At 32.4% G+C, this 57,671-nt stretch carries 50 protein-coding genes and 1 pseudogene (2 of these 51 cut by a window edge); 13 read left to right on the top strand and 38 right to left on the bottom strand.

The genetic code is table 11. The features are described 5' to 3' along the window. The 8 genes from trpA to C7J89_RS08985 form a co-directional block, all read right to left on the bottom strand. Window positions 1–308, bottom strand: the start of a protein-coding gene (trpA, locus tag C7J89_RS08950; RefSeq protein ID WP_103295952.1) for a tryptophan synthase subunit alpha. Its footprint begins 421 nt before the window's first position; the window shows 308 of its 729 coding nt (coding positions 1–308); the start codon lies at window positions 306–308; its stop codon lies off the left edge, out of view. Beyond that, window positions 308–1,516, bottom strand: coding sequence for a tryptophan synthase subunit beta (gene trpB / locus C7J89_RS08955; protein ID WP_061854732.1), 1,209 nt, complete (start codon window positions 1,514–1,516; stop codon window positions 308–310). Before trpB ends, trpA begins: the two co-directional genes overlap by 1 nt. Continuing rightward, a complete protein-coding gene (locus C7J89_RS08960; protein ID WP_103295953.1) occupies window positions 1,509–2,147 on the bottom strand; it encodes a phosphoribosylanthranilate isomerase in 639 nt (212 codons plus the stop codon). Before C7J89_RS08960 ends, trpB begins: the two co-directional genes overlap by 8 nt. Beyond that, window positions 2,144–2,926 (bottom strand): indole-3-glycerol phosphate synthase TrpC, encoded by a 783-nt coding sequence (gene trpC / locus C7J89_RS08965; RefSeq protein ID WP_103295954.1) that lies wholly within the window; start codon window positions 2,924–2,926, stop codon window positions 2,144–2,146. Before trpC ends, C7J89_RS08960 begins: the two co-directional genes overlap by 4 nt. Next, window positions 2,910–3,923: an anthranilate phosphoribosyltransferase gene (trpD, locus tag C7J89_RS08970; protein WP_103295955.1), complete on the bottom strand. Its 1,014-nt coding sequence runs from the start codon at window positions 3,921–3,923 to the stop codon at window positions 2,910–2,912. Before trpD ends, trpC begins: the two co-directional genes overlap by 17 nt. Beyond that, the gene (locus tag C7J89_RS08975; protein ID WP_103295956.1) at window positions 3,874–4,488 is read right to left on the bottom strand and encodes an anthranilate synthase component II; all 615 of its coding nucleotides are present in this window, start codon (window positions 4,486–4,488) and stop codon (window positions 3,874–3,876) included. Before C7J89_RS08975 ends, trpD begins: the two co-directional genes overlap by 50 nt. Further along, entirely contained in the window at window positions 4,485–5,891 is a 1,407-nt protein-coding gene (locus C7J89_RS08980) for an anthranilate synthase component I (protein WP_103295957.1), read from the bottom strand. The genes C7J89_RS08975 and C7J89_RS08980 overlap by 4 nt, the downstream gene beginning before the upstream one ends. A gap of 514 nt (window positions 5,892–6,405) precedes the next feature. Then, window positions 6,406–7,443: a M42 family metallopeptidase gene (locus C7J89_RS08985; RefSeq protein WP_103295958.1), complete on the bottom strand. Its 1,038-nt coding sequence runs from the start codon at window positions 7,441–7,443 to the stop codon at window positions 6,406–6,408. A gap of 131 nt (window positions 7,444–7,574) precedes the next feature. Here C7J89_RS08985 and C7J89_RS08990 point away from each other — a divergent pair, with 131 nt between their 5' ends. Beyond that, window positions 7,575–8,666, top strand: a complete 1,092-nt coding sequence (locus C7J89_RS08990; protein ID WP_061854739.1) for a prephenate dehydrogenase — start codon at window positions 7,575–7,577, stop codon at window positions 8,664–8,666. 66 nt (window positions 8,667–8,732) lie between these two features. Here C7J89_RS08990 and C7J89_RS08995 read toward each other — a convergent pair whose 3' ends face one another. Further along, complete coding sequence (locus C7J89_RS08995) at window positions 8,733–9,233, bottom strand: methylated-DNA--[protein]-cysteine S-methyltransferase (RefSeq protein ID WP_103295959.1); 501 nt, start codon at window positions 9,231–9,233, stop codon at window positions 8,733–8,735. 136 nt (window positions 9,234–9,369) lie between these two features. On the opposite strand from C7J89_RS08995, the gene C7J89_RS09000 reads away from it, so the two are divergent. Next, window positions 9,370–9,930: an Ada metal-binding domain-containing protein gene (locus tag C7J89_RS09000; protein ID WP_142381019.1), complete on the top strand. Its 561-nt coding sequence runs from the start codon at window positions 9,370–9,372 to the stop codon at window positions 9,928–9,930. A gap of 35 nt (window positions 9,931–9,965) precedes the next feature. Here C7J89_RS09000 and C7J89_RS09005 read toward each other — a convergent pair whose 3' ends face one another. After that, on the bottom strand, window positions 9,966–11,228 hold the full coding sequence (locus C7J89_RS09005; protein WP_061854742.1) for a Y-family DNA polymerase: 1,263 nt from the start codon (window positions 11,226–11,228) through the stop codon (window positions 9,966–9,968). A gap of 232 nt (window positions 11,229–11,460) precedes the next feature. Here C7J89_RS09005 and C7J89_RS09010 point away from each other — a divergent pair, with 232 nt between their 5' ends. After that, complete coding sequence (locus C7J89_RS09010; RefSeq protein ID WP_061854743.1) at window positions 11,461–11,646, top strand: 2-hydroxymuconate tautomerase; 186 nt, start codon at window positions 11,461–11,463, stop codon at window positions 11,644–11,646. 73 nt (window positions 11,647–11,719) lie between these two features. Here the strand turns inward: C7J89_RS09010 and C7J89_RS09015 are convergent, their stop codons facing one another. Further along, entirely contained in the window at window positions 11,720–12,703 is a 984-nt protein-coding gene (locus tag C7J89_RS09015) for an LCP family protein (RefSeq protein ID WP_103295961.1), read from the bottom strand. A 139-nt stretch (window positions 12,704–12,842) separates the two neighbouring features. On the opposite strand from C7J89_RS09015, the gene msrA reads away from it, so the two are divergent. After that, the gene (gene msrA / locus C7J89_RS09020; RefSeq protein WP_103295962.1) at window positions 12,843–13,346 is read left to right on the top strand and encodes a peptide-methionine (S)-S-oxide reductase MsrA; all 504 of its coding nucleotides are present in this window, start codon (window positions 12,843–12,845) and stop codon (window positions 13,344–13,346) included. 330 nt (window positions 13,347–13,676) lie between these two features. On the opposite strand, the gene mprF is transcribed toward msrA, so the two are convergent. Then, complete coding sequence (gene mprF / locus C7J89_RS09025) at window positions 13,677–16,214, bottom strand: bifunctional lysylphosphatidylglycerol flippase/synthetase MprF (RefSeq protein WP_103295963.1); 2,538 nt, start codon at window positions 16,212–16,214, stop codon at window positions 13,677–13,679. Between the two features lie 516 nt (window positions 16,215–16,730). On the opposite strand from mprF, the pseudogene C7J89_RS09030 reads away from it, so the two are divergent. Continuing rightward, window positions 16,731–17,864: pseudogene (locus C7J89_RS09030) on the top strand (IS1182 family transposase); the annotation flags it as partial. Between the two features lie 209 nt (window positions 17,865–18,073). Here C7J89_RS09030 and C7J89_RS09035 read toward each other — a convergent pair. The 5 genes from C7J89_RS09035 to parE all read right to left on the bottom strand — a co-directional run bounded on the left by C7J89_RS09035 (window position 18,074) and on the right by parE (window position 26,567). Next, window positions 18,074–19,303, bottom strand: a complete 1,230-nt coding sequence (locus C7J89_RS09035) for an AI-2E family transporter (protein ID WP_103295980.1) — start codon at window positions 19,301–19,303, stop codon at window positions 18,074–18,076. 201 nt (window positions 19,304–19,504) lie between these two features. After that, window positions 19,505–20,350, bottom strand: coding sequence for a PRD domain-containing protein (locus C7J89_RS09040; RefSeq protein ID WP_103295981.1), 846 nt, complete (start codon window positions 20,348–20,350; stop codon window positions 19,505–19,507). Between the two features lie 138 nt (window positions 20,351–20,488). After that, window positions 20,489–21,949 (bottom strand): glutamine transporter AlsT, encoded by a 1,461-nt coding sequence (locus tag C7J89_RS09045; protein ID WP_103295982.1) that lies wholly within the window; start codon window positions 21,947–21,949, stop codon window positions 20,489–20,491. Between the two features lie 224 nt (window positions 21,950–22,173). After that, window positions 22,174–24,576, bottom strand: a complete 2,403-nt coding sequence (gene parC / locus C7J89_RS09050; protein ID WP_103295983.1) for a DNA topoisomerase IV subunit A — start codon at window positions 24,574–24,576, stop codon at window positions 22,174–22,176. After that, on the bottom strand, window positions 24,573–26,567 hold the full coding sequence (gene parE / locus C7J89_RS09055) for a DNA topoisomerase IV subunit B (RefSeq protein WP_103295984.1): 1,995 nt from the start codon (window positions 26,565–26,567) through the stop codon (window positions 24,573–24,575). Before parE ends, parC begins: the two co-directional genes overlap by 4 nt. A 201-nt stretch (window positions 26,568–26,768) precedes the next feature. Here parE and plsY point away from each other — a divergent pair, with 201 nt between their 5' ends. Then, entirely contained in the window at window positions 26,769–27,377 is a 609-nt protein-coding gene (gene plsY / locus C7J89_RS09060) for a glycerol-3-phosphate 1-O-acyltransferase PlsY (RefSeq protein ID WP_061855512.1), read from the top strand. Window positions 27,378–27,713: 336 nt separating this feature from the next. Then, entirely contained in the window at window positions 27,714–28,010 is a 297-nt protein-coding gene (locus C7J89_RS09065) for a HesB/YadR/YfhF family protein (RefSeq protein ID WP_061854752.1), read from the top strand. Between the two features lie 45 nt (window positions 28,011–28,055). Here C7J89_RS09065 and menI read toward each other — a convergent pair whose 3' ends face one another. The 3 genes from menI to C7J89_RS09080 form a co-directional block, all read right to left on the bottom strand. Next, the gene (menI, locus tag C7J89_RS09070; RefSeq protein WP_103295985.1) at window positions 28,056–28,514 is read right to left on the bottom strand and encodes a 1,4-dihydroxy-2-naphthoyl-CoA hydrolase MenI; all 459 of its coding nucleotides are present in this window, start codon (window positions 28,512–28,514) and stop codon (window positions 28,056–28,058) included. Between the two features lie 101 nt (window positions 28,515–28,615). Beyond that, entirely contained in the window at window positions 28,616–31,318 is a 2,703-nt protein-coding gene (gene acnA / locus C7J89_RS09075; RefSeq protein WP_061854754.1) for an aconitate hydratase AcnA, read from the bottom strand. 248 nt (window positions 31,319–31,566) lie between these two features. Beyond that, window positions 31,567–33,204, bottom strand: a complete 1,638-nt coding sequence (locus tag C7J89_RS09080; RefSeq protein ID WP_103295986.1) for a glycine betaine uptake BCCT transporter — start codon at window positions 33,202–33,204, stop codon at window positions 31,567–31,569. 226 nt (window positions 33,205–33,430) lie between these two features. Between C7J89_RS09080 and mscL the strand changes: the two genes are divergently transcribed. Further along, window positions 33,431–33,784, top strand: coding sequence for a large conductance mechanosensitive channel protein MscL (gene mscL / locus C7J89_RS09085; RefSeq protein WP_061854756.1), 354 nt, complete (start codon window positions 33,431–33,433; stop codon window positions 33,782–33,784). Window positions 33,785–33,905: 121 nt separating this feature from the next. Here mscL and sbcC read toward each other — a convergent pair whose 3' ends face one another. From sbcC to sosA, 9 genes are all read right to left on the bottom strand, one after another. Further along, window positions 33,906–36,935, bottom strand: a complete 3,030-nt coding sequence (sbcC, locus tag C7J89_RS09090; protein WP_103295987.1) for an exonuclease subunit SbcC — start codon at window positions 36,933–36,935, stop codon at window positions 33,906–33,908. Beyond that, window positions 36,936–38,066, bottom strand: coding sequence for an exonuclease subunit SbcD (gene sbcD, locus C7J89_RS09095; RefSeq protein ID WP_103295988.1), 1,131 nt, complete (start codon window positions 38,064–38,066; stop codon window positions 36,936–36,938). Window positions 38,067–38,176: 110 nt separating this feature from the next. After that, window positions 38,177–38,644 (bottom strand): CcdC family protein, encoded by a 468-nt coding sequence (locus C7J89_RS09100; RefSeq protein WP_061854759.1) that lies wholly within the window; start codon window positions 38,642–38,644, stop codon window positions 38,177–38,179. 192 nt (window positions 38,645–38,836) lie between these two features. Next, entirely contained in the window at window positions 38,837–39,010 is a 174-nt protein-coding gene (locus C7J89_RS13320) for a hypothetical protein (protein ID WP_170066446.1), read from the bottom strand. A 201-nt stretch (window positions 39,011–39,211) separates the two neighbouring features. Further along, entirely contained in the window at window positions 39,212–39,889 is a 678-nt protein-coding gene (locus C7J89_RS09105; protein ID WP_103295989.1) for a hypothetical protein, read from the bottom strand. Window positions 39,890–40,025: 136 nt separating this feature from the next. Beyond that, entirely contained in the window at window positions 40,026–40,265 is a 240-nt protein-coding gene (locus C7J89_RS09110; RefSeq protein ID WP_048793989.1) for a YneF family protein, read from the bottom strand. Window positions 40,266–40,483: 218 nt separating this feature from the next. Further along, complete coding sequence (gene tkt, locus C7J89_RS09115) at window positions 40,484–42,472, bottom strand: transketolase (RefSeq protein WP_061854761.1); 1,989 nt, start codon at window positions 42,470–42,472, stop codon at window positions 40,484–40,486. Between the two features lie 78 nt (window positions 42,473–42,550). Next, window positions 42,551–42,808 (bottom strand): DUF896 domain-containing protein, encoded by a 258-nt coding sequence (locus tag C7J89_RS09120; protein WP_061854762.1) that lies wholly within the window; start codon window positions 42,806–42,808, stop codon window positions 42,551–42,553. A gap of 102 nt (window positions 42,809–42,910) precedes the next feature. Further along, window positions 42,911–43,156 (bottom strand): DNA damage-induced cell division inhibitor SosA, encoded by a 246-nt coding sequence (gene sosA / locus C7J89_RS09125; RefSeq protein ID WP_061854763.1) that lies wholly within the window; start codon window positions 43,154–43,156, stop codon window positions 42,911–42,913. Between the two features lie 141 nt (window positions 43,157–43,297). On the opposite strand from sosA, the gene lexA reads away from it, so the two are divergent. Further along, window positions 43,298–43,921: a transcriptional repressor LexA gene (gene lexA / locus C7J89_RS09130; RefSeq protein WP_061854764.1), complete on the top strand. Its 624-nt coding sequence runs from the start codon at window positions 43,298–43,300 to the stop codon at window positions 43,919–43,921. Between the two features lie 205 nt (window positions 43,922–44,126). On the opposite strand, the gene C7J89_RS09135 is transcribed toward lexA, so the two are convergent. The 3 genes from C7J89_RS09135 to rpsN all read right to left on the bottom strand — a co-directional run bounded on the left by C7J89_RS09135 (window position 44,127) and on the right by rpsN (window position 46,595). Beyond that, the gene (locus tag C7J89_RS09135; protein WP_103295991.1) at window positions 44,127–45,149 is read right to left on the bottom strand and encodes a CAP domain-containing protein; all 1,023 of its coding nucleotides are present in this window, start codon (window positions 45,147–45,149) and stop codon (window positions 44,127–44,129) included. A gap of 10 nt (window positions 45,150–45,159) precedes the next feature. Further along, window positions 45,160–46,137, bottom strand: coding sequence for a GMP reductase (guaC, locus tag C7J89_RS09140; protein ID WP_103295992.1), 978 nt, complete (start codon window positions 46,135–46,137; stop codon window positions 45,160–45,162). Window positions 46,138–46,325: 188 nt separating this feature from the next. Further along, window positions 46,326–46,595, bottom strand: coding sequence for a 30S ribosomal protein S14 (gene rpsN / locus C7J89_RS09145; protein WP_061854767.1), 270 nt, complete (start codon window positions 46,593–46,595; stop codon window positions 46,326–46,328). Window positions 46,596–46,814: 219 nt separating this feature from the next. On the opposite strand from rpsN, the gene rpmG reads away from it, so the two are divergent. After that, window positions 46,815–46,964 carry a 50S ribosomal protein L33 gene (gene rpmG / locus C7J89_RS09150; RefSeq protein WP_081108185.1) on the top strand — a complete coding sequence of 50 codons (150 nt, stop codon included), beginning with the start codon at window positions 46,815–46,817 and terminating at the stop codon, window positions 46,962–46,964. Between the two features lie 683 nt (window positions 46,965–47,647). Here rpmG and C7J89_RS09155 read toward each other — a convergent pair. After that, on the bottom strand, window positions 47,648–49,135 hold the full coding sequence (locus tag C7J89_RS09155; RefSeq protein ID WP_061854768.1) for a catalase: 1,488 nt from the start codon (window positions 49,133–49,135) through the stop codon (window positions 47,648–47,650). A gap of 218 nt (window positions 49,136–49,353) precedes the next feature. On the opposite strand from C7J89_RS09155, the gene C7J89_RS09160 reads away from it, so the two are divergent. Then, window positions 49,354–50,793, top strand: a complete 1,440-nt coding sequence (locus tag C7J89_RS09160) for an amino acid permease (RefSeq protein WP_103295143.1) — start codon at window positions 49,354–49,356, stop codon at window positions 50,791–50,793. A 137-nt stretch (window positions 50,794–50,930) separates the two neighbouring features. After that, complete coding sequence (locus tag C7J89_RS09165) at window positions 50,931–51,245, top strand: hypothetical protein (RefSeq protein ID WP_061854770.1); 315 nt, start codon at window positions 50,931–50,933, stop codon at window positions 51,243–51,245. Window positions 51,246–51,333: 88 nt separating this feature from the next. Here the strand turns inward: C7J89_RS09165 and C7J89_RS09170 are convergent, their stop codons facing one another. Genes C7J89_RS09170 through C7J89_RS09185 form a run of 4 tightly spaced genes read right to left on the bottom strand, consistent with a single transcriptional unit; the run spans window position 51,334 to window position 55,452 of the window. Continuing rightward, window positions 51,334–52,137 carry a Cof-type HAD-IIB family hydrolase gene (locus tag C7J89_RS09170; protein ID WP_103295142.1) on the bottom strand — a complete coding sequence of 268 codons (804 nt, stop codon included), beginning with the start codon at window positions 52,135–52,137 and terminating at the stop codon, window positions 51,334–51,336. Window positions 52,138–52,182: 45 nt separating this feature from the next. Next, window positions 52,183–53,103, bottom strand: coding sequence for a homoserine kinase (gene thrB, locus C7J89_RS09175; protein WP_061854772.1), 921 nt, complete (start codon window positions 53,101–53,103; stop codon window positions 52,183–52,185). Between the two features lies 1 nt (window position 53,104). Beyond that, window positions 53,105–54,166 (bottom strand): threonine synthase, encoded by a 1,062-nt coding sequence (gene thrC / locus C7J89_RS09180; RefSeq protein WP_103295141.1) that lies wholly within the window; start codon window positions 54,164–54,166, stop codon window positions 53,105–53,107. A 5-nt stretch (window positions 54,167–54,171) separates the two neighbouring features. Then, window positions 54,172–55,452 carry a homoserine dehydrogenase gene (locus C7J89_RS09185; RefSeq protein WP_061854774.1) on the bottom strand — a complete coding sequence of 427 codons (1,281 nt, stop codon included), beginning with the start codon at window positions 55,450–55,452 and terminating at the stop codon, window positions 54,172–54,174. A 188-nt stretch (window positions 55,453–55,640) separates the two neighbouring features. On the opposite strand from C7J89_RS09185, the gene C7J89_RS09190 reads away from it, so the two are divergent. Next, window positions 55,641–57,008, top strand: a complete 1,368-nt coding sequence (locus C7J89_RS09190) for an aspartate kinase (RefSeq protein ID WP_103295140.1) — start codon at window positions 55,641–55,643, stop codon at window positions 57,006–57,008. 62 nt (window positions 57,009–57,070) lie between these two features. Here C7J89_RS09190 and C7J89_RS09195 read toward each other — a convergent pair whose 3' ends face one another. Then, window positions 57,071–57,671, bottom strand: the 3' portion of a protein-coding gene (locus C7J89_RS09195; RefSeq protein ID WP_061855513.1) for a hypothetical protein. It continues 32 nt past the right edge of the window; only the last 601 of its 633 coding nucleotides appear in the window; the start codon falls outside the window, past its right edge; it ends in the stop codon at window positions 57,071–57,073.

Raw genomic sequence — 57,671 nt, forward strand, 5'->3', positions numbered from 1 at the left:
CCTGCGTGCTCACAAGCTGCAAAGAATGCATCCTCACCATAATGATTAATAATATTATAATAAGTCATTAATACGTAATCACTATTAATTTCTTGTTGATGTTTTGTTAACTCATCCAAAATAATTTGAATGTTCATGCCTTCTTGTATCGCCTTATTTCCAGCTTCCATAATAACGGGACCATCTGCGACCGGATCTGAAAAAGGTATTCCTATTTCTATTATGTCTGCGCCTGCTTCACTTAATGTTTTAACATTTTGAATAAACTTCTTGTTCCCCATTACATAAGGTATAAATAGTTTTGACATTAAGCTTCACCTCTCTCTTGCATATACTTTCTTATCGTTTCCATATCTTTATCACCACGACCTGATACTGTAACTACAAGAATTTCGTCTTTAGCCATTTGTGGTGCAAGTTTTTCGACGTAACTTAGCGCATGTGCACTTTCAATTGCTGGAATGATACCTTCTAATTTAGTGAATTTAACTAATGCGTCCATCGCTTCTTTATCACTCGCTGTCGGATATTGAACTCTACCTATATCCTGATAATATGAATGTTCTGGTCCTACACCCGGATAATCTAAGCCTGCAGATATAGAATGTGCCAATTGCACTTGACCATTATCATCTTGAATAAGATACATTTTTGTACCATGCAAGACTCCTGCTGAACCTTTATTGATTGCTAATGCGTGCTTATCTGTATCTTCACCTTCACCAGCTGCTTCAACACCGTATAATTTTACGTCATCTTTAATAAATGGATAAAACGTTCCGATAGCGTTTGACCCTCCGCCAACACAAGCGACAACAGCGTCTGGTAATCGTCCTTCAGCAGTTGTTATTTGTTCTTTAATTTCATTTCCTATGACACTTTGAAAATCTCTTACCATCGTTGGAAATGGATCTGGTCCTAACGCAGAACCTAAAAGATAATGTGTATCGTCAACGTGACTGACCCAGTATTGTAACGCTTTATTTACCGCATCAGACAATGTTCCTTGACCTTCTTCTACTGATTCCACTTTGGCACCGAGTAATTCCATACGGAAAACATTTAGTGATTGTCTTTGAATATCTTCTTTACCCATAAATACAACCAATTCCATGTCAAACAATGCAGCAACTGTGGCGCTTGCTACACCATGTTGACCGGCACCTGTTTCAGCTACTAGTTTTTTCTTGCCCATACGTTTAGCTAGTAATGCTTGTCCTAAAGCATTATTTATTTTATGCGCACCAGTATGATTTAAATCTTCACGCTTCAAGTAAATTTTTGCGCCACCTAGCTCTTTAGTATAAGCATCTGCATAAGTTAATGGCGTTGCTCTGCCTACATAATCTTTTAAATAATAGTCAAGTTCTTGTTGAAATGATGGGTCTTCTTTTGCCTCTTTATAAGCTTGTTTTAATTCAATAATTGCTGGCATCAAAGTTTCTGGTACATATTGGCCGCCATATTCGCCGAAAAAGCCAAATTCATCTGCTTCTGTTTGTATATTTTTATTCATTATTATCTCCCTCTTTTACTAATTCAATAATATCTTGCATTTTAGTTATATCTTTTCTGCCATTTGATTCTATACCGCTAGCAATATCATAACCGCTATGATTTAACGCTAATTCGTTAATTTTATTAATATTGTCATAGTTAATGCCACCAGCTATTAAAAAGTTATAACCTTTAATATTACTTAATTTTTCCCAATTAAAATGTTTACCAGTACCGCCGTAGTTTTTTGATGGTGTATCTATAATAAATAAATCTATATCATCGTTATATAGTGCTAATTGTTCTAACAATATATTTTCATCTTGTGCTGGTAATGCTTTAATAATTTTTAGTTGTGGATGTAAAGTACGTATTTCTTTTATTAAATCTAAAGATTCCATACCATGTAATTGAATTGCAGTTAATGCAGTTTCAGCTACTAAATCGTTAATTTGTTCAATGGTTGGGTTAACGACAATCACGACAATTTCTTTATCATTTGGAATACTTTCTGTTAAATGGCGAATTTCTTCTACAGTAACAAAACGTTTACTTTCAGCGTAATGAATGAAACCTAATGCATCGCAGTTTAAATTTTCAGCTAGCTTTACATCTTGCAATGTTCTAAAACCACAAAATTTTAATTTCATGCTTTAGCCTTTTTCAATTTTAAACTAGGTAAAAATTCGCTTAAGTTATCGCTTTTCATTAACGATTCACCAATGAGTAAACCATCTATTTTAGAATCGACAATCGATTCAACGTCCTCTACTGTATGAATGCCACTTTCAGAAATGTAATAATAACCATCTTTACGTTCTTTTAAAATTTCATTGGTATGTTGGACATCTGTTACAAAACGTTTTAAATCACGATTATTAACCCCAATAATTTCTGGATCTAATTTATAAGCACGTGTTAATTCTTCTTTATCATGGACTTCAACTAATGCTTCTAAATTTAAAGATTGCGCATAATCATAAAGTTCTCTTAATTGTTCGTCTGTTAAAACATTGACGATTAATAAAATAATAGATGCCCCTGCTTTTTTTGCTACGTCGATTTGAATAGGATCCACGACGAAATCTTTACATAACACTGGAAGATTTGTTTGTATCGTTAGACTTTGTAATCTTTCATAACTGCCACCAAAGTATTTTTCATCCGTTAAAATAGATATGGCATTTGCGCCATTGGCTTCATAGTCTCTAACTTGTTGTTCTAAATCTTTAGGTGGTAATTCTGGTAATGATGGACTTTTGGATTTTATTTCAGAAATTACGACTAACTCCTCTGAATTATCCATGCTCTCTTTAAAGGTTGGCTTTGAATGTACGTCTACCTCTTTAAGCTCTTCTAATTTCTTGTCATAATAGCCATTCGCTAATAATTCTCTTTTATATTCTACAATCTCATCTAGAATAGTCATACAATTGTCCTCCCATTTTTTTATATTGTTCTAATGCTGCGCCATTAATAATTAACTCTCTTGCTTTATCAACGCCTGCTTGTATCGTTTCGACTTGTTCAGACACATATAGTGCGATACCAGCGTTTAATATTGCGACATCTCTTTTCGCTGATTGTTCTTTACCACTTAATATATCTAAAGTAATTGTTAAGTTTTCTTCTGCTGAGCCACCGATTAATTGGTCGTTTGACGCATACTCTAAACCTAAATCTTGTGCGTTTAATGTGTAATTTTTAATCATACCGTCTGATATTTCATAAATAATATTTTCTCCAGATAATGTAGCTTCGTCCATACCGTTTGCACCATGTAAGACAATCGCTCTTTTTCTTCCTAAATCTGCTAAAGTTTGAGCAATCTTATCAAGTTTCGTTGCGTCGTAAACTCCCATGACTTGATAATCTAATTTAAACGGATTAATTAGCGGCCCCGTAATATTAAAAATTGTTGGTGTCGTAATCATTTTTCTAATAGGTTGAATGTTTTTCATTATTGGATAAGTTTCCGTTGCACTTAAAAATGCCAATCCTTTGTCATCAATATATGCTGCTGTTTCTTCCACTTTTTGCGTTTTAATATTCATCACATTTAACAAGTCAGTGCTACCTGATGAAGATGTCACACTTTTATTTCCGTGTTTAATGACCGGCACGCCTGCACTTGCAACGATAAAAGAAACTGTTGTAGAGATATTAAAACTATTTGAACGATCTCCACCCGTACCGCAGACACAAATGCTTCCTTTATATTGTGGCTGTTCATCGTACATACTGTTGATTAAACTTCTAGAGATAAAAGTGAGTTCACTTTGCGTAAATTCCCTAGCCGAGAAACGTTGTAACATATCTAATTTTTTGTCGTCAGAAGTATCATCAGCTATAAGTAACTGAATAAAGTTTGTCATTTCAGTTTGATTTAGCGGGTCTTGCTGTTGTAGTTTTGTTAATAGTTCCATCTTGGTTGACCTCCCCTGCTATAGTTAAGAAATTATTAATAATATGTTCACCAAATTCCGAAGCAAACGATTCGGGATGGTATTGAATGCCATAATGTTTATTTGTACGATGTTCAAATGACTGTATACAATCCGGTGTTTCACCTGTAATGATTAATTCGCTCGGTAAAGATTGTGGATCACTTACTAATGAATGGTAACGCATAATGTTAGAATATTCTGACACTCCTGTGTATAAATTTGTATCTTTAATGATTTTCATGCTATCCACTTTACCATGTTTTATTTCATCGCCTTGAATAACTTTGCCACCGTAATAGCACGTTAATGCTTGCGCGCCTAAACAAACACCTAAAATAGGTTTATCTTTACAATGTTCTATTATATTTAATAAATGATTATTGTCTAACGGGTGCCCTGGTCCTGGTGAAATAATCACTGCTGTTACATCTAAGTTATAAACATCTTCGTCATCAGGATATTTCACGATGACGTCATTTTGTTTCGCTATAATATCTACTAAGTTATAAGTAAAAGAATCATAATTATCAACTACTAAAATCATGGCGATACCTCCAATAAACTTTTAGCTTTTAGTTTCGTTTCAGCTAGTTCCTTTTCTGGCGTTGAATCATAAACGACACCACAACCTGCTTGAACATTAACGTATTCATCGTCAATCATCATCGTTCTAATAGCTAATGCAAAATCTAAATCGTGATTGCAGTTAATGTAACCAATACCACCACTATATACGCCTCTTTTTTCTGGTTGTACTTCATATATTCTTTGTATTGCTCTTAACTTTGGCGCTCCCGATACTGTACCGGTCGGTAATAAACTTGCAACGACTGACATTGGTGAATAGTTAGCTTTTAATTTACCTGTCACTTCACTGACGATATGCATAACATGTTCATAGCGTTCAATTGCCATCAATTTTCTTATTTCTGAAGTACCTGCTAAGCTCACTCTGTGAATGTCATTTCTACCTAAATCTACTAACATACTATGTTCACTTAACTCTTTTTCATCTTTTATTAATAACTGCTCATTTTCAACGTCTTCTTCCTTTGTCGCCCCACGTTTAATTGTTCCAGCTATAGGATTTGTAATCACTGTATCTCCGTGTACTTTAACAAAACTTTCAGGAGAACTTCCTACAATAATTGGTTCTTCCATATTAATAAAATACATATAAGGACTTGGATTTTGACGTTTTAACTTTTGATACATTTGATACGCTAAAGTTTGTAATTGATTGTCAAAACGATGTTTGTAACTATAAATAATTGATGGTACGACTTGGAACATATCACCTTGTTGAATTAATGTTTTTAAATAAGCTACCGTATCCATAAACGATTGTTCAGTCATGTTAGTTTCGATTGTTTTATCTTGTTGTTCAAAATTTACTGTTTCAGGATAAATTGATAATTCTTTTAATTCCGCAATTCTATGATTAATATTTTCTTCCATTTCATCTGCACTACGGTTTGAAAATAGATTGGATGCTACTACATATAAATATTCTTTATAATGATCAAAAATGTATACATCTTCTACCATGTAAAAATGAGCATCGTGTTGTCGGTGATCTTGCAATGCGATTTGTTGTAAAATTGGGAATTCGTGTCTTACTAAATCAAAACTACAAGAGCCAACAAAGCCAGAAACAAATGGAATATCTTGTAACTCTTCATCTTCAACGTCCGCTTTATATTGATCTATATAGTCTTTCATTTTTGCATATGGCTGTTCATTTTCCACTACTTTATTATCTTTAGTTTGAATATTTAGTGTGTCATTATCTAAAGTTAATGAACCATAAGTATCAAAAATAACGAATGAATAACGACCTTTAAGCTGTGATTGATCTGCACTTTCTAAGATGATTTTTTTATCTCTTAATCGAGCGAATGCTTCTGGTGTAACTTCAGCATTTAACTTTTTAAATTTTATTTGCATTACTTTTCCCTCCTAATAAAAAAAACGCCAACATCCTTAACTTTCATAAGGACGCTGACGCGCGGTGCCACCTGTATTAGTTTGATTATTTAAATATCAAACTCTCTCATCATCAATATTTAACTTTACTTCAACAAAACCCAATTTCGAATTATATGAGTGTTAGTTTTCATCAACCACTAACTTTCTGCAAGCTACTCAATACAATCTACTACATTTTGTTTGCTAATTTTTAATTTTTATTTATCAATATAAAAAAGACACCACAATAAACGCATTTCTGTAAGGACGCGTTACCGTGGTGCCACCTTAGTTAACAATAATTGTTCACTTTAAATTATAATATTGTATTTAAAAGCCCAATTCGTCACATAAGTTGTGCTAATTCCCATCAACCATTAGCTTTCTTTGTGCTACAAGTTTATGTGCTACTTAATTCTCTTAAATGTTTTGCTTTAAAAGTAATTAATTAGCATAATAACCTGATTATTTTTATTTGTCAAATAAAAGTTTATTATTCTTTAATCGGTGATAAGCAATATGCATATAATAATTGAGCTGTAGCTTCTAATGATTCTATATGTGTACGTTCCATAGCATGTGATGACTCGATGCCTGCACCAAATAGTCCATGTCGAATATTAGCGCCAGCTCTTAATGCTGCCGAAGCATCGGAATTATAATATGGATATATATCAACTTTATAAGGTATATCATTTATTTTACATAAATTTACTAAGTGTTCACGTAAGGATTTATGATATGGCCCCGAACTATCTTTAGCACAAATTGATACCGTATATTCATCTGAAGTTTGGCCGTCACCTAATGCTCCCATGTCAAAGGCGATGTATTCAACGATTTCGTCGTCGATAGAGGCGTTTGCACCATAACCTATTTCTTCGTTATTTGAAATATAAAATTGTGTTGTATGTGGTAATGTCGTATTGTCAGCTTTCAATTTCTCTAACAATTCCATAATCATAGCAACGCTAGCTTTGTCATCTAAATGTCGAGATTTAATATAACCTGATTGCGTTACAACTGTACGTGGATCAAAGCTTACGAAATCCCCCACTGCTATGCCCAAATCCTCTGTTTCTGCTTGACTATTGACTTTCTCATCTAGACGTACTTCCATATGTTCGGCATCTCTTGGAATTTCGTTATTATTTCTATAGACGTGCACGCTAGTTTCATGCATACAAATAGTACCAGTATATGTTTGGCCATTACTCGTTTCTATTTCACAATATTCACCTTCAATAGCATTAAAATGAAATCCACCAATTAAACTTAATGCTAATCTTCCATCTTCTTTAATTTCTTTTACCATAGCGCCTAACGTATCGACGTGCGCAGTAATACAACGTTGTTGCTGTTCATTACTACCCTTTACTGTAATTATTAACGCACCTTTATTTGTAATTTCAGTTTGATAACCTAATTTTTTTGCATGTGAAGCAACATAATCAATTGCTTTTTGTGCATTACCTGATGGACTGTTAATTTGTGTTAACTGTGATATTGTTTCAAAAATTGAATTTGCCATTTCACTTTACCCCCTTATGTTATATTTATATTTTAACTTTTTAACGTTTAAATTGATACTTATTGCATATTCAATGCGGCTACTATACACTATTATTATTCTGAAAACTTAGACAGAGGTGCTTCGACATTATGAAACACATACTTTTTGTAGGCTTAGGCCTTATTGGTGGTAGCTTAGCTAGCAATTTACGTTACTATCATGATGATATTGAAATCACAGCTTATGACGCAGATCCGTCTCAATTAGATAAAGCATTGTCTATTGGTATTATCGATCATCAAGCAACGGATTACCAAGCTAGCGTAGAACAAGCTGACATCATTATTTATGCTACGCCTGTTCAACAAACAATTAAATATTTACAAGAATTGCCTGATTTCAATACTAAGCACGGTGTCATCGTAACAGACACAGGTAGTACGAAATCAACAATTCAACAGTACGAAACGTTTTTATTAGCACATCATATTCATTTAATTAGTGGTCATCCAATGGCTGGTAGTCATAAATCTGGCGTGTTAAATGCAAAAAAACATTTATTTGAAAATGCTTTTTATATCTTAGTGCACAATGAAGCGGCAAACGATGAAGCGGCAACGACAATCCAACAATTATTGTCGACGACAGATGCTAAATTTATTTCTACTAACGCCGAAGAACATGATTTTGTTACTGGAATTGTCAGCCACGTGCCACACATTATTGCATCTGCATTAGTTCACTTAAATGCCAATCATATTTCTGATTCCGCTTTAGTAAAAACTTTAGCGGCTGGTGGTTTCCGCGATATTACTAGAATTGCTAGTAGTAATCCAATTATGTGGCGCGACATTACCATTGAAAATAAAGCAACAATTCTTAAACTATTAAAAGAATGGAAAAATCAAATGTCTAGTATTATTGAGTTAATAGAAGAAGATAATCCTGAAACATTATATGATTTTTTCAATGATGCTAAATTATACAGAGATGAATTACCCCTTAAATCACAAGGTGCACTATCTATCGAGTATGATTTATATGTTGATATTCCGGATAAACCGGGTATGATTAGCCAAGTTACAAGTATCTTAAGTTTACATAATATTTCTATAAGCAACATAAGAATATTAGAAGTTCGCGAAGATATTTATGGCGCATTACGTGTAAGTTTTAAAAGTCCTGAAGATAGAAAGCAAGGCGCTGAAGCATTGAGTGATTTTGAAACTTATATCGCATAATCAAGTTCATTAAATAATTGCACTACAAGTTAAGGCTGAGGTCTCCTTTGGACACCCCAGCCTTTTTTATTTTTGCCCTTTTTCAATTGTTAGCAGTCTTTCTTTCATGGCCTCTCCACCTCTATACCCTCGTAACTGACCGTCTTTACCTATAACACGGTGACACGGTATAACGATTAACAATGGATTTTTAGCAATTGCTGTTGCAACAGCTCTAATTGCCTTTGGTCTACCAATAGCTGTTGCAATTTCACTGTATGTTCGAGTTTCACCGTAAGGAATTTTTAATAGTTGCGTCCATACTTGCCGTTGAAATTCAGTGTACTGATAGTCCATATCTATGGCGAATTCAAATACTTGTCTTGTGCCATTAAAATATTGACGCAGTTCTTGCAAGTAAGTTGTTAAATACGCTTCATTTTCTTCGATATTTACTTCTTCATGAATGGTTTGACTTAATATTTCATCACTATCTATTGTACTGATAAAACTTAATCCACGCTGTGTGGCGTAAACTTTTAGAAACACATCATTAAACTGTATTTTCGCGGCATATAATTTTTGCATATTACTTCCTCCCTACTTTGTAATTACTAAATATTAACATTATCGTTTGTAAAACTCATTAGTATTAATGGTTTTAGTAATTAAAGAGCAAGATTAGGCTATTATTTTATGTTACACTTTTTGCGAGGTGATATTATTGAGTAAACTTAATCTTACACAATCGAGATGGAATGATATAAAGAATAATAATAGCAATGCCGACGATCAGTTTATTTATGCTGTTAAATCTACGATGATTTTCTGTAAACCATCATGTTCTGCCAAATTACCCGTGAAAGAAAACGTAACGCTGTATAACGATTATAATGATGCTATAGCAGCTGGTTATAGACCTTGTAAAAAATGTAATCCGACAGGTCATTTTACCGATAAAGAAGAATGGTGTATACAAATTAAAAATTACATCATTCGCCATTACCACCAACCTGTATCGTTAGAGGAGTTGGCCAATCATTGCCATGGCTCTCTTTATCATCTATCTAGAGTATTTAAAGACTTAGAAGGAATGACAATCATGGATTATTTGCATCTTGTCAGAACCACTGAAGCTAAAAAATTATTAGCCGATCAAACGTTAGATTTAAATACTATTGCACTAGCTGTTGGTTATAAAACTGCTTCTCAGTTTATAAAGAAATTCAAACTCTATTTTCAACTCACACCACATAAATTTCGTCAGCAATATACTAAGTTATAATTTTTGTCGCAAGGCTAACCTTTGTACGTCTATTATTACATCTTATGTCCAGCCATTAGACCTAGACGACCATGTTTTGTTCCTGCATCCGTATATGATACTGCCCTTGAAACAATGCCTTTACCATACTTATTATGCAAATTATCGATTGTTTTAGCTAATTTTTCAGTTCGTCTACGTTCATATTCATCAATAAACAAGTCTAACTGTCTATTGTGCTCATCTACAAAATTTGTCAGAGAAATGCTTAGGGTACGATACAATGCTGATTTATCACATAATTGATCAGCAAATTTATCAACGACAGCAATGATGTCATTTTCTAGATTTGTTGGTGAGCCTAACGTATATTGCTTACTTACGCCACCTTCATCACTGTAACCAAAAGAAAAATGAATCGTGCGCGCTAATTGATTGCGTGCCCTCACACGGCTCGCTACATCCTCAATCAACTCTTTCATGACAACTTTTGTTTCCTCGTATTTATAATCACGCATCAAAATTTGACTCTTACATATTGATGGATTACCAGCAGTATATTTTTCTCTAATTTTACTATGGTCAATACCATTCGCGTGTAAATGTAAATCAACGCCTACAATTCCTAAATCTCTTTTTAAATATTGATAAGGATAATTGGCTAAATCTCCAATCGTAAAAATACCTCTTTTATTTAATTTCTTTTCAGTTCGTCTATTGATCCCCCAAAATTCGCTTAATGGTCGAATAGGCCATAATTTATGTGGAATATCTTGATATCGCCATTCTGCTATCTTATCTTCAGTATGTTTGGCCTCAATATCCATCGCCACCTTACTCAATAAAACATTTGAGCCTATTCCTATAGTACAGTCAATGCCCGTTTCTGCTTTTATTTCTTTTTGTAATCTCTCGCAAAATGAACGTATGGTCGTACTAAATCTATGATAACTATCCGTGACATCCATAAAAAACTCATCAATGCTATATTGATGTAAATCTTCCGGTGGGATATAACGTAATGCAATTTGTGAAATTTTCACAGAAACCTCTAAATATTTTCTCATACTTGGATTAATAATATAAATATCATTTCGATGTGGTATTTCAAATAATCTTGATCCAGTTTTAATACCTAATGCCTTTAATGCAGGTGTCGCAGCTAAAACAACTGACCCTTGATGTTTGGTATCAGCGACGACTGCTAATTTAGTTTCCATTGGATCCAATCCCTTTTGTAAGCATGAGACACTCGCAAAAAAACTCTTTTGGTCGATACACAAAACATCTCTCTCTTCTAACAAATTATAATCATACATATAACTAACCTCCCACAAAACAGAACGTGTGTTCGGTTAAATTATAAAATATTTCCTCCCATAAATCAAATAGTAATTTGCCAACAAATTCTAAATTAATGGTAATAAACGTTAAAAAAGTAGACATAATAATAAACTAACGCTATTTAATATTAATCTATTATTTTTTTGGATTAAGTTCTAAACTAATTCGTGCTATACTTTGTTCAACTCATAAAAAGGAGGCTTTTATATGCCGATTGTCAACGTGAAATTATTAGAAGGTCGTTCAGACGAACAACTTAAAGATTTAGTATCAGAAGTAACAAATGCTGTAGAAAAAACGACGGGCGCAGACAAAAATGCAATCCATGTTGTTATTGAAGAAATGAAAGCTGCTCACTATGGTGTAGCTGGCGTAAGAAAAGCAGATCAATAATATTTAACAACTGTTGTTACATACAAATAAAAAATCCCGAGCTACAGTACTCAACACTGTAACTCGGGTTTTATTAGTTATTCAAAAACGCTTTAGCTGCTTTTTTATTCGCTGCTTTATCTATTTGTAAAGCACTACCATCTGTTGGAGATTGATAATCTTGGTACGAATTTTGAATAGGTAACGTTTTAGATTTTACATCTTTATCGCCACGTAAACCAAAATTCAATCCAGTTTGAATTAAAGCAGAATCTGGCATGTTTGTATTTAAGTAACCTCTTAAAATACCAGCCACTTTCGGTAATTTAGGTAAAGTACCCGGACTAACTAATTGTTTCTTCAAGGTCTGCATAACTTGTTGCTGACGTCGTACACGACCAAAGTCTCCTTCAGCATCGTGTCTGAAACGTGCGTAACCAAGTAATTCTTTACCATTTAATTTATGTTCACCTTTTTTTAATGATACGCCAATGTTAGCCGACATATCTTTCTCGACATCTATTGGCACACCATTAGGTTCTAACTCATCTATCATTTTTTCAAATCCAGTAAAGTCTAAAATGGCATAATATTCTGGGTCAATGTCTAAATTCTTTTTCAATGTTTGTCTTAATAATTCTGGACCACCAATTGAATAAGCAGAATTAATCTTATGTTTACCATGACCAGGAATATCTGCATATATATCACGCATAACAGACATCATTTTCATCTTTTTATGAATATAATCATATTGGGCAATCATAATGGAGTCAGTTCTAGAAATACCACCTTGTTCCTTATCTGCTCCTAGTACCATGATTGTAATTTTTCCATCATTTTTAGCAGCACCATTAAATTTATGCTGTTTTAAAGTTTTCCCATGATTTTTGGCGTATTGAATACCTGAATTATAACCATGTACTGCATACCCAATTAAAATGGCAAGAACAATTACAATAATTAAAATAATAAAAGGTAATTTTCTAACTTTCTTTTTCTTTTTTGTGCGCCTCGGCGGAGGCGTGTGCGATGTTTCTTCATTGCTTATCTCTGTCTTATGCTTATCTTCGCTCATATATTATCAACCTTATATCTTCAAAATTACGAATCTATGTACTATAATTAATACATATTAAAGTTATATAAAATTTGTGTAAAAATCAAGTACTTTCTAAATAAATCAGACTTAGGGCCAATACGAAAGGATGTTAAACATGAATATAAATAAGGCGTATTTCGCCGGAGGTTGCTTTTGGTGCATGGTGAAACCTTTTGATACATTTGAAGGGATAGAAAAAGTAACTTCAGGGTACATGGGTGGTCATGTTGAAAATCCAACTTATGAGCAAGTAAAAACAGGTAAAACTGGTCATTATGAAACGATTGAAATCGAATATGATGTCGCGTTATTTTCTTATAATAAATTATTAGAAATCTTTTTCTCAGTCATTGATCCTACAGATGATGGCGGTCAATTTCAGGACAGAGGTTCTCAATACCAAACGGCAATTTTTTATACAAATGATCATCAACAGCAACAAGCAAAAGCATATATAGAGCAAATGAAAAATACAATAGATAAAGACAAAGCTATTGCCACTAAAATTTTGCCTGCTACGCCGTTTTATAAAGCTGAAGACTATCATCAAGACTTTTATAAGAAAAATCCAGAACGCTATGCTGAAGAACAAGAACAACGACAAAAATACAATAATTAATGCATAAAGAAGGTAGCCAAAAATAACAATTGGTTACCTTCTTTGTGTCACATAAAATTTAATTTTTACCAAAAAATATATAAATAACCACTAAATGATAAAATGTTACAATATATTCAAAACACCTTTAATAACGGTGTTGAAAACGATTTCTATAATTGATATATTATGCGTATGCCAACCTATCAAATGGTTAGGCAAACTTCATATAGTTAGTTTATTATAGTTAAATTTAATGATAGTATTCTGTACAAACATTATTACGTAAGCAATGATAAAAGCAGAGAAACGTGTATAACTTTAAGCACGTTTCTCTGCTTTTCTATAGAACTAGTTTAAATTTTTAGGTTTTTTACGAATAACACGCATAACTTTTAACATACTTAACCATAGTGAACGATGCTTACGATACACTAAAAATCTTGCTTCCCATTCAGGTTTGAATTTTTCCTTATATCGACGTAAACCTTGGAAGCGATATAAACCATTAAAATGTTCAAATACACGGCCTGCAATACGTTCGCCAGTATATGAGAATGGTACCTGCCCTACATTTGATAATGTGGCCATGCCCATATTAAAACGTTTATATCCTTGTTCTTTAGACCATAACAGCATGTGTAAGTACAACGCATCCATAAGCGGTAATTCTATCTCTGGGTCCCAACGAATTAAATCCACCGAAATTGTTTCTTTATAATAAGTTGGCATAACGCTACAAAATGCTATTGGCTGTTGGGATTCATCTCTAATAATACCAATAGGTGCTTTATTTAAATAGTCTTCAGTAAAAGAACCTACCGAAAAATGCATCTCTTGACGCCCTTCTAACCAATTGTTAATAATTTCTTTTAAAGAATTTAACAACGTGCTATTAAATGGTGGTATCAACACTTCAAAAGTCATATTCATATCACTTAACTTATTCAATGTCGCACGTAAACCACGTCGTTTTTTACCAGCAGTCGTAAATGTTGCTAAATCAATCAATGCTTCTTCACCTAATTTGAAAAATTGATTGCCAAAATTATGATATAACGATAAATATTTTTCTGAAACTTGATAGAAAATAATATCATAGCCGATATAATGCGCATTACTGTAAAAATCAATGAGTAGACTATTAAAGGTTTTCTCGTCTCCAATTGGATCACCTAAAATGACATAAGCATTATTAATCGTACGGTACATTAAAAAAGCTTGTTGGCTATCATCGACGAAAAATTGCTTATCGCCACTATACATTAAATGACTTAAATAGTTCCCACCGTATGTTTCAACAATATTTTCACATACTGAAAATTCTTGATAATTCTCTTTAAGCTTAATTTTACTTTCAAAGTACCAAACGATACCACCTACGAAAATTGCAATAACTAACACAGTTATCCAGAAATAATATCTTAAAATTGAAGTATCCACTTCTAATTTATAAACGTCCAACGTATGAAGTGTTTGATAAATTACAATATGATTAACAAATAGCACACAACCGCTAATTAAAAACATATAAATTAGTTTCACATAACTGAATTTTCTTTTTAATATTTTAGAACGCTTATAAAACACGACAAGCAATACAAACATAACTGCTAACCATGTTAATAAGATAAATGAGGCATATGTGTATATCGTTACTAAGGCAATTAACAATAACGAAATAATTGAAAATAAAATCGCCCTTTTAGATAAACTATAAACGCCTATCACATTTAAAAATAGTAATAAACAAGCACATGTATGCACAGAAACGATAATATAATATACATAATGATTAGTGGCATACAAGCCATCATAAATAATAGTAATATTATTTAAAAAGAATAGAATACTTGTAAAGAATAGCAAAATTGCAATCGCGAATGATGGAATGCGTGATAAAAAATCTTTTTGATATGACTTAAATAGAGAGCCAAAATCTTGCATAGGCACAAAAATTTTAGAATCCTCAAAATAACGTCTTGCTGTCGTTTTAAATTCAAAGATAGATAAAATTAATGCAATAAGTAATGGGAAGAAATAATAAACAAAACGATATAATAGCAACGCTAAGACAATTTTTTCTTCTCCAATATTTAAAGATTTTAAACCTAAAATAATAACTAAATCAAAAGCACCAAAACCACCCGGAATAAAACTTACTAATCCTGAAATTGCGGCAATAATAAAGACGCCCATAAAAACATTGAATGGTACATGTACATTTACGATAAGCAGTGCTAAATATAAAACTAAGGCGGCAGCAAACCATTCACAGCTAGATACTAATGTGCAATATAAGCCTAAAAATTTCTGCTTTGCTTGAACAGGTTTAGCTATCGTGAAAATAATAAAAATTGGTAAAAATAAAGCTACGACGTAAAGCGCCCATTTAACCCAAGGGAATGACTCAAATAAATGTTGTACATTGAAAATATGAATCACAACAAATATAGACAACAAACTTAACCCTGTTAACATAGATATTAATACAACAGAGATCGTTTGAACTAAATATTTTTTCTCATTTGTATAATTCTTGTACACCAAATATCTGACAGTTGCACCGATAAAGCCACCAAAGCCAATAACGGCATTGAAGGCATTAATAATATAACCAATACGAATGGTTTTCCAAATAGACATCGATGTTTTAAGTGATTTATTTAAAATAACATCATAGATGGATAAAATAATCATTGATGCTCCACCACTTAAAAATAGTAACACTAACCAAAAACGATCAATTTTACCAAATGCGATAAATGTTTGTTTGAAATTAATGTTTACTAGTTCTTTATGCAAGTTAAAAACAACGATAACGAGTAATACTATAGCGAATATTACTTTAAGTATCGTGAAAATTTTACTTCTTAGCTCTTTAGTCATAATTATCCTTCAGCCCTCAGTCATTCTTATAATTTATAAAAAATATAGCACATAATCTTAGTTGTGTGTATATAAAACCGACTTCTAACAAAATTGTTATATACACACATATTACTATTAATTTAAATTTGTCAAAAAAATCTATACAAATTATTTTTTTATTAATATATAAATATCAATAAATCTTAGACAGCAAACAATTATACGACAAAAAGAAATGCTTGGGACATAATTCTTAACTCGAATTAAATAACACCTCATTCTACTGATTTATTCAGTAAAAATGAGGTGTTATTTTTTATAATCTACGATTTTGTTCGTGCATGCTTGCCTAGGGTATGGCTCGAGCCTGTAGTCTCTCACTCATACGATTCCCTTAGGCGTCAGCACTTTACAAAATCGCTACAAACTTCCAATTTTATACAAAAAAAATAAAGCACGCTCGTATAATTTAATTAATCACGACAAAAACCAAATTAACGAGATGCCTTATGTAAAAAATATAACAAATCTCAAATAATTCTACCACTAAATATTGAAGTATTGATTCCAGAAAATGATATTGCACATTATGTAAATCAAATTGTAGAGACTATACCTAATGAAACATTCTACGAACTTAAACACTCACGTGGTGCATCTTCTTATCACCCTAAATTAATGTTAAAGATCATACTTTATTCTTATACACAATCTGTTTTTTCTGGAAGAAGGATAGAAAGCCTTCTTAAAGATAGTATACGTATGATGTGGTTATCACAGAACCAAACACCTTCTTATGGAACAATAAATCGCTTTAGAATTAACCCAATTATGGATAAATTACTCCAATCATTGTTTATTAATTTTAGAACTCAATTGGTGGAACTTAATCTTATTGATGAGCATAGTCTATACATAGATGGTACTAAGATTGAAGCAAGTGCTAACAAGTATACATTTGTGTGGAGAAAAAACACTGAAAGATATAATAGTAAAGTAATAGAACAATCTAAAGAAACATATCGAAACGCAATTATTAATGAAGTGATTCCAGAATTAAATGAAGAAGAAAACGATGAAATTTCTATTAATACATTGAAAGATTTAGAAAATACATTAGAACAAAAAATCGAAGATTTAGATGATGAGATTTCGTGCACAGAAGATGTAAAAGAACGAAAAGCATTACGTACAAAAAGAAGTGAGATAAATAGGACTAAGAAATCTTTAAGTGATAATATAGACAAACAGGTTAAATATAAAAAACAATTAGAAATATTAGGTGAAAGAAATAGCTATTCCAAAACTGACCATGATGCAACTTTCATGAGAATGAAAGACGATCATATGATGAATGGGCAATTGAAACCAGGTTATAATTTACAAATCGCTACAAACTCACAGTTCGTTTTATCATATGATATTTTCCCGAATCCCACAGATACTAGAACTTTAATCCCGTTTTTAAATAACATCAAAAATAACTATTTTGATTTACCTGAGTACATTGTTGCAGATGCTGGTTATGGTAGTGAAGAAAACTATAAAAATGTATTAGATTCGTTTAATCGAACACCACTCATAACATATACTATGTATCTAAAAGAACAAACGAAGCTATATAAAGAAAATGCATTTAACACTCAAAATTGGACTTACGATGAAATAAGATATGTCATTACGGGGGGAATCCAAAGTAAAACGCGAACTTGAAATTGCCTTAATGGCAACCATTATAAGAAAAATGGTAGCTCTAAGAGCTACCAAAAAGACTTTAAAAATGAAATACAGTGGAAATTCAATTTTACTAATGAATTTCCACTGTATTTTTACTTTCTAGAATATTTCTGTCCCGGACCCTTTTTACTTCGATTTAACTATCTAATAAATTCTTTTTCGTCGTCTTTGAACTCATATTCACCAGCATCATCACTATAATATTTGTTATAGCGACGTTTAAATAAGAAGTAAATATGTGATACAAGTACTTTTAATATTGCGTATGCTGGGATACCTAAAATAACACCAACAACACCTAGCAAGTTACCTGCACTTAATAATATAAAGATAATTGTTAACGGATGGATTTTTAATGTTTTACCCATAATGTTAGGTGAAATAAAGTGACCTTCAATAAATTGCACTGCTGTCCATACGATAATAAGCTTTAAGAGCATTATAGGCGATGTTATTAGTGCAATGATAATTGCTGGCGAAATAGCAATTGTTGGTCCTAAATACGGCACTACGCTTGTTACAGCGGCAATACTTGCAAGTACTAAACTGTAATCTAAACCGATGATTGAATAACCAATGAATAATAAAATACCAATACAAAATGACACGATAATTTGACCTTGAATATATGAACCAACTTGCACGCTCATTTTTTCTAATAAGTCATGATAATCTTTTCTAAATTTTGGCGGTATAATATTTGTTGAAAATTCTTTGAAACGATGCCCATCTTTTAACATAAAGAATAGGACGAATGGCGTTGTTACAATTACTACACCAACGTTTACTAAAGTTTCTGCAAAGTTTTTGATTTTTGAACTAAAGCCATTTGTGTAATCCGAAATCATATTTGGGATTTTTTTAGAAAGTGATGTTAAATGGCTTTGAATCTGGTTATGATAATCCGCCACGATAGAATATTTCGTTACACTATCAAAAAACTGATTTACTTTGCTCACGTAATGTGGGAAATTGTGACCAAAACTTTTTACCTGAACTCCAATTAAAGGTATAAGTAAATTCACTACTAGTGTGATGATCCCTATAATTACTAAAAATAAAATTGATACACCCCATACACGAGGAATATTGTAGCGTTCCATCAAATTAACGATAGGATTAAATAAATAGAACAAAATTAAAGACACAATAATCGGAGCCACAATAGTATTAAATACGATGATAAATGGTTTAAATATATAAGATACTTGATCAAATATAAATATAACGATACCAATTAAAATCAACATACTTAAGCCAAAAATTAAATCTTTACCGCCTAAAAACTTCATAAAACGTGTTTCAGTAAAGTTTAAGTTCATTTTATTTTTGGACTTACTTTCATTATTTACTTTTTCTTCATTCGACATAAAATTCACCATACCTTACTTGTATTGATGTCGTTTGTATACGACTTGAAAATATTTAATATAAATATTGATATTCCCATTAAATACTATTATCAATAATATCACATGACAGAAATACTAAACATATTTTACATTAATAGCAATGCTAAAGTTTAAGTTTAAACGAAAAGCATAAAATAACACTTTTTATAGCAGCAACTATTATGATTCACTATGATGCATAAAATGATAAATATGTAATGTTAAAAAGACTATCTCACTCTCATAAATTTTATTATCCAATTCTTGCTGCAACATCTTCATGACTTTTAAAGCAATGTTATAACACAATGAATAATGAGACTTTAGTAATTCATCAACAATATGTGAGCAACGTTCACGCTCATTACGTTGAATACGCCTGATTAGAAAATGGATATGCCTAATAAAACGTTGATATTTTAATGATTGTCTATCTATTTCAAATTGTAAATCATGTTCTATAATAAATGTCGCCTTATTTATTAATTCATTAATAATCGTCATTTCTCTCAATGATAACATTTCCGTATTCGAAGCGATGTGTAAAGCTATAAACCCAATTTCATCTTCAGGAAATGTTATATTTAGAGCCTCATTAAGTCTTGCTATTACTCTTTCAGCGATAATATATGCTGCATTGTACAAATGCTTTATTTCTGACACAAAAGGATTCGTAATATATTGCTGTTGTTGAATACGTTTATATGCAAAAATAATATGATCCGTTAAACTAACTACTAATTTTTCATCATCGATAATCAATTTTGAATTTGTAATTATATTTACTGCTTCAATAATAGCCTGCAAAGTATAATCATCAGTCATTGAGACGAGCGCCTTATAATGACTCAGATGTGATTGTTGAACTAATTTATATACTTTTTCAATTGATTGAGGTTGTTTAACATACATCCCCGGCTTTTTATTAAAGCCTATACCTTTACCGATTAAAATTACTTCTTGGTCTTCGATGCTGCAAATAATAACATTGTTGTTTAAAGATTTTTTTATAAGGTAATGGTCCATGCTTTTCACCTTTCTTTAATATCAATAAGATTATATATGGAAAGGCATTAAAAGAAAAGTTTAATTTTGTATGAATTAACGCGTAGAAAGAAAAAAACTACAAGATAGTAATAATAACTATCTTGTAGTTCAAACATATCAATATAATGATTTATCTTTTTTATTCATGCCCCAGCTTTCAATACCAAATAAATTGATTTCTAATTGTTCTGGTTTGAATACTGGTTTCTTACCTGCTTTACGTTGTGCTTGATAATCTCTCATTACAGCAAGTGCAATGTTAGATAAACCAATTATCGAAATTAAGTTGACAATAGCCATTAATCCCATAAATAAATCGGCTGTATCCCAAACAGTTTGTGTTTTAACTACAGCACCGACAAATACTAACACGACAACTAAACATCTGAATATAAATAAAACAACTTTATTTTTTGATAAAAATTCGATATTTGATTGACCATAATAATAGTTTCCGATAACTGATGAATAAGCAAATAGCGTAATAGCTACTGTTAAGAAAATACCACCTGCACTACCTAAGTGTTCATTTAATGCAGATTGAGTTACTTGCACACCTTGAGGTGCACTATCTCCGAATTTCAAACCACTATATAATAAGATCATGATTGCAGTAGATGTACATACAAGCATTGTATCGAAGAATACACCTAATGATTGAATAAGACCTTGTTTTACAGGGTGAGGCGCAGCAGCAGTTGCGGCAGCATTAGGTGCAGAACCCATACCGGCTTCGTTTGAGAATAAACCACGTTTTACACCTTGTAAAATAGCGGCACCAACTGCACCACCACCTACTTGTTGCACGCCAAAAGCACTTTTAATAATTGTCATAATCATTGGAATGATTTGGTCATAATTCATTATTAAGATAACCAATACTAAACCAATATAGATAATCGCCATAACTGGCACGATTACTGAAGAAATTCTAGCGATACTACGTACACCACCAAAAATAATGATAGCCGTAAATACTGCTAAAACTAAACCAGTAACGACGGGACTAACGTTATATTGCGTATTTAAAGATTCAGCAATTGTATTAGACTGAACTGTATTAAATACAAAAGCAAAAGTTACAGTAATTAATATTGCAAAGACGATACCTAACCATCTTTGATTTAAACCTTTAGTTATGTAATAAGCTGGTCCACCACGGAAACCACCATCTTTATCTGGAACTTTATAAACTTGCGCTAATGTTGCCTCGATAAAAGCACTTGCTGCTCCGATAAATGCAATTAGCCACATCCAGAATACTGCACCTGGACCACCAAGTACGATAGCTGTAGCCACACCAGCGATATTTCCTGTTCCTACACGTGAACCTGCACTGATTGCGAAAGCTTGGAATGGTGAAATACCTTTCTTACCATTTTCTAATGTTTCCGGTTTTTCACCAATAGCACGAAACATTTCTGGAATCCAACGTAATTGGACGAATTTTGAACCGATTGTAAAATAAATACCAACTGTAATTAATAAACCTATTAAATATTGCGACCAAATTAAATCGTTTCCGGTCTCAATAATGACTTTAAACCAACCGGGAACTAAACTATCAAAATCACTCAAAGTATTAAATCCTCCTTAGCTAATTATTACTTTATAAATATGTATATAGAGATTTATAATGAGTACTCACAAAATATAGACAATCAACAGTAGCTATAAAAACACTGTTGATTGCATTTTGTGGTATTTCACTATAAACCTCTAATTTATGTTGACTACATTTAAATATCTATAATGTTTTTATTTTATCATTATATTAGAGTTTTTACTATAATTTTTTTAATCTATTCAACAATTAACTGAATAAGTTCACCAAATTCATTTGTATCAACGATAAATGAACCGTTCGTATATTGCTCAGTTAAATGAATATCTTTGATATAACCTTGCTCTTCATGAGAATTAGAATACACCTTATAAATCGTATCGTCAGGGCTTGTAGTTTGCGCTGACACAATACGGTGTGGTGCTTTTTTCAATTCTTTTAATAATGTAATACCTCTTTGAGCTCGTTTAGCATGTTGTAAGACGTTATAACTAATGCGTTTCAACGCACCACGTTGTGTGGCCATTAATATTGTATTTTGATCATTTACAGTTTGAGTTAACACTACAAAGTCTTCATCTTTAAGATTAATTGATTTAACACCTGCAGCGCGTAAGCCAGTATCTGATAATTCTTCAGAAGAATAAGTTAATGACATGCCTTTATTTGTAAGTACAGTAACCATTTGATCTTCTTCGACACGCATAATATCAATTACTTCATCATTGTTTTTCAATTTCATCGCAACAAGTGGTTTGTTATATCTAGAAGTTTTAAACAATGAAACGTTACTTTTCTTAATCATGCCATTTTTCGTTGCAGTAATGTAATATGCACTATCTGGGAATGCATTCTCACAGTGAACGTCTATAACAAATTCATCATCATCAAGTGGTACAATTTGTGACACATGTTGACCTAAATCTTTCCATTTTATATCAGATAATTTATGAACAGGTATAAATAAATATCTACCTTTGTTCGTAAATACAAGTGCCGTATCAAGTGTGTTGGTTTCCATATATTTTAATATACTGTCGCCATCTTTCACGCCGATTTCTTCAATACCACTCGCGTTAAAGCTACGTAATGATGTACGTTTAATGTAACCGTGACGTGTCACACTTAGCATAACTGTTTCGCTTGGTACCATAACCTCTTTATCTATTTTAATTTCAGAGATTTCTGCTTCTATGACTGATAAACGATCAGTTTTAAATTTCTTACGTATTTCAGTTAATTCTTCTTTAATTACGCCAAGTAAAGCATCATGGTTGTCTAAAATATGGCGTAATCTCTCTATTGTAGCTTTAAGCTCATCATGTTCATCTTGTAATTGTACAATATCCGTATTTGTTAAACGGTATAGCTGCAACATAACGATAGCTTCAGCTTGTGCTTCTGTAAAGTCGTATTCGGTTACAAGATTTTCTTTAGCGTCTTTTTTATTTTTTGAATTTCTAATTAATTTAATAACTTCGTCTAATATAGACAATGCTTTCATTAAACCTTCCACAATATGCATTCTGCTTTCAGCATGATTTAAATCATATTGTGTACGTTTAGTAACGACATCAATTTGATGGTTTAAGTAACTATCTATAATTTCACGAATGCCCATTAGTTTAGGACGACCTTCACTAATAGCTACCATATTAAAACTATAAGAAATTTGTAAATCCGTATTTTTGTATAAATAGTTAAGTACGGCTTCGCTATTCACATCTTTTTTCAATTCAATAGCAATACGCAAACCTGTTCGGTCAGTTTCATCACGTACTTCTAAAATACCATCTACCTTTTTATCGGCACGTAGTTCATCGATTTTTTTAACTAAACTACTTTTATTTACTTCGTACGGTATTTCAGTGACTGCCAATTCTTTACGTCCATTTCTCAACTCTTCGGTTTCTACTTTAGAACGTACGATGATTTTTCCTTTACCAGATTCGTATGCTTTTTTAATGCCATCGATGCCTTGAATAATACCACCTGTTGGAAAGTCTGGTCCTTTTACATATTTCATTAATCGACTAACTGTAATGTTAGGATCATCGATATATTTTAAAGTAGCCTGAATCACTTCACCTAAATTATGAGGCGGTATATCTGTCGCATACCCAGAAGATATACCTGTACTACCGTTAATTAGTAAATTAGGTAATCTTCCTGGTAAAACCATAGGTTCTGTAGTCGTATCGTCATAGTTAGGCATAAACGGCACAGTTTCTTTATTAATATCTCTTAGTAATTCTTCAGAAATCTGACTTAATTTTGCCTCTGTATAACGCATCGCTGCCGCTGGATCATTATCGATACTACCGTTATTACCATGCATTTCAATAAGTACATGGCGTAATTTCCAGTCTTGACTCAAACGCACCATAGCATCATATACCGAGGAATCACCATGAGGATGGTACTGACCAATAACATCTCCGACTGTTTTGGCACTTTTACGGAAATTTTTGTCATAAGTATTACCACTTGAATACATAGCATATAAAATACGACGTTGCACTGGTTTTAAGCCATCTCTTACGTCAGGTAGTGCACGTTCTTGAATAATATATTTACTATAACGACCAAATCGGTCGCCTATTACATCTTCAAGTGATAAGTCTTGAATTACCTCACTCAATTTATTTCCTCCTCTTCTTGCTCATCATGTTCCAAAATTTGTATTTCACTATTATCTAAAATACTTTGGTCTTCTTGTAAGCCAAATTCTACGTGACTTTCAATCCATTCACGTCTAGGTGCAACTTTATCACCCATTAATGTTGTAACGCGTTTAGATGATCTAATTTCATCATCTACTTGTACACGAATTAATGTTCTTGTGTCTGGGTTCATCGTTGTTTCCCATAGTTGGTCAGGGTTCATTTCACCTAAACCTTTATATCTTTGTAAAGTAAATCCTTTACCTAATTGCTTTTGTAATTGTTCTAATTCGTCGTCAGTCCATGCATATTCAACTTTTTTCGAGTTGCCTTTACCTTTTTCAAGTTTATATAGAGGTGGTAACGCAATAAATACGCGCCCTGCTTGTACTAATGGCTTCATATATTTAAAGAAAAACGTTAATAATAATACTTGAATGTGTGCTCCATCCGTATCCGCATCAGTCATAATAATAACGCGATTGTAGTTACTATCTTCTAATTTAAATTCATTACCTACACCCGCTCCGATAGTGTGAATAATCGTATTGATTTCTTCATTTTTAAATATGTCTTCTAGGCGTGCTTTTTCTGTATTGATTACTTTACCTCGTAAAGGTAAGATAGCTTGATATTTACGATCTCTACCAAGTTTCGCCGAACCACCTGCTGAGTCACCCTCAACTAAGTACAATTCTTTCTTCTCGGTATTTTTACTTTGTGCAGGCGTTAATTTCCCTGACAGTAATGTATCCTTACGTTTGTTTTTCTTACCTGAACGCGCGTCTTCTCTAGCTTTTCTGGCAGCTTCACGTGCTTGTTGAGCCTTAAGTGCTTTCTTCACTAGAGATTTAGACAATTGCCCTTTTTCTTCTAAATAATATGGTAATTTATCGGCAACAACAGAATCAACGGCACTTCTAGCTTCAGGCGTACCTAATTTTGATTTTGTTTGTCCTTCGAATTGTAATAATTCTTCAGGAATACGAATAGAAATAATCGCCGTTAATCCTTCACGAATATCATTACCGTCAAGATTTTTATCTTTAGCTTTTAATTCATTTATTCTGCGCGCATAATCATTAAATACGCGTGTCATTGCTGTTTTAAAACCAACTTCATGTGTACCACCATCTTTAGTACGCACGTTGTTAACAAAACTTAAAATACTTTCTGAATATTGGTCATTATATTGAAATGCTACTTCCACTTCTATATTGTTAGCTTCGCCTACAAATGTAGCTACATCATGAAGTACCTCTTTACCTTCATTGACATAAGAAACAAACTCTTTAATACCTTCTTCATAATGATAAACTTCTTCACGCTCTTTACCTTGTCTATTATCAGTCAAAATAATTTTTAAGTTTTTTAATAAAAAGGCAGATTCTTGTAATCTTTCACTTAATACGTCAAAATTAAATGAAGTAGCAGATTTAAATATTTCTGGATCTGGTTTAAATGTAACTTTAGTTCCAGTTTTCTTTGTTTTACCCTTTTTAACTAGCCCACTAGCTGGTTTACCGCCGTCCTTAAAATCTTGTTGATAAATTGTACCGTCTCTATGTATTTCCACACTAAGCCATTCACTTAACGCATTTACAACGGACGCACCAACACCATGCAAACCTCCTGATGTTTTATATCCGCCTTGTCCGAATTTACCCCCTGCATGTAGTACAGTGAATATTACTTCTACTGTCGGTTTTCCAGAGGCATGTATACCTGTAGGCATACCACGACCATTATCTTCTATTGTAATACTCTCATCTTTATTAATAGTTACTGAAATTTCATTCCCATGACCATTCAATACTTCATCGACGGAGTTATCGACAACTTCATACACTAAATGATGTAATCCGCGTTTATCGGTTGAACCAATATACATACCAGGTCTCTTTCTAACAGCTTCGAGTCCTTCTAGTACTTGGATAGAATCATCCGAGTAATTATTTTGCTTATTCATTGCCAATCGTTTCGCCCTCCTACAAACGTACGTTCGTTTTTAAAACTATACAATAGTTATTCTTATATAAATTTGCGTAAATTGCAAGCGTCAAAGTGATAATTCAGTAACAAATCATGCATATATTTCAATTTTTATTCGTCTAATTATAGGTCATGTGGTAAAATAAACGTAACGTCATTAAAGGATGTGTAAATGTATATGATGATAGTAATTATGTTAATTCTAAGTTACCTCATTGGTGCATTTCCAAGTGGCTATGTGATCGGAAAGTTATTTTTTAAAAAAGATATTAGACAATTTGGAAGCGGAAACACTGGTGCAACAAACAGTTTTAGAGTATTAGGCAAACCAGCTGGTGCTTTAGTTACATTTTTAGATATATTTAAAGGTTTTATCGTAGTATTTTTCCCATTATGGTTGCCTGTCCATGTTGATGGCCCAATAAGTACATTTTTCACAAATGGCTTAATCGTTGGTGCATTTGCAATTTTAGGACACGTATACCCTATCTATTTAGGTTTTAAAGGTGGTAAAGCTGTAGCTACAAGTGCTGGTGTAGTATTTGGCGTTAATCCAATTTTATTATTAGTATTAGCAGTCATTTTCTTCGCAATTTTATATTTAACTAAATATGTATCATTATCAAGTATAATTGCATCAATTTGTTGTATTATAGGCGCGTTGCTTATTCGAGATTATATTTTGTTAGTAGTCAGTGCATGTATTGGTGTATTGCTAATCTTTAGACATAGAACAAATATAGTAAGAATATTTAAAGGCGAAGAACCTAAGATAAAATGGATGTAAATAGTCGATAAACTATTAACTTTTTAAGTAACAATCAGTGTTTAAATGTGAGGTAGTCATGTAAATCAACATGCTCTATAGGTTAAAGCGTTATTTAAAATCTTCACCGATTTTAAATAGCGCTTTTTTATAATTGTATATGTTATAAATTCACATTAGTAATTTTAACTACTAACACGTATTGAATTCTGAGGCATATATCAGAATTTTGTTAAAAATAATATGCTATACTGGAATTATCATATACATAAATGGGTATTATAGTACAGTATCAAGATTAAATTTGTAAATTCACCATGTAAGTTTTCACTTACAAAACGAGAGGAGACTTTTATTATGAAAATAGAACTTTCAGACAGAGCGGTAAAATGGTTCAAGGATGAACTTGATTTACCAGAAGAAAATAAAGTCTTACATTTTTACGTACGCTATGGTGGCGAAATACAATTAAAACAAGGATTTAGCCCTGCATTTAGCGTCGACAAAAAAGATGATATTGAGATTGGTTACGAGAATAACTTTGATGAGTTAGATGTTGTCATCTCTGAAAAAGACTTATGGTATTTTGAAGATGATGATTTATATATAGATGTAGACGAAGACTCAGAAGAAATAATTTACAATATTAAATAAAGTAAGAGCCGCTATTAGTTATTAATAGTGGCTCTTTTATTTGGATTACAATCCATTAATGACTTCTCTTGTTTCATCAGCTTTATTTAAAGCAGCAACTTCCTTATATGTCGCATGCCATTCAGGGAACGTTTTATCTAAACGAATAGGTTTGAAATTGGACTTTTTAATACATGTTAAAGTCGTTGAACCTGTAGTTGCTAATTCACCAGCTTCATTGTATATTTCATAACAATACAATGATCTAAGCGGCGAATATTTTTCGATCCAAGTTTTAATTTTTACCTTTTCTGGATATGTAATTGATTTAATATAATTAATATTTAAGTCCGTTACAGGAGAAATGATGCCACTATCCTCCATATCCTTATAACTAAATCCTAACTTTGTTATATAGTCCGTACGAGCGACTTCAAACCATGTAGGATAATTTCCATGATAAATAAATCCCATTTGATCTGTTTCTTGATATCTTGATTCTATTTCTGTAATTGTATAAATCATTAAGCCGACCTCTTTTCAAAAATTCCTTAACCAAATCATATCATAACAAAAAAGGCTATGTGAGCATATTAACTCACATAGCCTTAGTATTAACGAATAAATTATTCAGCTAATTTATTTCTTAATACAAGTTGTAAGATACCGCCATTACGGTAGTAGTCTATTTCAACTTTTGAGTCAAAACGTGCGATTGCTTTAAATTCAATAACGTCGCCGTTTTCTTTTTCAGCTTTCACATCAACTAAATCATGTGGTTGCACGTTTTCGTCAACATCCACTGAAATTGCTTCTGTACCATCAATACCTAGGCTATCAGCTGATTCGCCATCTTGGAATTGTAATGGTAATACACCCATCATAACTAAGTTTGAACGGTGAATACGTTCATAACTTTGAGCGATAACTGTTTTAACACCTAATAGATTTGTACCTTTAGCAGCCCAGTCACGTGAAGAACCCATACCGTAATCGTTTCCTGCTAATACGGCTAATCCAGTACCGTCTTCTTTATATTTCATAGCAGCATCAAAGATTGGCATTTGTTCGCCCGTTGGCCAGTAAGTTGTAAATCCACCTTCTGTACCTGGTGCTAATTGGTTTTTAATACGGATATTCGCAAATGTACCACGAACCATTACTTCATGGTTACCACGACGTGAACCATAAGAGTTAAATTCACGAATTGGTACATCATGATCTAATAAATATTGCCCTGCTGGTGTATCTTTACCGATAGCTCCGGCTGGAGAAATATGGTCAGTTGTAACAGAATCTCCGAATTTACCCATTACACGTAAACCATTTAATGGTTTAATATTTTCAGGCTCTTTTGATAAACCTTGGAAGAATGAAGGGTTTTGGATATAAGTTGAATTTGGATCAAAATCATATAATGGCTGATCAGTTACATCGATTTCATTCCACATTTCATTGTTGTTATAAACAGTTTCATATTCTTCTTTGAATAATTTAGGAGTTACAACGCTATCAACTGTATCTGCAACTTCTTTAATTGAAGGCCAGATATCGTCTAAATATACATCTTCTCCATCTTTACCTTTACCTAAAGGTTCATTTTGTAGATCAATATCAACAGTACCAGCTAACGCATATGCCACAACTAATTGTGGAGATGCTAAGTAGTTAGCTTTAACTAAAGGATGGATACGTCCTTCAAAGTTACGGTTACCTGAAAGTACTGATGTTACTAATAAATCTTCTTTAGCGATAGCCTTTTCGATTTCTTCAAGTAATGGACCTGAGTTACCGATACAAGTTGTACAACCATAACCAACAAGGTTAAAGCCAAGATCATCAAGGAACTCTTGTAAACCTGAATCACGTAAGTAACCAGTAACAACTTTTGAACCTGGTGCTAATGAAGTCTTAACATATTCAGGAACTTTCAAGCCTTTTTCTACAGCTTTTTTAGCTACTAAACCTGCACCTAACATAACGTATGGGTTAGATGTATTAGTACAAGACGTGATAGCTGCGATAGCTAAGTCACCAGTAGTCATTTTAGAAGTTGAACCATCTTTGAATTCGATAGTAGCTTCTTTATCAAATTCGCTTTCATCTAAGCCGTGACCTTGGTTACCTGCTGGTGCAGTTACAGATTTTTCGAATTCAGTTTTCATATCACTTAAGAAAATTAAGTCTTGAGGACGTTTAGGACCAGATAATGAAGCTTCAACAGTAGATAAATCTAATTCAACTACGTCAGTGTATTCTGGTTCTTCTTTTTCAACGTCGAAGAACATACTATTTTCTTGTAAATATTTTTTAACTAATTCGATGTGGTCGTCAGAACGTCCAGTTAAGCTCATATATTTTAATGATTCGTCATCAACTGGGAAGAAACCACAAGTTGCACCATATTCTGGAGCCATGTTTGCGATAGTCGCACGGTCAGCTAATGGTAAGTGTTGTACACCTGGACCAAAGAATTCTACGAATTTACCAACAACGCCTTTTTTACGTAACTCTTGAGTTACACGTAAAGCTAAGTCAGTTGCAGTAGAACCTTGTGGTAATGCATTTGTTAAACGTACACCAATAACTTCTGGAACTGGGAAGTATGATGGTTGACCAAGCATTCCTGCTTCAGCTTCGATACCACCAACACCCCAACCAAGAACGCCTAAACCGTTAATCATTGTTGTATGTGAGTCAGTACCAACTAAAGTATCTGGGAATGCAACATCTTCGCCTTCCACGTCACGAACGTGTACTACGTTTGCTAAATACTCTAAGTTTACTTGGTGAACGATACCAGTTGCAGGTGGTACTGCACTGTAGTTATTAAATGCTTTAGTTGCCCAGTTTAAGAATTGGTAACGTTCATAGTTACGTTCAAATTCTAATTTCATGTTACGTTGTAACGCATCTGGATTTGCATAGCTATCAACTTGTACTGAGTGGTCGATAACTAAATCAACTGGAACTTCTGGGTTGATTTTATTTAAATCTCCGCCTACATCGTTCATAGCTTTACGTAAAGATGCTAAATCTACAACTGCTGGTACACCAGTGAAGTCTTGTAAAATAACACGTGATGGTTTGAATGGAACTTCTCCATCTGAACCGTTTACAAAATTTGCTAAACTTTTAATGTGATCATCTGTAATTACAAAACCATCCTCTTGTCTTAACACTGATTCGAGTAAAACACGAATAGAGTATGGTAATTTTGAAATTTTAGTTAATCCTTCTTCTTCTAAAGAATTTAAATCATAGTAAGTATATGATTTGCCTTTAAGATCAAACGATTTTTTCGCTTGTGACTTAAGATTAGAAGCCATATTAATCCCCCCTGATATATTTATATATATAATATGCCGTTAGTTAAATTGTATTATTATATAACGCTTAAAACAACTACATATATGCATATTCCTGCCCAAATTAGATTTGATTTTTCAATAAGACGTTATAAGTATTACTTATCACACTATCAAAGTGCAATAAGTTATCTTTATTAATTGATAATCATTATCATTTCATTTTAGACATAAAAAAACTGGGAATATAATTATTCCCAGTCAAAAAATTATTTTTCTTCAGAATTTCTATACGCTTCTCTACGTTCGATAATATCATCTTCATATTCTTCGCTTTGTAGTTCCACGTAATCTCTCATTCTGTGTTTATTAGGTGTTAAAGTTAATCCTAAGAATTTACGTTCGTTGTTTGCGTCTTTGTAGAACGAGATCATCATCATTATAACGACAAACGAGAACGGTAAGGCACTAATAATGGCGGCACTTTGAATTGCATTAAGTGCTTCTGCACCATTACCTCCACCGGCAAATAATAATACGAACGCAATTAGAGATTGTGCAATACCCCAAGTTACTTTAACTACGTTAGATGGCTCTAATGAACCATAAGAAGTTTGCATACCTAATACGAATGTTGCTGAATCGGCTGATGTAATAAAGAATGAACCGATTAAGATTAACGCAATAATAGATAATACGATACCTATTGGTAAGTGATTAAACACACCAAATAATTGCGTTTCAGCTGACATTTTGAATAATTCAGGATGTTTTTTTCCTGTTTCAATACCTAGTACACCAAAGACGCTGAACCAAATGAAACTTACGATAGCCGGTACTAATAGTACGCCACCGATAAATTCACGGATTGAGCGACCTTTAGATACACGTGCGATAAAGATACCTACGAATGGGCTCCAACTTAACCACCAACCCCAATAGTAAAGTGTCCATTGAGACATCCATTCACGTTTTTGAGGGTTTTGAGCGGCAGTATCAAATGTATTAAGTAAGAATGAATTAAGCAAGTTACCTACTGAACTTGTCATCATGTTTAAAATTAATACAGTTGGACCAAGAATAAGTACGATTACCATTAAGATTAAACCTAAACTAATATTTAAGTTACTTAAATATTGGATACCTTTACTAATTCCTGACCAAGCACTCATGATAAATAAGATTGTGACAACAACGATAATAATTGCTTGAACCCATACATTATTTGGAACACCAAATAGATAGTTAAGTCCACCATTGATTTGTAGTGCACCCATACCTAATGAAACGGCAACACCGACTACAGTAGCAAACACTGCTAAAACGTCGATAATTGTACCTATTGGGCCTTCTACTTTGTCCCCTAATAGTGGACGTAATGTTCTAGAAATTAACCCAGGTTCACCTTTTCTAAATTGTGCATATGCTAATGCAAGTGCAACTACACCATAAATTGCCCATGCATGGAAGCCCCAGTGGAAGAACGTTGAACGTAAAGCTTCAGTATATGCAGCTTTCGTTTCAGGACTTGCTGATGGTGGTGCTGCAAAGTCTGCCATTGGCTCAGCTGCACCGTAGAACACTAAACCAATTCCCATGCCGGCACTAAATAGCATTGCGAACCAAGAGATGGAATTAAACTCTGGTTTATCATTTGGTTTCCCTAATTTCAATTTACCTATTGGACTAAAGATTAAGAAAATACAGAAGAAGACTATAATAGTTGTTAAAATAAGATAATACCAACCTAGCTTATCTGTAATCCAAAGTTTAATAGTATTGGTTACATTCCCAAATTGCGCCGGGAAAATAGCGCCGATAAGTACTACTATTGCGACAATAATAGCACTATAAATAAAGACGGGAGAACGTTTATTACCACTACTAAGTTGCTCAGAAGATTTCATAATTATTAACTCCCTTCTAATTAAATTGTATTAAATTTTAAATCTTCATATTAAAATAAATGAAGCGCCATGTATTAGGATATCAAAAGTGTATTTAATTATCAAATTAGCTTAAAGTAGCATTTAATTGTACTTGCTTATATTATTTCTTAAAATTATATTGTATTCACGATTAATTTATAATACAATAAATTTAACAAATTTATTTAAAAGTGAGGTAATATGTATGTTAAGAGAATTTAAAGAGTTTGCCTTAAAAGGTAACGTTCTAGACTTAGCCGTTGCGGTAGTAATGGGTGCAGCTTTCAACAAAATTATCACTGCGTTAGTTACATACATTATCATGCCATTAATTGGTTTGATCTTTGGTACAGTTGATTTTGCAAAAAGCTGGTCGTTCATGGGCATTAAATACGGTATGTTTATTCAATCAATCATCGACTTCTTAATCATTGCATTCGCATTATTCGTATTCGTTAAAATTGCTAATACATTAATGAAAAAAGAAGAAGAAGTAGAACTTGAAGAAGAAGCTGTATTACTTACTGAAATTAGAGATATATTACGTGAAAAAAATTAATTCATTAATTATTAAGTAATATTTTCTTTTTAAAAAGATAGAGCGCTGAATTTTCATTCAGCGCTCTATTTTTTTTGTTCATCTACTTCAAATATTTTTAAGCTTGCATGACAGTTATAATTTATTGTTGTTTAAATTGCGTATAGCTTTGATACTGATCTGTTTTCACTTCTAAAATCAATGGGATACGTTGTTTTAATTCACTCACATGTGAAATAATGCCAACCATCCTGCCAGACGATTTCAAACCTAGTAAAGTATCTAACGCAGTTTCTAAGGTTTCTTGGTCTAATGTACCAAACCCTTCATCGATAAACATAGACTCCAACACTATACCTCCAGCTTCTTGTTGTACTACTTCGCTTAATCCTAATGCCAGTGCTAAAGATGCTTGGAACGATTCTCCTCCAGATAAAGAACTAATATGTCGTGCTTGATTGGCATATGCATCATAAACATCTATTTCCAATCCACTGTATCCTTGAGAAACTTGAGTTCTTCTTTTTAATTGATAACGTTGACTTGTCATCATAGCTAGACGTTGATTTGCTTGAGCTAAAATACGTTCTAAATAGTAAATCAACACAAAATTCTCTAGCGTTAATTTTTGAGGATTTTTACCAGACACTACTTCAGCTAACTGGAAAACCTCTTGTTGCGTTTTCAATTCATTATTTAAAGTATCCACAATCGACTTAATATCAGCTATTTTTTGTTTATTAACTTTCACTTTATAACTGTGTTGATTGACTTCAGTAGTAATTTCATTTAATTCATCTTGTTGCTGTGCTAATTGAGTCTTTAATGCATCAAGATCCTTTAACTCTTTATCACGCGTAGTTGATTCTAGCTCTTTGAATAACGTTTCTGCGGCTTGTTTATTTTTATCATGGTTTTGAACTTGCTGCTCTATTTCAGCTTTCGTGTCAACTTTCGCTATAGCTTGTTCGACTTGTTCCATGCTATTAAAGCCAATACGTGACATTTCATTTTTTATTTTTAATTCTAAATCTGCCAACTCCTTATCTAGCTCACTAGCTTGCTCAGTTAGATATTGATGACTATTTTCTTCTATTGAATATTGATTGTTATTATTATTAATTTGTTGTTCAAGAGCATTAATTTGTTTATCATAATCTGTTATATTATTTTGCTTACTCTCAAATTCTTTACGAAAATCAGCTATATTATCAAAAGTGGTAGTAGACTCGAAATCATTAATTAAAATGTCGTTTTGCTTAATAGCGGATTGTTGCGTTTTAATATCAATTTCCAACTTATGAATATAGTCCACTAATTGTTGGTGTTGTTCTTTCAATTTATTTACTTTATCTATTTGGTTTTTCAATTCTTTTCTTGTCTGATGTTGTTCATTTAATTGCACTTCAATTTGAGAAATATCTTCCACTTTTATATCTTGGTTATCAAAACTTTGTTGTTGTTCATTTAATTGCTCTAAAACTGTTTCAAGTTGAACTTGTTGTGTTTTAAAGTGTTGTATTTTTTCATCTAATTTAGTTAACTGTTGTTGTTTCTCTAGTATAGCGTCAAAATTAATATGCTGTTGTAGATTATCTACTTCATGTCCACAAATAGGGCAAGTATCTCCTATTGCTAAAACAGATTGTATTTGCGCAATCATTTCTTCTTTATTGTTTAATTGCAATTGTCCTTGATCAATATTTTCATATTCAGCTGTTAACTTCGCTAATTGATCTTTAGCTTGTCCCAACGTCTCACTATTTGAAGCAATTTTAGAAGTTAAATGATCATATTTATTTTTGTTTTCTTGCTTAACTTTGTTTTCTTTTACTAGATTATCCAACTTATAAATCTCACTATCTATAGCTTCTAAATTTTCATAACTCGGTTTATCATCTGCTAATTGCTCTTTCAAATCAGTTTGTTTCGAACGTTCTGTTTCTAAAAGTTCAGTCGCTTTTTCAAGCTGTTTTTTTAATTTTGAATTATCATCATAAGCTTGTTTATATTTAGTTAAATTTTGGTAAAAAGAGTTGGTGTTTTCAACAAACTTACGTTCTGTCTCAATAGTATCTTCTGATTGTTGTATATGTACTAACTGTTCTTTTAAAACAGTATTCTTTTGTGTTAATTCATCCTTTTTTGAAGTTACTTGAGTAATTTTCTTATCATTGCTTTGTTGTTTGGAAATCAATGATTTCTGATTATCTATAAATGTAGCTAAAGTTTTAACTTCGTTTATTTCATTTAAAGTGTTACGTAATTCATTGATACGTTCATCTTCTTGAGCCAAAGATTTTAATATATTACGTTGTTCTGCTAATTTTTTTAGATTTTCTTGTAATTGTTCATTTTGATCTACATCCTGTTGTGTGTGCTGAACTTTGTTAGCTATAACCTGTTGTTGTTCTGCTAATTTATGATGCAATTCATCGCCTATCTTTTCAAACTCAGGCAACACTTCAATTAGTTTATCTGTTTGTCTTACATTCATTTCTTTTATTTCCATAAGATGATTGTCATCATAACTGTTTAAATCTAACCAGTAATTATCTAGTTGAGCATAATTTTTTTCGATATTTGTTCTAATTTCTTTAACATCATCAGCGAGCAGTTTTTGAATTTCTTCAAATCTCTCGCTATCAAATAAAGTTCTTAAAATTTCTTGCTTGTCTTTACTGTTTGATAGTAAAAATCTTTTGAACTCACCTTGTGGTAATATAAATAATTGACGAAATTGTTCGGCATTAACACCTAATAATGACTTCAATAATTGATTACCTGCATTGATTTTACTTTCTCTTAATTCATAATCCCCATTAATAAGTTCACAAATCTCTAAACTACCGTGTGTTTTAGTAGTATTACCTTCTTTTAAATAAGAACCTTTTCTTGCTACATAAAAATGCTCATTGCCTAATCTAAATTCAAATTCGACACTCATCGGTTGTTTATTATCTGCAAAGTGACTTCTTAAATCACCTTCTTTACGGTCTTTAGTAGAGGCTTCTCCAAATAATGCATATACTATCGCATCAAAAATCATTGTTTTACCAGAACCTGTTTTACCACTAATTAAAAATAATTCATTATTTTCAACTCGAGTAAAATCTATATATTCATCTAAGAAAGGTCCGAAATTTTTAAGTTTTAAGGCAATTGGACGCATTTACTTGTTGCCTCCTTCCGATAATTTATTAAGTATTGCTGTAATTTTATTTTTTTGCGTCGTCGTTAATTCGGTACTCGTAATATCTTCGTAAAAATTATTAATAATCGTATTATCGTCAAGTTGTTCAATAGCTTCACGTCGTTCCAAATAAGTATGTTCGAAATCAAAAGACATATTAGTTAGTGCCAACGTATTTGGATAAATTTGCTTTAAATACATCATTGGATCTGTTACGTGAGACATATTTTTCAATTTAAAATGTAAATAGTTCTCTTTATTTTTAATATTGATTTTTTCTTGAATTGCATCTTCATAATTACCTTCTACGACTTCTAAGACACGTAGTGGTTCCAATGGTATGAAGGTGTTTTTAATATGATCATTTTCAACAATTACGCTGCGGTATCCTTTTTGCTGAGACACTTCGGAAAAAGAATATTGTAGCAATGAACCACTATAGCTAATATATTCAGAGTCTATGCTAAATGGATGATGAAGATGCCCTAACATCACATGATTAAAATCTTTAAATGAAGCTCTATCAACTGATTCTACAGTGCCAATAGTTAACGGCCTTTCAGAGTCAGAACGTTTACCACCTTGTACAGTCATATGCCCGATCAACATATTAATTGCGTTCTTATCCATTTCTTTAGACATATGTGCTAGACATAAGTCAGTGGCTTGTTGATGTGTTTCAACTGTTTCATGTTGAAAGAAATGCTGTACTTCACTAATTGTCGCAAAAGGTAAAGTATAAAAATTAATATTATTTATTGTAATTGGTGAGCTCATATAGTCTAATTGCGTTCTTATATATACGTTAGACTTTTCAAACCATCTAGCCCCATAATTCAATCGTTCTTTACCATCATGATTACCGCTTGTAATAATTAACGGTATGTTTAGCGATAAATTTAATTCATCAATTGTGCGTTCTAGCAATTGAATGGCTTCTTTACTAGGATAACTCGTATCGTATACATCACCAGCGATTACGATGACGTCTGGTTGTTCTTGTTTCATTGCAGTAATAAATTGTTCTAAAATATATGCTTGATCTTTCAGTAACGACTTACCATTAAGCATGCGTCCTAAATGCCAATCTGCAGTATGTATAATTTTCATTTCTTCACCTCATATAACAGAACGCACGTTCTGTGTATTCTTCAATATTTTATCATATTGGTTATAAAATGAAAAATACCGCCTATCCTATTTGATAGACGGTTTGAAAATTAATTTATTATTTGTTTTTTTACTTTCTTAAATTTATACAACATTGCTAATCTCCAAGGCACTATCATACAAAACGCAAGTAAGAAAAACATGCCTGCTAATTCGCCAGGATCGATTTTATTACTAATAAAGATTTTTATTAATGTTCTAATTAATAATAGTGAGATTAAAATAACTGGAAAGGCTTTAGAACGTTTCATATATATTTCACTGCCTTTTACTTCAAATCTTGAAGTCCATATTAATATAGTTGAAAATAAAACGCCTAAGATTAGACATTCGAGCATTTCCATACCTGACAATCTAAAATAAGGTACTACATACATTAACGCACCAGTTGCCATAAAAAACGGCGGTAAAATAATTTTCTTTTCATTAACAGGAAAGTTTTGAGCCTTCATTCTTACGATTATTACGACGACGCCCATCATAAAGGCAAATATTATCGAAAATACTAAATACGCCAAAATTACACCTTCTTTAATAGTCTACAGCTTATATTCACAAACGATATTATAACACTATATAGTCAAATAACCAGTAATTCTAATTCAAATTTACTTTAAATAGCTAATTAACACAAAAGCCACTACTTTATTAATTATTTGCCACATAAAAAATAAGCCTTTTACAAGGCTTATCATATATTTCTAAACTGTTTACATTGTAGCTGCTGAATTCATGTTATTAAGTGTTTGTCTAAGATAATTCATGTCATGAGTTTGTATCGCTTTATTGAATTCCTTGAATTCAACATCATTGCTAAAGTTAATATGAGCACATGATAAACGATCTAAAACTTCCTTGTCTTCCATATCAAAAGCATCTTTCATAAATTATTAGCCTCCCTTTATGTGTTTGATTATATAACACATCTAGAAGTCATTCAAATATTTTCTGAAAAATCTAACAATTCAAAGACTTTAAAAGCTTCGTTAATCGTTATAGCGACTAGCGATAAGAGAATTTTAAATTTTTTCTAATTTTTTTAAATCTAAGATAATTTAACTATTAAAATTTTAATTTAGCTGTTTTTAATTCAATCTTTTTACCCTTAACTCACCTTCAACAACTTCAATTAACTCTTTATCTGTTTCCACGGAAATTGGTAGTATTTTAGCTAATTTATTTGAAAACAGCCATCTTCGATCAGTTTTTGTTAATAATAAGTAATTAGATTCATTATTATTGAAGATAAAATTCAAACTATCTTCATCAATATAGTTAGCTATATTTCTAAAGTCATAATTTTTCAAAGTGGTCATTGATTGCTCTAAATTATCAATGACTAGTCCAATTTCACTAATGCCGAATATTTCTCGTACAGTAAAATGATTGGCTTGTGTCTTATTGCGATGTTCATTCCTCGCCATAAATTCCACTATATTGTATGCTGGATCATAAAAATAAAGCGACTTGGCATCAAATCCACTAAAATAAATTTCATTTTGCCCTTCTTCAGTTAATAAGTCAACACGTTCCTGTAGCCATACTTTAACTTCATTAAACATTTCGGGAGGTATATCAAAAGCAAAGTGGTAGTATGGATTTTCAAGTGCTCCACTATATTTAACGATTAATTCACTACGGCCTACCGAAATTGAAAAATAGTCATTTGTATCTTGTTTTAACTCAAAACCTAAAAAATCGACATAAAAAGTTTTAACTTCTACTAATTTATTTGTATAAATAAGTACTTTATTTATTTTCATAGCAAATACCTCCTTGCTAATTTTAGGGACTGTATTTTTTCTTACCTTAACATTTCTTATGTTTTAAAGCTTGTATATCTCATTATAAAAAAACTGATACTTACCTTATAAGTAAGTACCAGTTTAAAATGACTTATTATTTAGACTTTTTCATGTTACTGTCCATATTTTTATTCATCATTGTCATCATTTGATTAATTTTCTTTTGAGATGGTTTTTGACCCATTTGCATCATCATCATACGTAACATTTCTTCATTAATTGGTGGGTTCTTTTTGAAGTAATCCATCATATACTTTCTTGCTAGGAAGAAGCCACCTACTAAACCTATGATTAGTGCTATTACGATTAAAATAACTGCTAACCAAATTGCCATTGTTTCACCCACTTTCCTATCCTTATGCATTTTACTAAAATATATATTTTATTTCAAGGAAGTTTCGCCTCAAATATATTCAACCTTAAGTATTATATCAATTTTAATTTAGATTTGTAAACATACATTAGCTTAAGTATTAACAATTTATTATTAATGAAAAAAGACATAAGAGCCGCGCTCTTATGTCTTTAATAATTTTAATTATAAGAGATTAATTAAAATGTTTGGATTTGATTTAAAATATTTTCTTTAGTGAAACCATATTTTTCTACTACTAAGTCACCAGGAGCACTAGCACCAAATGTGTCGATACCGATAACTTTACCTTCAGTACCTACATATTTATGCCATCCTAATGATGAAGCCATTTCGATAGCTACACGTTTAGTAATTGATGATGGAATAACTGATTCTTTATATTCATCTGATTGTTGATCGAATGCGTGCCAGTTAGGCATAGATACAACACGTACACCCTTACCTTGTGCATCTAGATCTTTAGCTGCCTCTACAGCTAGGTTAACTTCTGAACCAGTTGCTAATAATAAGAATTCAGCATCTTTTTCAGATTCATATACAACATAAGCACCTTTACGTACGCCTTCTTCAACTACCTCTTTAGGTAAATCTAAAGCTGTTAAGTTTTGACGAGTTAATACTAATGATGTAGGTGTTTTTTCTGATTCTAATGCTACTTCCCAAGCTACACGAGTTTCGTTACCATCAGCTGGACGAATAACGTTCATATTTGGAATAGCACGTAATCCAGCTAATTGTTCAACAGGTTCGTGTGTTGGACCATCTTCACCAACTGCAATTGAGTCGTGAGTGAAAATAAATGTTGAGTTAAGACCCATAATTGCTGATAATCTTAACGCAGGTTTTAGGTAGTCACTGAATACGAAGAATGTTGCACCATATGGATGTAATCCGCCGTGTGCAGCCATACCGTTAACAGCAGCTCCCATTGCAAATTCACGTACACCAAACCAAATGTTTTTGCCTTCAGGAGTTGTTGCACTAAAGTCATTAGAATCTTTAACGTTTGATTTGTTTGAACCAGCTAAATCGGCTGAACCACCAAAGAATGAAGGAACAGTTTTACTGATTGCTTGGATAACTTCACCAGAGTCAGCACGAGAAGCACCACTGTGGCCAGCTTCATATTCAGGTAAAGCATCTTGGTAATTTTCTGGTAATTTACCACTGATAGCTAGTTTGAATTCTTCGCCTAATTCTGGATATTTAGAAGCATATTCTTCAACTAACTTGTTCCATGCTTCTTCGTTTTCATTTGCACGTTTTAACATGTTTTCTTGGAAGATTTCGTAAACTTCTTCTGGAACATTAAAACGTTGTTCAGGATCTAAACCATAATTTTCAAGTGCAAGTTTTCTTTCGTCTTCACCTAAAGGAGCACCATGTACACCATGTGTGCCTTCTTTATTTGGAGCACCAAAGCCGATAACTGTTTTTACTTCAATTATTGTTGGTGCATCTTGGCCTTTAGCTTTTTCGATAGCTTTATCGATTTCATTTAAATCATTACCATCTTTAACTAAGATGTGGTTCCAACCATATGATTCAAAACGTTTTTTAACATCTTCAGAGAAGGCTTTATTTAAATCGCCATCAAGTGAAATATCATTTGAATCATATAATACGATTAATTTGTCTAATTTATTATGACCAGCAAATGATGCTGCTTCATGAGAAATACCTTCCATTAGGTCTCCATCTGAAGCAATTACATAAGTGTAATGGTCAACAACTTTAGCATCATCTTTATTGAATTTACCTGCTAAATGTTTTTCAGCTAAAGCTAAACCAACTGACATAGCTAAACCTTGTCCGAGTGGACCAGTAGTTACTTCTACGCCATCAGTATGTCTAAATTCAGGATGACCTGGTGTTTTAGAACCCCATTGTCTAAATTGTTTTAATTCTTCTAGTTCTAAACTTCCTGATACATGTAATAAACTGTAAAGTAAAGCAGAACCATGACCTGCAGATAATACAAAGCGGTCTCTGTTAAAGTAATCTTTTGATTGGGGATTGAAATTCAAGTGGCGAGTCCATAAAGTATACGCCATTGGTGCTGCGCCCATAGGTAAACCTGGGTGTCCTGAGTTTGCTTGTTCAACAGCATCGATACTCAAAGCTCTAATAGTATCAACAGCTAATTGGTCTTTTTTATTAAACATCTAAACGACTTCCTTTCTTAAGTAGCATAACACAATTACTATTATAACTTATTTATCTATTAATTTAAAAAAATAAGATTAGTTTTTGTTATTATCTTGTTCAGTTTCATTTTTTTCATCTAATTTCTGTTTAACTTTATCAGGAGTAACATCATTACCCTCTGGATCAATGACTCTTGTATTTTCAATTTGTTGTTTGAAACCTTTTCTAAATGATTGTAAATATGCTTCTCTAAGCTTTGATTGTTCTTTAGCTTCGGCTTCTGTTAAACCTGTTTCTTTTTTCTTTTTTGCTAATTCGTTAATTCTATCAATATCAACTTCTTTATTACTCATAGCAATACCTCCATGCTTTGTTACTCTTAACAAATAGTACCAAAAAAGTGAACGAAACTAAATGTTTTCGCTCACTTTACTATTTCTGTCTATATTAGAATGTTATCGAATAATTGCAATTGTTTGGTTCGGTGTATGTTCGTCATTTTTGTCACTGTTTTCATCATCTTTTGCTTTGTTCGCTAACGTTCCCTTAGATTGATTTGTTATTTTATGGTCTGTCATTTCGTACGTTTGTTCTGATTTATTGTTAAAATCTACTGATAGCAAAAAGATTGTGCATAGTATCATAGTGGCTAAAAGTACGATTAAATAAGTTTTATATTGGTTTATATATTGTTTAGTCATTATCTCCACTCCTAGAACGTTTGTTTGTATTATTAATTTATCAGAACGCTTGTTCTATGTCAACATAAAAACGAACAAACGTTTGTAAAAGCATCAAAACCATGCTATAATTAAGACAAATTAATTTAGGGAGTGCCTATTATGAGAGAATTAACTAAACGTCAAACAGAAATTTTCGACTATATTAAGCAAATCGTTCAATCTAAAGGATATCCACCTAGTGTTCGTGAAATAGGAGAAGCCGTAGGTCTTGCTTCAAGTTCAACAGTTCATGGACATTTATCTAGATTAGAAGAAAAAGGTTACATTCGTCGTGATCCTACTAAGCCACGTGCTATAGAAATTGTTTCTGAATTATTAGGAGAGCCTGTTAACACTGAAGAAACGATTCATGTACCTGTCATTGGTAAAGTAACTGCAGGTATTCCTATTACCGCAGTAGAAAATGTGGAAGAGTATTTCCCTTTACCCGAACACTTCACGTCAACACATAATAGCGATATCTTTATTCTAAACGTTGTTGGAGATAGTATGATTGAAGCTGGTATTTTAGATGGAGATAAAGTTATTGTCAGAAGTCAAACTATTGCCGAAAACGGAGATATTATTGTAGCTATGACAGAAGAAAATGAAGCTACAGTTAAAAGATTTTATAAAGAAAAAACACGTTATAGACTACAACCAGAAAATAGTACAATGGATCCTATATATTTAGATCAAGTAACAGTACTTGGTAAAGTTGTTGGCTTATTTAGAGAAATGTAATTTACACTAGACACTCTCATAAATTTAAATATCTTGTTATCTAAACAATAAAAATAAGCGATTGCGTATATACGCAATCGCTTATTTTTTCTCTAAGACGTCTTTAATTCTTTCTAATATATCGTCTTTTTTCTTTTGCTTTTTAGTTTTCATAAGCATCTCATCCTTACAAAGTAAAGATACCCCGAAAAAGTTTTGCTAAACATTAATTGGTATAATTTTCAGTCCAATATGGTTGTTTATCAGAATTGAATGCTACACCTACGCCAAGCTTATTGTAGGTCGGGCGCAAAATATTTTTTCGATGACCTAGTGAATTCATTAATCCTTCGTGTGCATATATGCTATCAACTTGACCGTAGGCTAAATTCTCTCCGGCTGCATTAAAATCAATGTTGTCTGACTTAAGTCTATCGAACGGTGAATTACCATTTAAGTCTGTATGATCAAAATAATTTTGCTTCGCCATATCTTTACTATGTTTTCGTGCAGTATTAGATATAGCGGCATTATAAGTTAAAGTTGATAAGTTATGTTGCACACGCTCAGCATTAACAAGGTCAAAATTTTGTAGCTCGAAACTTTTTTGTAAATCATCTGATGGCGCTCCATATTGACTACGCAAACGATTTTCCATTTGATTACTTACCAATAATATTGATGTTAAATTATTATCATTGTGTTTGTCATAAAATGCTGTTGTATATATATTATGTTTTTTAAAGGTATCATATTCTTTATTATCAATTTCGTATAGTACGTTACCTTTACGCTTTTCAGTAATTGGTTTTCCTAACCGTTGACGCACTACATTTTTAGGAGAACCATATTTTATCTGAGATTGCGATGATATTACGTTTTGGTTCGTATATAAACCATTAACTTTATTATCAATGTAACTAACCATAACAAAATCATGATAGTCTTTTGTATGATAACTATACCATTTCGTACCGTATTCGTTCGTTGTTATCCTTTGTGCTTTACCTATTTTACTTTCAACCTGTGCTTTGGTCATATTCATTTGAATATTATTTAACGCAAATTCCTGCTTACTTGGAACTTTTAATTCATTATTAGCAGTATTGCTATTATTCGTCCAAGCATCTACTTTTGTTCTTGCTTGCTGTTGGATATGCGTCATAAAGTCAGGTTCTTTAATAGGTAAAACAATTATTAACCCTAGAAATAGAACAATATAAAATAATAGTTTTCGGATGTTTAACACCTACTAAAAATTAGTCTCTATCACCATTAAAAATAGAGTTACGTACAATGACATAATCTACTTTTCTTAATGAAGTTAAGTCTTTACCGCCTGCATATGAAATTGAACTTTGTAAATCTTGTTGCATCTCTACTAAAGTATCTTTTAAAGAACCTTTATGTTCAACAAACATTTTTTTACCTTCGACGTTTTTGTGTTCACCTTTTTGGAATTCAGAAGCACTTCCAAAGTATTCTTTGTATAGTTTTCCTTCTAATTCAACTGTTTCACCAGGTGACTCTTCGTGTGCAGCAAATAATGAGCCAACCATTACCATAGATGCTCCGAAACGTATAGATTTCGCAATATCACCATGTGTTCTTATACCACCGTCAGCAATAATTGGCTTACGAGCAGCTTTACTGCAATGATTTAATGCTGATAATTGCCAACCACCAGTACCAAATCCTGTTTTAATTTTTGTAATACATACACGTCCAGGTCCAATACCAACTTTAGTAGCATCTGCGCCTGCATTTTCTAGCTCACGTACACCCTCAGGAGTACCAACATTACCTGCAATAACAAATGTATCTGGTATATGTTTTTTGATATGCTTGATCATATTAATTACTGAATCAGAATGACCATGCGCTATATCAATTGTAATGTACTCTGGAATTACGTTTTCTGCTTTAAGTTGTTCAACAAAGCCAAATTCACGTTCTTTAACCCCAACTGAAATTGAAGCAAATAAACCTTGTTCCTGCATTTTATTAATAAATGGAATTCGTGCATCTTCATCAAAACGGTGCATAATATAGAAATAATCGTTTTGAGCAAACCATTCAGCTAATGATTCATTCATAACTGTTTGCATATTAGCTGGAACTACAGGCAACTTAAATGATTTAGGCCCAAATTGAATTGTAGTATCACATTCTGACCTACTATTTACTATACATTTATTAGGTATAAGTTGGATATCTTCATAATCAAAAATTTTCATAATACATAAACCCCTAACATTTTTATTAAAACAACTATTTAATGGTAAGTTTTTCAGCAAATTAATGAACGAATCGTAATTTTAACTATTAAAAATAACGATTTTTACGAACAATCAATTATGCTATCTAGTACCAATAGATAATATACATTGTTTTATATCAAATGTAAACGGACTTTAGTTCGAAATTACCAACTAGATTTTTTAACGCCGGGGATTTGACCTTTATGCGCATGTTCACGAAATGCAATTCTAGACATTTCGAATTTTCTCAACACACCTCTAGGTCGGCCAGTCACCTTACAACGACGCGTTAAACGAGTTGGCGAAGAATCTCGTGGTAATTTACGTAATGCTTCATAATCACCTTTCGCTTTCAATTCTTTACGCAATTCATAATATTTATTAACGAGTGCTTCTCGCTTTTGCTCTTTTGCTATTTTAGATTTTTTTGCCATTGTTTTCCTCCTTTCAAATCGTAATAGTTACGTTTTAATATTATCATAAAATTTATATTTCGCAACTATGAAGTTTCAATCTATACATTATTATTTTGAAAAATATCTTTATCTAATTGAGTTAACGCAATTTTTAAAATTGATTTATTGCGCTAAATAGCAGCTTATGATAAAATCTTAAATCGTAAGCATTACTAATTAAAGAAAGGATGTTATATTTTGCGCGTAAACATAACTTTAGCTTGCACTGAATGCGGCGATCGTAACTATATAACTACGAAAAACAAACGTAATAATCCTGAAAGAATTGAAATGAAAAAATTCTGTCCTAGATTAAACAAATATACGTTACATCGCGAAACGAAGTAAGAGCATTTATTTAGTCTTATCTTTTTTAATACGACAAAAATCACCACTTTTGTGGTGATTTTTATTTTGCTTAACAAAACCATCTATTATATAGAAGAAAAAAGTTTCATTTGTAATAGAAAATTATTGAAGCTTAAAATCATAATAAAAATGAAAGTATATAATCTTGAAGCATATTCATAGTAATAACAAAAACAGCAGTTATATAACTTTGTAAATAGTAAGTGTTTGGGACATAATTCTTAACTCAAATTAAATAACACCTCATTCTACTAATTTATTCAGTAAAAATGAGGTGGTTTTTTTATAATATACGATTTTGTTCGTGCATGCTTGCCTAAGATATTGCTCGATCCTGTAGTCTCTCACTCATACGATTCCCTCGAAGCAATATAAAGAAAATGAATTTAACACTCAAAATTGGACTTACGATGAAATAAGATATGTCATTAAAGGGGAAATCCAAAGTAAAGCGCGAACTTGGAATTGCCTTAATGGCAACAAATATAAGAAAAATGGTAGCTCTTAGAGCTACCAAAAAGACTTTAAAAATGAAATACAGTGGAAATTCAATTTTACTAATGAATGTCCACTGTATTTTTACTTTCTAGAATATTTCTGTCTCGGACTCTTACTTTGTTAGAGTCATTTACGTCCTCAAATACTATTGATATTTAATTTTATTAATCAGCAACTTGTAAGTCTACATCATTAATATCAATACCTAATGCTTTTGCTACACCTTTACCGTAGTTTTCGTCTGCTTTATAGCAATGACGAATATGTCTATGTTGAACTTCTAATGTAGTACCTTGCATTTCGTTTGCTGTATTTTCAAAAATGCGTTCTTGTTGTTCTGCAGATTGTAATCTAAATAATTTACCCGGTTGTTCGAAGTAATTGTCATCATCTTGTCTATAGTCGTATTCATAAGCTTCGCCTTCTACTTCAAGACCTGGTTTTTTATATTCAGGTTGGCTTTCAAACATACCTTCGCTATTAGGATAATAATGCGTACTACCACCTTGGTTATTATCTAAAATTCTCATTTGACCATCTCTACTAAATGGACAAATATTTTCTATGCCTACACCTTTAGGTTGGTTAACTGGAATTTGCCAGTGGTTAACACCTAATCTATAACGTTGCGCATCACCATATGAGAATATACGTCCTTGTAACATTTTGTCAGGTGAGAAATCAAGGCCTGGCACTATGTTAGTTGGCGCAAATGCTGCTTGTTCTACGTCTTGGAAATAATTGTCAGGATTGCGATTTAATTCGAACTCTCCTACTTCAATTAAAGGATAATCTCCTTTATACCATACTTTTGTTAAATCAAACGGATTATCTTTATGGTTACGTGCTTGTTCCTCAGTCATTACTTGGATATACATTTTCCATTTTGGATAATCTTTATTTTCAATCGCTTCAAATAAGTCGCGTTGTGAAGATTCTCTATCGTAAGCAATTGTTTGAGCAGCTTCATCTGGTTGCAGGTTTTCAATGCCTTGTTGAGTTCTATGATGGAATTTAACCCATACACGCTCACCTTTATCATTATACATTGAATAAGTATGTGAACCGAAACCATGCATATTACGGAAACCTTTTGGAATACCTCTGTCTGTCATTAAAATTGTAACTTGGTGTAACGCTTCAGGTAATGAAGTCCAAAAGTCCCAGTTATTTTGAGCACTTCGCATATTTGTTCGCGGATCTCTTTTAACTGCATGGTTTAAACTTGCGAATAACTTAGGATCTCTGAAGAAAAACACTGGTGTATTATTACCAACTAAATCCCAGTTTCCTTCATCTGTATAGAATTTCAATGCGAAACCTCTAATATCACGTTCAGCATCGGCTGCACCGCGTTCACCTGCTACTGTAGAAAAACGCGCAAACATTTCTGTTTGTTTGCCAACTTCTGAAAAGATACTTGCGCATGTATATTTTGTTATATCATTTGTAACAGTAAAAGTACCAAACGCACCTGAGCCTTTAGCATGCATACGTCTTTCTGGAATTACTTCTCTATCAAAATGAGCCATTTGTTCTAAAAAGTACCAATCTTGCATTAATAATGGGCCTCTTGGGCCTGCTGTCATTGAATTTTCTCTATCTGATACTGGAGTTCCAAAAAGACCTGTTAATTTTTTATTATTAGCCATATGTATTCCCCCTCTTTTTAGATAATAATTATTATTATCTACAACTTATTTTAATCTATACCCCCTTTTTAAGCAAGGAAACCAAAATAAAATTAAAATAAAATCAGATTTTTCAGAAAAAAATATTCTTTATTGCTTTAAAGTTATAAAAAAAGAATTGCTAATAGTCTTTAAAACAATTACAATAGTCTGTAAATAAATAAATTAGGAGACTAATAATGGCACAAAATAAATTAAGTCGTGGCCTTAGTTCAAGGCATATTTCAATGATAGCTATTGGCGGCGCAATTGGGACTGGCCTCTTCGTAGCAACAGGAAGTGTCGTCTCTCAAGCTGGTCCAGGTGGCGCCATACTTGCATATTTAATTATAGGGATAATGTTATATTTCTTAATGTCATCTATCGGGGAGTTAGCTACTATATATCCTGTTTCAGGATCATTTAGCTCATATTCAGCGCGTTTTGTTGATAGTTCATTAGGATTTACAGTCGGATGGTTATATTGGGTCATTTGGGTAATGGTTGCTAGTGTTGATATTATCATTGCTTCAAGTGTTTTAAACTATTGGGAAGTTTTCCACTTTTTCTCATCAGTAACGTGGAGCATTATCTTTTTAGTAATATTATTTTTACTCAATATATTTTCCGTTAAAGCATTCGGTGAAGCAGAATTTTGGTTATCACTGATAAAAGTTTTGACGATAATTATATTTATTATTGTTGGAGTACTAACAATTGTAGGTATTTTAGGCGGTAAAACTTACGGTTTATCTAACTATTCTGTAGGCGAGGCTCCATTTGTCGGTGGGATTTCAGGATTTCTTGGCGTACTATTAATTGCAGGTTTCTCCGTAGGTGGTACGGAAGTGGTTGCGGTAACTGCAGGTGAGTCTGATAATCCACATCGTTCTATGCCGAAAGCAATTAAACAAGTTTTTTGGAGAATATTATTATTCTACGTATTATCAATTGCAGTGATTGCAGCTATCATTCCTTATACAGATCCTCTATTGTTAAATAAGAGTGAGTCTGCCAATCAAAGTCCATTCACAATAGTGTTTGACCGCGTTGGTATTGCATTTGCTGCTTCAGTAATAAACGCTGTAATTTTAACGTCATTATTATCAGCAGCTAACTCAGGGCTATATACTTCAAGCCGTATGTTATTTGCTATGGGACAAGATAAGCAAGCACCTAAGTTTTTATCAAGTCTAAATAAAGGGACAAAATTACCTGTTCCTGCTATATTAACAACATTTGTTATTGTTTTTGCGATTATTATGTTAGCCCAAATACAATCTAATATTGTATTTACTTTACTCAATATTATAGGCTCCTTGGTAATTTTCGTTTGGGGTTCTAGTATTTTAGCCCAAGTTAGATTAAGGAAAGCAATTAAGAAACAAAATAAAGATCCAGATGAAGTGTTACCATACAAAGCACCATTTTATCCTATAGGGCCGATTATCGTTATAGTAGCATTACTATTCTTGTTCTTGGGGAATACAATTGGCGCTTTATTAGCTGGTGATATTGCAAGTTTATTAAGAAATATCATTCCAGTCGTTGTATTAGCTATCGTATACTTAGTGCATAAATTTATGTTTAAAACTAAAGTCGTTAAACTAGAAAACATTGATTTAACAAATAAATATTAAGGATTTTATAAATGAGGCATACAAATTCACTTGTATGCCTCATTTATTTAACGTCAATTTAATTTTATATTATTTTAAGTTATCCTAATATATAGTATAATCAAATTAATTATATAGGTATTATGAGGTGGAAAATTATGGTTGGACAAACAAACTTATTTGATGATGTTATGAAACCAGAAGAACGTTTTGTTATCGTAGTTCAAGCATTAGAAAACTTAGATGATAAATTGATTAAACGCACGTTAAGAGAATATAGTAGTCTCACTCACGATCAAATGGAAAGCTTATTTGAACACTTAAAAGATTTATTTTTAGAGGAGTCTTTTACTGACAATCAATCTGCCTTTTCTATTACTGTCTATACCAATTTAGATTACGCTGCAGACCAGGTATATGCGCATGTTAAAAGACATAGAGGCAAACATGAGTGGACGCATACAGCGAAATAAATAAAACAGTATTCGTCAAAAATTCATAATATTTTATTTCAAAAAAGCTAACCCATGGTAGGTTAGCTTTTTTGTTGATTATATTTTTTTATAATAGCTGTTTTAAAGCGTGAGGAATGCCATTTTCGGCATTACTTAATGTTACTTCATCTGCGATAGATTTCACTTGATCATTCGCATTATCCATTGCATATGAACGCCCAACTATTTCAAGCATAGAAATGTCATTAGGACTATCTCCAAAGGCTACAACTTGGGAAAGGTCTATATCTAATTTTTCACACAATAAAGTGACTGCGTTACCTTTAGACACACCTGTTGCCATAAACTCAAGAAAGTAAGGTTTACTTGTAGTAACATCTATATCCTCATTAAAATAGCCATTTAACGAATCTAATGCTTTAACAATATTAGGTACATAGTCTACACCCATGACTTTTGGCACATCTTCTTGAATATATGTTTTAATGTCATCTACCTTTTTCATAGGCAAACCCGTTAATTCGGATTCAATATTCATATATTCGTGTTCACCTTCATAGATGATATGTCCATCTTTATAAGTTAATACAAAGAAGTCATTTCTACGACAATAATCTACAATTAAATCAAAATTTTCTTTAGATACTGGTCTATTCACTTCTACATCTTCAGATGCGACATTTATTGTTTTCCCACCATTATAACTAATGACGTGACTTTGGTGTTTGTCTAGATTTAATAAACGTGCAGTGGGTAACATCCCTTCAGTCGGTCTACCAGAAGCTAAGACAACTTTATAGCCCTCTTCTTGAATACGAATTAAGTAATCTTTCGTTTCTTCACTTACTTCATTCTCATGATTCATTAGAGTATCGTCCATATCCATAACTACTAATTTATAATTTCCCATTTGGTTATTGCTCCTTTCACCTTCTTAACACTATCATACACTACTTTAATGTTTTTGGTATACCTCTTCGGCAATAACCCCGGATTCATTAATAGATAACAATTCTGACTTACAGTTTTCAAATTGCTTTTTTAACGTTCTAACGAGTTGACCACTTTTATCACGACTAATTAACGTCATAATAGTCGGGCCAGCACCACTAATAACTGTTGCATAAGCGTGATGCGTTTTAGCTATAGATTTAACTTCTTCAAACTCAGGGATTAAAAATTGTCTAAACGGTTCATGAAAACCATCTTGTTCCATCATTTTCCCAGCTAGCTCGTAGTTGTGTTGAATTAATGCGCTAATCATCGTATTACTGATGGCACTATTTTGTACTGCTTTTTTATAAGAAAAAGTATCAGGTAGCACATTTCTCGAATCTTCGGTTTTTAATTTATAGGGAGGAATCGTCACAATAACATCCACTTTGGGTGTATCTATGTAAGAAACTTCCGTAACGTTAGTGTCGGCATTATAATAACCTAAAACTAAACCACCATATATTGTAGGTGCTACATTATCTGGATGACCTTCAAATTCTGTGGCCAATTGTAATAACTCATATTTAGATAGTTCAATATCACCAAAGTAGTTCGCTATGTACAACGCACCTACTAAGGCCGATGCAGAAGATCCTAAGCCTCTTGCCAATGGAATTTCACTTCTCATTTCAACGTCTAAATTAGGTAAGGTCACATCATATTTACTAGCTACTTGTTGAGCAATTTGATAAATATAATGCGATTCATCAGTTGGTAATTCATCTACATTTGGTCCAATATGATGAAATCGCCAATGTGATTGATTATTTACTTTAACTTCTAAATATAAAAATTTATTTAGAGCCATACCGATAGAGTCAAAGCCGACACCTAAATTAGCTGTAGATGCCGGGACTTTTAAAGTTAACACATGTTCCATATTAAAGTGCTCCTTTAATATACTTCAATATGCTTTCTCTATCATTTGGTAATGGTTGAATTGGATCATCTAGTAATGAAATAGCAGTATCTGGATCTTTTAAACCATTACCAGTTAACACAGCTACTACTTTTTTACCTTTAGGTAATTTATTGGCTCTATGCAATTTAATTAGACCAGCGATTGAAGCATTACTTGCTGGCTCACTAAAAATACCTTCTTTTGTTGCCATTAATTTATACGCTTCTAAAATCTCTTCATCTGTAACACTATCAATAAGACCATTCGATTCTTCAATTGCATTTGTAGCCTTATCCCAACTTGCTGGATTACCGATACGAATAGCAGTTGCTACAGTGTCTGGGTTTTTAACAATTTTATTTTGAACGATTGGTGATGCACCTTCCGCTTGGAAGCCGTACATGTTAGGCAACTGTGTATCTAATTGATTATGAAACTCTTTGAAACCTTTCCAATAAGCAGTAATGTTACCTGCATTACCTACAGGAATAGCTAAAATATCTGGAGCCACGCCATCTAATTGATGTACGACTTCAAAAGCACCTGTTTTTTGTCCTTCGATTCTATATGGATTCACTGAATTTACGAGTTCAATGTCACCATTTTCAGCTACTTCCTTAACAATTTCTAATGCCTCATCGAAGTTACCTTCGATTGAAACGATTTCTGCACCATACATCACAGCCTGTGATAATTTACCTAAAGCGATTTTCCCTTCCGGAATAACGACGATAGCTTTTAACCCTGCTCTAGCAGCGTAGGCAGCTGCTGAAGCAGAAGTGTTACCAGTAGAAGCGCAAATAACAATTTTTTTGCCTTCTTCTTTTGCTTTAGTCATTGCCATGACCATACCTCTATCTTTAAATGAACCAGTAGGATTTGCACCTTCATATTTAACATATAAATTAATGTCTAACATTTTGGATAAGTTTTCACAATGTACAAGCGGCGTTTGCCCCTCGTTTAATGTGATTTTGGGTGTATTTTCATTTACTGGTAAATATGATTTAAACTCTTCTACTAAACCTTGCCATCTTTTCATAATAATTAAACTCCTTCTACTGGGTATACTTTATTAACATCAAATCCTGCATTAGCTATTAATTGTTCAGGTGATTCATCAATGCCTAATACTACGACACTTACCGTATCGTCAGTTCTTTGCTGAACTTCTAAACTTTTATGTAGCGGTAATGATTGTTTAATATCAGCTTCAATTTTATTTAAATCTTGGTTATTTGAATTTAATACTAAATAGAAATTGGATTTTTCTTTAATTGTGACAGTATCTTCATCGTCCATCATTTCTTTCGTTTCATCAGTTTTCAATTCGAAATGAGGTGGCAATGTGTGTAAATCATATTCAAATTGTAATGCAACATTTAATAAGTCACTAACTACTGCACTACCTGTCGCTAAACTACCTGCACCTTTACCATAGAACATTGTTTCACCAACTGCGTCACCAATAACGTAAATCGCATTATATTCGTCTTCTACGGCAGATAATTGATGTGCTTTACTAATTAGAGTAGGTGCTACAGAAGCATTAACTTTACCTTGTTCATAAGTACCTTTACCAACAAGTTTAATTTTGTAACCTAAGTCATCAGCGACTTGAATATCTTCTAACGTCACATCACTAATACCTTTGCGTTTAACGTCAGTCAAGTTAATAACTTGGTTGAATGATAAATAAGACGTGATAACAACTTTTCTCGCAGCATCAATACCTTCAACGTCATCTGTAGGATCAGCTTCAGCAAACCCTAAACGTTGCGCTTCATCTAATGCATCTTCAAAAGATGTTTGTTCACGCGTCATTTTACTTAGTATGAAGTTAGACGTACCATTTAAAATTCCCATAAATTTACTAATATTGTTGGCATTTAATCCATTATTGATAGCGTTAACGATTGGAATACCACCAGCAACACTAGCTTCGTATTTTAGTGCAACACTATTACTTTGCGCTAAATCTTCTAGAACATTTAAATGCACTGCAAGTAAATCTTTATTAGCAGTAATCACATGTTTCTTTTGACTTAACGCACTCTTTAACCAATCAACTGTTGGTTCAATGCCTCCCATAACTTCTACAACTATATCAATTGAGTCATCTTCTAAAATGTCATTTACATCTTCAGTTAAATGATACTTGCTCACGTTAAGCGGTCTTTTCTTAGAAATATCATTTACTAAAATATGCTTGATATTGATTTCCTTGTTGATTGTTTCGATAATTTGTTGCCTATTCTCTTCAATAATTTTTACTACACCTGATCCTACAGTACCTAGACCAAGTAATGCTACGTTCAATTCCTTCATAATTTCATTCCTCCGTTGTTCTTCCATAAAATACAATTGTACACTTGAAAAATACTAGAATATGATATAGTATAAATTCATTCCCAAAATTTGTAAAGTTTGCTAGTTTTGAATTATATTAATATCCTATCATTGTTGAAAACAAAACTAAACAAAATTTTCTGATTTTTTTGAAAGGTTGTAAAATTATGAAAGTAGCTAAATTCGGTGGAAGTTCTGTATCTAATGCAGAACAAATTAAAAAAGTATTGGAGATTGTTAATTCTGACCCTGAAAGAAAGATCACTATTGTTTCTGCCCCAGGAAAAAGACATAAGTCAGATATTAAAACGACTGATTTATTAATCAGGTTATATGAAAAGGCAATTGCTAAATTGAACTATACTTCTAAAAAAGATGAAATAGTTCAACGCTACGCAGATATTGTGTACGAACTTCAAATGGATGACCATATTTTAAAATCCATTAATCAAACATTAGAACGTTATATTGCTACATTAAAAAATAAACCGCCTCGTTTATTAGATGCCCTTCTTTCTTGTGGTGAAGATTTTAATGCTCAAATAATAGCTGAATATAACAACAGTCAAGGTATTCCAACTCGTTATGTGTCTCCTGGTGAAGCAGGCATAACAGTAAGTGACTTACCTCAAAATGCACAAATTCTAGATCAATCTTATGAAGAATTGTATAACTTACGAAATTATAAAGAAAAATTAATTATTCCTGGATTCTTCGGTATATCAAGACAAAATTATGTCGTAACATTCCCTAGAGGTGGATCAGACATTACTGGTGCCATAGTAGCCAGAGGCGTAAGAGCTGATTTATATGAAAACTTTACAGATGTATCTGGTATATTTAGAGCTAATCCGATGATCGTAAAACAACCACTAGTTATCGATGAAATTACTTATCGAGAAATGCGAGAATTATCATATGCAGGATTTGGCGTTTTTCATGATGAGGCTTTACAACCATTACATAAAGACCGCATCCCTGTATTAATTAAAAATACGAATAGACCGCATGAATTAGGTACATATATTCGTCATGACAGAGAAATTAATACAAATAACGTCGTAAGTGGTATTAGTTGTGATAAAGGCTTTACTGTTATAAATATCAAAAAGTATTTAATGAACAGACAGGTTGGTTTTACGCGTAAAGTTTTAGGTGTTTTAGAAGATTATAATATTTCATTTGACCATATGCCTTCCGGTATCGACAGTATAAGTATTATAATGCGTTCTAAAGAAATCGAGAACAAAGAAGAACAAGTATTAAGTGATATTCGTAAACATTGCGACGTCGATGAATTAAGCGTCGAACATGATTTAGCTATTTTGATGATTGTTGGAGAAGGCATGCATCGTATAGTAGGTACCGCTAGTCGCATAACACATGCCTTAGCTGAAGCTAACATTAATCTGAGAATGATGAACCAAGGTGCTTCAGAAATATCAATCATGTTTGGTATTGATGTTGAAGATGCCGATAAAGCAGTTAAAGCAACTTATGAATATTGTTATAACGGTAAATGTATCGTCACATAGCACAAAAAATCCTTTAAATCTTAGTATATGCTGTGCATTAATACTTTTTGATTTAAAGGATTTTATATTGCATTTTTTTCGGAAATAAGTGCTTGATTAATCCGTTCATCTCCAACAACTAATCTCAAGATTACAAACTGATAATAACTTAATGCATCAATAACGTTACGATAATTTGGTAATTGATGATAATCGATTGGGTCTAGCAATTCATACATTAATACAATTTCTGGTTTAATATAATCTACATCCCACTTAATTGAATGAAAGTATATGTGCTTTTCTGGCAAGCGAATATTGTTATCTAAACGAAACATCCACTCATCATTTTTAACATCATAGACGATTACAGTCATAATCATTGTATCCCCATCATATATATTAGCATGTGTAAGCGACTTAAAATCGATTTTAGTAAAGTCTGTACTTTCATGTTGATCATCATATAATTTAATTGTAAAACCTTCAGGTATGTATTTAATTACTTCAGAAAAATAAGTACGTTGAACACTTATATCTATTTTTTTATTTAAGTCAAAAGCATCATGTAAAAACAGTTGCTTAGCTATTTCTCCATTAAATTTAAAATAATTACCAACATTATTAATTAATTCGTCAACGACGGTTTTGACATTCTTAAATTCTCCACTCAAATGATTGCCA

The organism is Staphylococcus kloosii, assembly GCF_003019255.1.
GTDB classification, from domain to species: domain Bacteria; phylum Bacillota; class Bacilli; order Staphylococcales; family Staphylococcaceae; genus Staphylococcus; species Staphylococcus kloosii.

What these genes read in the sequence shown, in the direction of transcription:
- C7J89_RS09105 (WP_103295989.1), bottom strand. Translation starts at nt 39,889, where the DNA reads ATGAAAATAAATAAAGTACTTATTTATACAAATAAATTAGTAGAAGTT.
- C7J89_RS09170 (WP_103295142.1), bottom strand. Translation starts at nt 52,137, where the DNA reads ATGGGAAATTATAAATTAGTAGTTATGGATATGGACGATACTCTAATG.
- mprF (WP_103295963.1), bottom strand. Translation starts at nt 16,214, where the DNA reads ATGACTAAAGAGCTAAGAAGTAAAATTTTCACGATACTTAAAGTAATA.
- C7J89_RS09065 (WP_061854752.1), top strand. Translation starts at nt 27,714, where the DNA reads ATGAAAATAGAACTTTCAGACAGAGCGGTAAAATGGTTCAAGGATGAA.
- C7J89_RS09080 (WP_103295986.1), bottom strand. Translation starts at nt 33,204, where the DNA reads ATGAAATCTTCTGAGCAACTTAGTAGTGGTAATAAACGTTCTCCCGTC.
- C7J89_RS09040 (WP_103295981.1), bottom strand. Translation starts at nt 20,350, where the DNA reads ATGGACCATTACCTTATAAAAAAATCTTTAAACAACAATGTTATTATT.
- plsY (WP_061855512.1), top strand. Translation starts at nt 26,769, where the DNA reads ATGATGATAGTAATTATGTTAATTCTAAGTTACCTCATTGGTGCATTT.
- sbcC (WP_103295987.1), bottom strand. Translation starts at nt 36,935, where the DNA reads ATGCGTCCAATTGCCTTAAAACTTAAAAATTTCGGACCTTTCTTAGAT.
- C7J89_RS08985 (WP_103295958.1), bottom strand. Translation starts at nt 7,443, where the DNA reads ATGGCAAATTCAATTTTTGAAACAATATCACAGTTAACACAAATTAAC.
- thrC (WP_103295141.1), bottom strand. Translation starts at nt 54,166, where the DNA reads ATGAAAAGATGGCAAGGTTTAGTAGAAGAGTTTAAATCATATTTACCA.
- C7J89_RS09165 (WP_061854770.1), top strand. Translation starts at nt 50,931, where the DNA reads ATGGTTGGACAAACAAACTTATTTGATGATGTTATGAAACCAGAAGAA.
- guaC (WP_103295992.1), bottom strand. Translation starts at nt 46,137, where the DNA reads ATGAAAATTTTTGATTATGAAGATATCCAACTTATACCTAATAAATGT.
- C7J89_RS09010 (WP_061854743.1), top strand. Translation starts at nt 11,461, where the DNA reads ATGCCGATTGTCAACGTGAAATTATTAGAAGGTCGTTCAGACGAACAA.
- lexA (WP_061854764.1), top strand. Translation starts at nt 43,298, where the DNA reads ATGAGAGAATTAACTAAACGTCAAACAGAAATTTTCGACTATATTAAG.
- C7J89_RS09035 (WP_103295980.1), bottom strand. Translation starts at nt 19,303, where the DNA reads ATGTCGAATGAAGAAAAAGTAAATAATGAAAGTAAGTCCAAAAATAAA.
- acnA (WP_061854754.1), bottom strand. Translation starts at nt 31,318, where the DNA reads ATGGCTTCTAATCTTAAGTCACAAGCGAAAAAATCGTTTGATCTTAAA.
- C7J89_RS08975 (WP_103295956.1), bottom strand. Translation starts at nt 4,488, where the DNA reads ATGATTTTAGTAGTTGATAATTATGATTCTTTTACTTATAACTTAGTA.
- trpC (WP_103295954.1), bottom strand. Translation starts at nt 2,926, where the DNA reads ATGACTATTCTAGATGAGATTGTAGAATATAAAAGAGAATTATTAGCG.
- sosA (WP_061854763.1), bottom strand. Translation starts at nt 43,156, where the DNA reads ATGACTAAACAATATATAAACCAATATAAAACTTATTTAATCGTACTT.
- C7J89_RS09110 (WP_048793989.1), bottom strand. Translation starts at nt 40,265, where the DNA reads ATGGCAATTTGGTTAGCAGTTATTTTAATCGTAATAGCACTAATCATA.
- C7J89_RS08960 (WP_103295953.1), bottom strand. Translation starts at nt 2,147, where the DNA reads ATGAAATTAAAATTTTGTGGTTTTAGAACATTGCAAGATGTAAAGCTA.
- trpD (WP_103295955.1), bottom strand. Translation starts at nt 3,923, where the DNA reads ATGGAACTATTAACAAAACTACAACAGCAAGACCCGCTAAATCAAACT.
- rpsN (WP_061854767.1), bottom strand. Translation starts at nt 46,595, where the DNA reads ATGGCAAAAAAATCTAAAATAGCAAAAGAGCAAAAGCGAGAAGCACTC.
- mscL (WP_061854756.1), top strand. Translation starts at nt 33,431, where the DNA reads ATGTTAAGAGAATTTAAAGAGTTTGCCTTAAAAGGTAACGTTCTAGAC.
- C7J89_RS09160 (WP_103295143.1), top strand. Translation starts at nt 49,354, where the DNA reads ATGGCACAAAATAAATTAAGTCGTGGCCTTAGTTCAAGGCATATTTCA.
- tkt (WP_061854761.1), bottom strand. Translation starts at nt 42,472, where the DNA reads ATGTTTAATAAAAAAGACCAATTAGCTGTTGATACTATTAGAGCTTTG.
- C7J89_RS09120 (WP_061854762.1), bottom strand. Translation starts at nt 42,808, where the DNA reads ATGAGTAATAAAGAAGTTGATATTGATAGAATTAACGAATTAGCAAAA.
- C7J89_RS09005 (WP_061854742.1), bottom strand. Translation starts at nt 11,228, where the DNA reads ATGTATGATTATAATTTGTTAGAAGAGAGAGATGTTTTGTGTATCGAC.
- C7J89_RS13320 (WP_170066446.1), bottom strand. Translation starts at nt 39,010, where the DNA reads ATGAAAGATGCTTTTGATATGGAAGACAAGGAAGTTTTAGATCGTTTA.
- msrA (WP_103295962.1), top strand. Translation starts at nt 12,843, where the DNA reads ATGAATATAAATAAGGCGTATTTCGCCGGAGGTTGCTTTTGGTGCATG.
- thrB (WP_061854772.1), bottom strand. Translation starts at nt 53,103, where the DNA reads ATGGAACATGTGTTAACTTTAAAAGTCCCGGCATCTACAGCTAATTTA.
- C7J89_RS08990 (WP_061854739.1), top strand. Translation starts at nt 7,575, where the DNA reads ATGAAACACATACTTTTTGTAGGCTTAGGCCTTATTGGTGGTAGCTTA.
- C7J89_RS09155 (WP_061854768.1), bottom strand. Translation starts at nt 49,135, where the DNA reads ATGGCTAATAATAAAAAATTAACAGGTCTTTTTGGAACTCCAGTATCA.
- sbcD (WP_103295988.1), bottom strand. Translation starts at nt 38,066, where the DNA reads ATGAAAATTATACATACTGCAGATTGGCATTTAGGACGCATGCTTAAT.
- menI (WP_103295985.1), bottom strand. Translation starts at nt 28,514, where the DNA reads ATGATTTATACAATTACAGAAATAGAATCAAGATATCAAGAAACAGAT.
- C7J89_RS08995 (WP_103295959.1), bottom strand. Translation starts at nt 9,233, where the DNA reads ATGCAAAAATTATATGCCGCGAAAATACAGTTTAATGATGTGTTTCTA.
- trpB (WP_061854732.1), bottom strand. Translation starts at nt 1,516, where the DNA reads ATGAATAAAAATATACAAACAGAAGCAGATGAATTTGGCTTTTTCGGC.
- C7J89_RS09015 (WP_103295961.1), bottom strand. Translation starts at nt 12,703, where the DNA reads ATGAGCGAAGATAAGCATAAGACAGAGATAAGCAATGAAGAAACATCG.
- parE (WP_103295984.1), bottom strand. Translation starts at nt 26,567, where the DNA reads ATGAATAAGCAAAATAATTACTCGGATGATTCTATCCAAGTACTAGAA.
- C7J89_RS09190 (WP_103295140.1), top strand. Translation starts at nt 55,641, where the DNA reads ATGAAAGTAGCTAAATTCGGTGGAAGTTCTGTATCTAATGCAGAACAA.
- C7J89_RS08980 (WP_103295957.1), bottom strand. Translation starts at nt 5,891, where the DNA reads ATGCAAATAAAATTTAAAAAGTTAAATGCTGAAGTTACACCAGAAGCA.
- C7J89_RS09185 (WP_061854774.1), bottom strand. Translation starts at nt 55,452, where the DNA reads ATGAAGGAATTGAACGTAGCATTACTTGGTCTAGGTACTGTAGGATCA.